Consider the following 57,671-nt stretch of genomic DNA (forward strand, 5'->3'; position numbering starts at 1 on the left):
AAGCGCATTACAAGCGCTCAGGAAAGCAGCACAGCACTGAAGGCAAAATCGCTTGGCAGAATGCCAGAATTTAACCGGCATTCCGGGCAGGCCTCTCTAAAAAGAGTGTTTTCACACAGCCTGGACAGCCCGCCCTACCGGCTCTGGGTGTGGAAGTGATCTTGTGCAGCGCCAAGAAAAGCCGCTGTGAAAATGGCGTAACGGCAGTGTGTTTGACACGCGCTGAGCGACAGACAGGAGTGTCTGTGGGACTTCCAAGCAGGCTGCGTCGAGAGCTTTCAGGGGGGCTACGCTCGCTTTGCTAAAGCGCGTGGCTGCTGGGGAAATCGTGTGCCTTGGGGACTGCGACACGCTGAGGGACGGGCGGGCTTTCGCCACGCCCATCCTACGACGGTTTGCGGTGCGTGGCTTGGGGTCAGCGGGAGAAGCGACGGCGGCGGCGGAAGAAGAGGGAGGTGAGGCCGAGGAGGAGGAGGAGGCAGCGGCCGGGCTCTGGGACGACGACGAGGATGCCGTTGCTGGCGAAGAGGTCGGTGTTGAAGGCGAGGCCGCCGAGATTGACGCCGCTGAAGTCAAACTGGGTGGTGCCAGTGATGCTGTTGGAGAGCGTGGCCCAGTCGAGGAGATCGAAGACATCGCCGTAGGACGGTGTGTAGCCGTTCAAGAGATTGGAGTCGATCTTGAGGGTGCCATTGATCACAGGAGCGCTGGTGTCATTGGAGAAGATGTGATCGTGCAGCGAGAGTGTGTTGGCGTTTTCCCAGCCGCTGATGATGGAGGGGTTCAGGGAGGCGAGTGAGCTTTCGTTGCCGGCGATGGAGGCCGCATCATTCAGCGTGGCGCCGCCGAGCTGCATGAGGAGGGTGCCGCCTGCATTGACGGTGAGATTTCCACCAACCGTGAGGAGTCCTGCTCCACCGACACCGGGATCAATGGTGCCGCCAGTGTTCACTGTGAGGGCACCACCAACGCCGGTGCCGCTCAGGGTGCCGGCATTGACATTGGTCAGGCCGCTGTTGGTATTGGTGGCGGTGAAGACGAGGGTGCCGGCGCCATCCTTTGTGAGGGTGCCTGCGCCGGTGATGACGCTGCTGACGGTGGCGGTGGTACCGACAGCGGTCAGAATGGTGCCGCCCGATGCGCCGATGGTGACGCCGCGGCTGGCAGAAACCGTGAGATCCGCGGTGGTCTGGAGGGTGCCGCCATTCAGCGAGAGCTGATCAGGAACGGCCGCGCCAGGGACCGCGCCGAGGTTGGCATCTGCAGAGATGCTGAGGATGCCTGCGCTGACGCTGGTCTTGCCAGTGTAGGTGTTTGCGCCGCTGAGGGTGACGGTGCCTGCGGTGGTCTTGTTCAGGCCCACGGTGCCGCCGAGGATGGCAGATGCCGTGCCTGCCTGCATGTCGTAGTCGGTGGTGCTGGTGAGGACACCGGTGCTGCCGCTGATAGTGCCTGAGGTGAGCTGCACGCCAGCCACCGTTTCATTGCTCGCACCGACTGCGAATTCACCGCCGGAAACAGTGACCGTCATGGTGTCGGCAATCTGATTGGACTGCTGAAGATTGGTGACGCCGCCGGAGACGATGAGATTGCCGGCGAGAGCGTTGTTGCCGGTGGTGTTGAGATTCAGCGTGCCGTCGCTGACGGTGGTGGTGCCGGTGAAGGTATTGACACCGCTTAGGGTCAGAGCGCCGGTGCCAGACTTCGAAAGCGTGCCGGTGGTGGTGGTGATGGTGCCGCTGATCACGGTATCGCCGCTGCCAGTGACGGAGAGGTTTCTTGCAGTGCCGGTGACCGCATTGGCGGAGGCGAGAGTGAGGGTGCCTGTCTCTGACTGGATGGTGGCGTCTGCGGTGAGAGTGACGGTGCCGCCGTAGCTGTTGGCGCCGCTGAGATTGCGCAGTGCGCCGTTCGTGGCGGAGCCGGTGCCGGCGATGCTGAGAGCCTCTGCACCGACGGTGATGCCACCCTGAAGTTCCAGCGAAGCGCCGGAAGCGACCGTGGTGCCGGCGGTGGTGGTGCCGAGGCCTGTATTGCTGCCGATGCTGAGGATGCCCGCATTCACCGCAGTGGTGCCGGTGTAGTTGTTGGGTCCGCTCAGGGTCTGTGTGCCTGCGCCGGTTTTGACGAGGTTCAGAGCATTGGCCTGGTTGGTCACCGTGCCGGAGAAGGTGGTGGAGGTGCCATCATTGCCAACGGTCAGAGTGGAGGCCGCACCGATATTGGTGACGACGCCCGCGCCGGCGAGGGAGCCAATGGATTCATTTTTGCCATTGAGGTCGAAGACGCCTGCGGAGGCGACGGTCAGAGCGGAGCCGTCTGGAATGACGCCTGCAGCACCGAGCTGCAGAAGGCCTGCATTGACGGTGGTGGAACCGCCGTAGTCATTGGCAGTGCTGGAGAGCACCAGGGTGCCGGCGCCGTCCTTGGTAAGATTGGTGCCGCCGGTGAGCTTGCCAGAAATGGTGCCGCTCATGAGCAAACCATTCACGGTGATGGTATGCGCACCTGCGGCCAGAGTGACGACACCGCTAAAGGTCAGGGAGTTTCCGGCATTGGCGCGGGCGTTCATGCCATCGAGCGTACCGAAGGTGAAGTCCTGGGTGACACTGACGGCATTGCCGATGGTGCGTGCGGTGCCATCGCTCATGACGGCCACTCCATTGCCCAGAGTAAGAGCACCGGTGCCGACGGGGCCGGCAGTGACGGCGGGAGGAGTGCCAGCAGTGACAGCAGCGAAGATCAGGCTGCCCTGGCTGAGATTGAAGCCATTGGCAAAGGTGCTGGTGGCATTGCTGAGGACGAGGGAGCCGGTGCCGGTCTTCACCAGCGGCGAGGTGGAGCCGGAAGTGGAGATCTTGGCAGAGATGATGAGGTCATCGGCAGAGATGCCCGAGGTGGAGATGGTGGCACCGTCCACGAGATTGAGCTCCGTGCCGGAGATCGTGGGAGTGAAGCTCAGGGTGTCATTGGTGACCGTGATCGGCGTCGGTGAAGTGAGGGTGAGGAGGGTGCCCACGGCGACGGTCGGTGTGACGGAGCTGCCGGGGTTGCTGAAGGTGACGCTGCTGAGGGTGTTGGTGCCGACGAGAGTGAGCACACCGCCGCCGTTGATGGTCACGCTGTTGCTGGCGTCAATCTGCCCCTGATTGGTGCTCATGGTCAGATTGGCATTGTTCAGGGTGATGCCGCCGGCCGGGATGACGACGGTGCCGGCGCCTGCGGTCGCGTTGATGGTGAGCGTACCCTGATCCACGACGGTGCCGCCGCTGTAGGTATTGGCAGCGGTGAGGGTGGTGCCAGCAGGGCCGGACTTCACCAGGCGGGTGAGATTGCCCAGACCATTGTCAGCGATGATGGAGTTGATGGTAACAGTGTTCTGATTGTGCCACTCGACGAGTTCGGTGACGCCCGTGGTGGCGGTGCCGCCGGTGGTAAGGATGCCGCGCAGGGCGGTGGTGCCGATGTTGGCGGCGTTGTTGTTGTTGTCACGCAGCAGGCCGCCGAGGGCGAGGTTCAGTGTTTCGGTGCCGAGGGTGAAAAGGATGTTGCGGGTGGCGGCACCAGTGAGGCGGAGAGCACCGATGGTGGTATTGGCGGAGAGGGTGATGTCCGCGCCTGTATTGGCGATGTTGGCCGGCAGGTTGTTGCCGCTGGCCAGGGCCGCCCCATAGGCGGGAATGGTGTTGCCTGCGACGGCAGCGCTGCCGAAACGAACGACGCCCTGAATGGAGTTGTAGACGCCGTATTCACCGTTGTTGATGATGACGTTCGCGCCCAGGAACAAATTGTTTACCGGGGTGGCTCCATTGATCTGGCTCAGGAAGACCTGTGCACCGCCGGTGGTGGGCTGGCTGGGGTCGGTATTGAAGTGCAGCGTGGTGCCGGAGTTCGCCGGCAGAATCAAGTTTCCAATGGTGATGGTGTTGGTGCCGCCATTGACGCCGTTCGGAGTGATGGTGTTGGCACCGCCACCGAGGATCGTGATTGTGTTGATGGTGGTGGTGTTGTCCACCGATCCGCCAGGGGTGATGGAGAGCACGGAGCCCTGCATGGTGACGGGAACGCTGGCGGCAAAGCGCACGGGATTGGGTGTGGCATTGAGGCCGGCATTGGTCAGCGAAAGAGTGGCGAAATTCAGCGTGATGGCGCTGGTGGCGAGCGTGGCCGCATCCTGCAAGGTGAGAGCACCACCGCGAATGGTGGTGGACCCGGTGTAGGTCTGGGCGTCCACCAGAGCGAGGGTGGTATTGCCCGAACGCACGAAGGAGAGATTGCCGCTGATCGTGCCGCCAAAGGTGGAACTGGCCGCCATGGCCGCGGTCAGTGTGACGGCGGTGGTGGTGCTGGAGTTGGTGATTTCTCCTGGAATGTCAGCGAGGCTATTGCTGCTGAGAATGGCGCCCACGACCTGATTGTTGCCGTTGAGGTCAAACACACCGCCATTGATCTGGAGATTGCCCACGGTCGGAATGCTGCCCGATGGCGCGACGAGGAGGGTATTGGTGCCGCCAGCGAGGATGAGGGTGCCCTGGTTCACGGTCGTGGTCCCGGTGTAGGACTGCAACGCGGAAAGCGTCATGCTGCCGACACCTGTCTTGGTGATGCCGGCGGTGCCGGTGATGCTGCTGGTGACATTGAGCGAGCTGCCATTGATGCGGAAGATGCCTTCCGCGCTGAGCGCGAGCACCGGGGTGCTGATGGTGGCGCTGTCTCCATTGACCATCACAGCGCCGCTAGCGACGGTGAGGCCCTGCGTGGGCAGAAGGAGGCCGGTGGAGCCAAGCGTGACATTGCTGTCAATGATGTTAAGGGCATTGAGCGAGCGGGCCGCCGTGATGTTGCGCGTGGTGGTGGTGGCGTCGATTTTGACCGTGTTTGTGGCAGCAGCACTGTTGATGTCCGTCGGCAAGGTGTAGGCGGTGAAGGCAACGATGCCATTGGTGGTATTGTAGGTGGCGAAGTCGGTGCCGACGGCGATGCGCGGCAGGATGCTGTTTGTCAGCCCGGGTGTGGTGTTAAAGAGGAGCTTGGTGGTGGTGCCGAGGCCGCTGCCGGTGATGACTGCGGTGGATCCGGTGCCCTGCGAGAGGCTGCCGAACTTCAGGAAGGCAGTGCCACCTGCGCCCGCGGTGAGATTGACGTTGGAGTCTCCGGAGCCAAGGGTGAGGACGCCGGTGCCGGTCTCGGCGGAGGCCGTGGCGTCGGCGCCAAGGTAGTTCAGGATGCCGCCATTGAGAGTGACGTTGCCATTGCGGAGGCGGGCGTCGTTGTTGGCGGTGCCGGTGTTGTCCAGCGTGAGGGTGCCGCCTTCATTCACGGTCAGAGTGGCGAAGGGGAAGGCGCTGGTGCCATTGTCCTTCAAGGTGACGCCGCCGAGATTGACGGTGAGGCTGCCGGTGATGTTGCTGAGAGAGCCGTCGGTATCAAAGGTCAGGGTGCCGGTGCCGATTTTAAGCAGGTTCAAGTTGGCAGGGGTGGCGTCGTTGAAGCGCAGGAAGGTGCCGGAGAAGGTGGTGGAGGCACCGGAATATCCGACCGCGAGCGTCACCGCCGTGGCGGTGGCCGAAGAGTTCATGACGTAGCCGGAACCCGCCAGCGAGCCGAGCGTGGTGCTGAAGCCGTTGACATTGAGGCCGGTGCCGCTGGCCAGGGTCACATCCGAGTAGCGGGAGCCGCCATTGGCCACACCGATCTGAAGGCGTCCGTTGCTGACGGTGGTGGCGCCAGTGTAAAGGTCCTGACCATTGAGCTGCAGCACGCCATCGCCGATTTTGGTGATGCCGCCGGAAGAACCGACGACGCCCTGCAGAATGAAGTCTGGCAGCAGGGCTGCAAGCTCCTGGCCATTGAAGCGAGTGGCCGAGATATCCAGAGTGCGATTGGTGCTGCCGAAGTCAACGCGGCCTACGATCGTGGGAACGGTGACAGGATTGGTGCTGGAGGAAACAATGTTGCCATTGAGGGTGAGAATGCCGCCATTCTGATTGGAGACGACCTGGATGGCGGTGGCGCCGCCGCCTTCATCGCGGAAGACAAGACCTGCGAGGGTGTTGCTGCCCACCAGGCTCAAAGTGGAGCTGCCATTGAGGGTGACGATGTTTCCGGCGGCAATCTGTCCTGCAGCAGACAGGGTGAAATTGGATCCGTTCAGGATGAGGCCGTTCAGCGGATTGGCGGCGAGCGGGATGCTGCCGGTGAGGCCGAGGGAGAGCGTACCCTGATTGATGGTGGTGCCGCCATCGTAAGTGTTGGTGCCGTTGAGGGTCACCTGGCCGGAACCGCTCTTCACCAGCATCATGCCGGAGCCGACGATGGAGCTGTTGATGACTTCATTGGCAGAGCCCTGCGTGTAGATGAAGAGTTCCGGACCGCCGGAGGTCAGGCTGCCCTGATTCACCGCGCTGCCGATGGAGAAGACCTGATTGCTGAAGAAGAGAAGGCCGCCGCTGGCGAGGGTGAGCGTCTTGCTGGCGGCGATGTTGATCGTCATGCCCGTCACATTGCCAAGGCGGAGGCTGTTGATGGTGAGGTCATTGCTGACCAGCACCGTATTGCCCGTGACGGCGACATTGAGGCTGATGTTGTCGGTGGGGCCGGCAATGTTGAGGGTGTTCACCGTGGAGGTGGCATTGGTGTAAGCCAGAGCGCCGTTGGCACCCATGGCGGCGACGCCGAGTCCGGGAATGTAGGTGGCAAAGTCGCTGGTATTGATGACCGCCCAGCCGCCAATGATGCCATTGGTGAGGCCGCCGCCCACGGAATCCGTGGAGACGCCGTTGATGGTCGGGATGAGGATGCGGGAGCTGCTGCCTGCCTGCCCACCGGTGGAGGCAGTGAAGTTGATGGTGCCACCGCCGACTGCGCGGCTGAGGCTGGTGAGTGTGAAGTCGGCGGAATTGACCCCCGTGCCACCGACAGCGGAACTGACAAAGTTGGCGCCTTTGACCAGCGTGACGGCTCCGACCGTTTCGGTGGAGGCCGACTGCGCACGACCGAGGAAGTTCAGCGTGCCGCCGCGCAGCGAGATGGCGGCGGCGTCATTGACACGGTCCGTCAGCTCCTTGCTGCCGGTGTTGTCAATGTTGAGGGTGGCGAAGTTGATCTGGATGTCCGTGGTGCCGGAGAGCTGGCCGCCGTCCCTGAGCGTGGTGGCGCCACCGGCGAGGAGAGTGAGACCCGTGTAGTCATTGTTTGAATACATGCTCAGCGTGTTCTGGCCGGAACGCAGGAAGCTCATGGCGCCGGTGAGGTAGCCGGCCCAGTTGCGCCCATTGTTGTCCTGATTGATGACGAGCGTGCTGCCCGTGAGGGAGCCACCAGTGATGGTGCCACCAGCGCCTTCCACACCGCCAAGGTCGCTGAAGAGGATCTGGACATATTGGGAGTTGCCGTTGAGATCAAGAACAGCGCCGGGGCCTACGAGGAGGTTTTGATTGGCCGCGAGGGTGTTGTTGCCGCCATTGAGGATGACGGTGCCGCCTTCAATGCTGGCATTGCCAGTGATGGTGCTGGCGCCGCGCCCTGCGATGGGGCTGCTGGGAGGCGAGAAGATGAGGGTGCCTGAACCCGCCTTGATCCAGCCAGCGGTCCCGACGATGGCGCTGGTGATGGTCAGCGAGGTGCTGGAGTCCACGGCATAGAAATTCTGAACACCTGAGTTGTTGAGAACCGGCACGCTGAGGATGTTGCTGCCCCCGCCAGTGGCGAGGATGGCGCCTGCGCTCAGGATCAGCTGGGCGGGCGTGGTGCCACCAGCGACAAAGGCCGCACCGGTGGCGCCGACCGTGGCGCCTGCAGGATCGCTGAAACGCAGGGCGTTGAACGTACGGCTTGCCGTGAGATCACGCGTCGTCATGACCGAATTGACATCCACGGTGCCGGTCGTGCCGGTGACGTTGTTGATGTTGGTGGTGCTGCCGGCATTGTAGGTGGTGAAGACCGCGATGCCATTGGCGCCGTAGGTGGCAAAGTCCGCACCGCCAACGGTGGCGCGCTGGATGATGCCATTGGTCAGGGAGGGAGCGGTGGTGAAGATGATCTTGTTGGTGGCGGAGCCAAGGGCCGAGCCCATGCCGACGAAATTCACCGAGCCATCTGCGGTGACGATGTTGGCATTCAGGGACGCAAAGGTGAGCGTGGTGCTGCCGCCGTTGCTGTTGGAGATGATGGTATTGCCAGGGCGGGAGATCGTGAGATTGCCGATGCTTTCCGTGGAGGTGGCGGAGTTGCCCAGATAGGTGAAGGTGCCTCCATTGAGAGTGAGCGGGCGGCCGCCGAGACGGTTTGCCGTGGCGGTGCCGGTGTCATCGATGGAAAGGGTGCCGGTGGGAGTGACGGTGATCGTGCCGGTGGCGCCAAGCTTCACGCCGCTGCCGGAAACATTGAGCGTGCCGGCATTGATATTGATCGCGCCGGTGAAGCCGGTCTGATTGCCGATGATGTTGAGGGTGCCTGCGCCGATCTTGGTAACCGCGCCGCCGCCAGCGCCGTTGCCGATGACGCCGGTGAGATTGATGACGCCGCCGACTCCGGTGAAGAAGGAGGAGGTGTTTGCGGTGACGATGTTGCCCGTGATGTTCAGGACAGCGCTGTCATCAGCACCATAGGTGGCGGCATTGCCCGCAGTCTGGGTGATGAGGCCGGAGTAGGTGTTGGTGCCGGAGACGCTCTCAATGCTGCCGCCGGAATTGATGCCGGAAGTCTGGCTGTTGGTGGTGAGGGTGATCGGGTTGGAGACTGTGACCCCGCCGGAAAGCTGCAGGGCGGAACCAATGGCATTGTTCACAGTGATCGTGCCGGAACCGAGGGCGTTGCTATTCAACACCAGGATGGCGCCGCCATTGATGTTGATGGCACCGGTCATGGTGGAGTTGCTCGCATTGATGGCGAGGATGCCGCTGTCGTTCTTGTTGAGGGTATTGGTGACGGCGGACAGGGAGAAGGGAGAGGTCAGGGTCAGAGTGGCGTTCTGAGTGACTTCAAAGGCGTTGTTCGTCGCATTGAGCAGGAAGGTGCGCGCGGTGGAGAACGTGCCGGTGGCGCGGAATCCCGTGCCGGTCTGGCTGTCGATCTCCAGGGTGATGGTGTTGGCGGCATTGCCGAGAGCACCATCGGAAGCGACGGAGAGAATGCCATTGAGGACGTCAATGGTGGCGCCGGCGCCGCCGAAAGTGTTGCCGCTGTTGCCAAGCACGAGCGTGCCCGCGCCGGACTTCACCAGGGAGTAGCCGCCGGTGTCCGAAACGACGCCGCTGAGGGTGAGGCCCTGGACGAGATTGGAGGCGGTGGCATTGGCGACGGAGAAGTGGGAGGCGCCGGTCAGGCTGATGGCACCGGTGAACTCAAGGCCGTAGCCGCTGAGATTGTTGACGGCAAGGATGCTGCCATTGTTGGTGAGATTCACCTTCTGCAGCGTCTTGTTGCGTGCAAAGGGAGCACCACCGGAGCGGTTCACGGTGATGGCGGTATCCGCAGTGAGGTTGACATTGCCACCAAGGGCGATGGTTTCCACGGTGCCGAGGGTGTTGCCGTCTGCGAGGAAGATCAGGCCGCCCGCGATGTTGATGGTGCCGTTGTAGTTGCCGAGCGTGAGGGTGCCGAGACCGGACTTGTTGACCACATCGGTGGCGATGGAGTTGACGACGTTGCCAATGGTCACGGTCATCTGCGGAGCGGTGACGGTGACGTTCCAAATCGAGGGCAGCGTGGTGCTGCCGTTGAGGGAGAGGCTGTTGGTGCCGTTGAAGACGGTGTCACCCAGGAAGGTGAAATCATTGGTGACGGAGAAAGCACCCGAGGCAAGCAGCGAGGTATTGGCGGCCATGGTCACCATGCCCGTGCCGAGAGGGCCGGAGGTCAGAGTGTCGCCGAGATTCGGACCGAAGCTGCTGGCGCCAATGATGAGACCGCCCGCGGCCACATTGAGGCCGCCTGCGAAGGTGCTGAGGTTGTTGCTCAGCTGAAGGAGCCCGCTGCCAGTTTTATTGATGCCACCATTCTGAATCAGAGCGGTGATGTTCAACGAGGCCTGCCATGGGGCGACATTGACGCCATTGATGATGGCGGCTCCCAGATTGACCCCATAGGAACCTGCGCCGTTCAGATCGATGGTGCCGGTGCCGATGACCGCGGCGTTGCCGGGGTTCATGGTGCTGACACTGATGCCACCGGTGAGGGTGAGGACGCCGGTGGGATTGATGGTGGGGGCCGCGCCACCGAGGTTGTTGATATTGATGCCTGCGAGGGTGTTGGCCTGAGCGGCGAGATTGACCAGGGAGCTGCCGCCGAGTGTTAGGACGTTGCTGCTGGGGATGACGCCACCCGCGTTCTGGGTGAGGATGGCCTGGTTCACGGTGAGGCCGCCAGTGCCGAGCGCGCCGGTGGCGCCGAGGATGATGTTGCCGCTGTTGAGAATGGTACCGCCGGTGTTGGTGTTGACGGCATTGATGGTGGTATTGCCCACGCCTGCGGCTTCGACCTGACCGGAGGTGAAGATGAGGCGAACGGCACCGGTGCCGTTGTCCACGACGGGTGCATTGAGCGTGATCGTCCGGTTGGTGCCGGCAAAGTTGGCGTGAGTGATGTAGAAGTCGCTGGCCGTGTTGGCGACGCCGCTGGTGAGGCGGCCATTTTGGATGGTGATGTCCACGTTGTCAGTGGCCTGCGCCAGGAGAAGGCCGCCGCCTTTCAAGGTGAGATTGTAACCGCCGAGGTCGAGAACAGTGGCGGCGGTTGGCGAGGCAATGTTGAGGGTGTTGACCGTGGTGTTGCCGAGGAGAGTGGTGGTGCCTGCGGTGGAGTAGCGCACATTGTCCGTGTCCAGCGGATTGGAGTTCAAGCTGCTGGTGGCATACCCCGCGAAGCCGTTCTGATTGAGCTGGCCGATGCCGTAGGTGGAGTCATAGCTGGCCCACTCGCGATCGACGATGGCCCAGGCGCCGATGATGTAGTTGCTCAGCGCCGGAGCCGAAGTGATGAGAATGTTGGGGGTGCTGCCAATGGCGCCCAGGGCGTTCGTTGAACCATTGAAGCGCAGGGTGGCGGTGGAGCCGACCGAACGAGCCAGCGAGGCGAGGGTGAGGATGGCGGAGTTGACATTGGTGCCGCCGGTGGTGGCGTTGATGAAATTGAAACCTTCCGTGAGGGTCACCGCACCGAGAGTCTCGGTGGTGTTCATCTGCTGGCGTCCGCCGTAGGAGAGAGTGCCCCCTGCCATGGTGATGGTGGCGCTGTCCTTCACGCGGTCATTGACGTTGTAAAGATTGCCATTGGCGAGCGAGAGGCCGCCGTAGTTGATGGTGATGGCGTTGGAGCCCAGGATGGCACCGTTGTCATTGAGGGTGACAGTGCCGCCGGAGATGTAGGTGTCCCCGGTGTAAGTCTGGGCACTTTGAAGGTTGAGCGCACCGGTGCCGGTCTTGTTGAGGTAGATATTGCCCGAGATGACACCGGCAAAGTTGGTGTTGCCATTGATGGTGAAGGTGGACTGCGTGGAGCCGGAATTGATCACGCTGCCACCGGCGATGCCGTTGCCGCCGCCCGCAGTGGCGCTGGAAAGACCGGCCACAAACTGGTTGCTGCCATTGAGGTCGAAGGTGCCGCCGTAGTTCAGCGCCATGCCCTGATTGAAGAGGAGCGGATTGGTGATGCCGGTGGTGGTCAGCTTGAGCGTGCCTTCGTTGATGTAAGTGGTGCCGCCGATGAACTGCTGGGCATTGATGCGAAGCTCGCCAGGAAGGTCCTTCGACATGCCGCTGCCACCGCTCATGCCGCTGTTGACGGTGAGGGACTGGCCGCTCTGGACGTGGATGATGGCCTCACTGCCGAAGGCGACGATGGGCACATTGAGGAAGGCGCCGCCGGTGCCATTGGCAAGAATGGTGCCGCTGCTGATCGTGAGAGTGGCGGGAGGATTGCCTCCCAGGCCGCCGACAGCGGCGGTGTTGTTGATGGTGAGGGCGTTGATCGTCTGATTCCCGGTGAGGGAGTTCAGTGTGGAGGTAGTGGCCTTGTAGGTCGCGGTCGGCACCACGCTGAGGATATTGGTAGTGCTGGCATATCCGGTGAAGGCGATGACTCCCAGAGAGGCGCTGTAGGTGGCGAGTTCGCTGCCATTGACGGTGACGCGATTGAGAATGCCGGTGGTCGCAGGTGTGAGGCCCGGTGCGGTGGTGAACTTGAGGAAGTTTGTCGCGGTGCCGAAAGTGCCCGTCACGTCAAGCGTGCTGCCTGCATTGCTGGTGAGGCTGGCGAAGGTGAGCGCCGTCGTGCCGGTGCCGCTGATGTTGATGACGTTGGAGCCCTGGTCGCTGGTGAAGGTGCCGGCGGTTTCCGTGGAGTTCTTGGAAATGAAGGTGAGCTGCCCGCCCTGGAGGGTGAGGGCCTTGCCCTGAAGCCGGTTGTCGGTGTTCGTGCCGCTGTTGTCGAGCTTCAGAATGGCGCCGTTATACACGACGTTGCCGCCGGTGGTGGCCGTCATGGTGGCGGTGCCATTGAGGGCGAGGGTGCCTGCGTGAACCCAGATGCCGTTGCTGCTCGTGGGAGGAACGATCGGCACGCTGAAGGTCAGGGTGCCTGCTCCATACTTGTCCATGCCCCAGAGAAGATTGGTCAGCGGATTGGTCGTCACATTGATGTCGCCCTCGGCATTGAACTGCAGGCGGTGAGCGGCACCAATGATGCCGCCGGTGATGTTAAGCGTGCTGCCTGCGCGAGCGCCGATGGTGGAGTCAAAGCCCTGGGTGATGGCGCCGGCGTAGGTGTTGGTGCCGGACACGTTGTCGATGACGCCCTGGAAGTTGATGCCGGCGTTGAGCACGTTGTTGGTGCCCTGCAGGGTGAGCGGGTTGTTGATGGTAACTCCGCCTGCGAGCTGAAGGGCGGAGCCAATGACGCTGGAGGTGGAGGCATTGATGGTGCCGGTGCCGAGAGGATTGACCAAGGCGGGATTGTTCACGAGAATGGCGCCTTCAGTGATGTTGATCTGGCCGCTCCAGCCGGTGTTGGAGGCATTGATGACAAGGGTGCCGAGATCCTGCTTGTTCAGCGATGCAGTGGCTCCGGCGGCGCCGTTGAGATTGAAGGGGGAGTTCAGCGTGAGAGTATTGCCATCGGAAACTTCGATGGCGCGGGTGTTGGCGGTGTTGGCAAGCTGGATGACCTGGGAGGTGGCAAAGGTGCCGGTGGCGCGGAACGCTGAGGTGCCGGTGGAAGGATTGAGAACAATGAGATTGGCGGCATTGCCAAGCTCTCCGGCGGCAGCCACGGAGACGACGCCCTGGGTGATGTTGATGTTGCCCGTGAAGGTGTTGCCTGAAGGCGTGGCGTTGTTGATGACCAACGTGCCGCCGCCGGTTTTGTTGAAACCGGTGCCGGTGAGATTGCCGGTGAGATACAGCCCCTGGGTGACATTGGACGCCGTGGCATTGGCAACTGAAATCGTCGGCGTGCCAGTGAACGCGATGGCGTCTTTCACCTGAAGTCCGTAGCCGTTGTTGTTGGTGATCGTGACACCGCCGCCAAGCGAGCTCACGCTGGCGGGTGCGATGATCTTGTTGACCGCGAGATTGAACGGCACGCTGGCGCCGGCACGACCGACAATGATCGTGGGCACGATGCCGGGATCAAACGTGACATTGCTGGTGGTAAGCAGGGTCTGCACGGAGCCTGTGCCATCGCCGTCGGTGAGCAGGGAGACGGAGCTGGGATTGCCAAGGGCGGAGGCATTGAAGTCACCGGTGTAGTTGGTGGCATTGAAAATGAGAATACCGGGGCCGGACTTGGAGATGGAAGTCATCGGTCCCAACGGCCCGAGAAGAGCCACGGTGAGGTTGGGATTGTTGATCTGGATGGTTGGCGTGGTGCCGAGGCCAGCGCCGGAGAGAGCGCCATTGAGAGTGAGAGTCCAGACGGAGGTGGCCGTGCTGTCAAAGGTCGGCGTGCCGGCGAAGGAGATGGGATTGGCAATGGTGCGGCTGCCGTCCACCAGGAGGGTGACCCCCGAAGCAGCGGTGACAGAGCCAACACCCAGAGGACCGCTGATGAGGCCCGAGCCGCCGACGGTGCCAGTGCTGTTGCCGCTGATGAGGATGCCGCCTTCGGTGATGTTCAGGCCATTGAAGGTGCTCTGCGTGCTAAGCTGAAGGATGCCGGTGCCGGACTTGAGGATGCTGGAACCCGTGCCGGTGATGATGGAGGTGATATTGAGAGCAGGATTGATGGCGCTGTAGAACACGCCTTTCACCGTCGGCCCCTGCACATCGAAGGTATTGACACCCGCTGCAAGCGCAAGGGTGCCGCCGCTGATGGTGGGCACCGTGAGCGCATTCGAATTGATGACAGTGACAGGGGTGGAGGAAGTGAGCGTGAGGGTGCCAGTGCCAACGGTGACGACGGGATTCGTCGTGCCGCCGTTGTTTTCAAAGGCGATGGCATTGAGCGTGTTGTTCCCCACGAGGGTGAGCGTGGCGCTGCGGCGCAGGGTGACCGTGTTGGAAGGATCGATCTGACCGGCATTCGTGTTCATCGTTACGGTCGAACTGCCGATGATGAGGCCGCCCGCAGGAATGACGACGCCGTTGCCGATGAGATTGAGGGTGCCCTGATCGATGATGGTACCGCCGGTGTAGGTGTTGTTGGCGGAAAGATTGAGAATCCCAGCGCCGGACTTGATCAGCTGGACGGAATTGCCCGAGCCATTGTCTGCGATGACAGAATTGATGATCACGTTGGCGGCACCGCCGACGAAAGTCTGGCTGGAGGTCGTGGCGCTGGCATTCTGACTGACGGTGACGGTGGTGCCATCGACGATGGCAACGATGTAAGTCCCGGCCGGCAGGTTGGCATTGGTGATGGTCATGCCAGGGCTGAGGCCGACCGTGCTGGTCATGGTGATGGTAGGCGAACCCGCAGTGGTGGCGCCGCCCGTAAAGTTTGCGGTGCCGGTGGCATTGCTGTACACGACCAGCTCACGAACGCCGGAAGATTCCACGCCGCCCGCAGTGAGGGTTCCGCGCATGGCGGTGGTGCCGATGGAGGTGGAGTTGTTGTTGTTGCTGCGAAGAAGGCCGCCCTGCTCGAGATTGAGGATGGAGAAGGTGTCCGTAAAGGTGATGTCATTGGTGAAAGCGCCCGAGATCTTGAGCATGCCGGTGGTGGTGGTGTCCACAGGCAGGAGCGTGACATTGGCCGCAGATGCCGGGATTTCCGTGATCTCGCCGGAGGCAAAAACGCCGGAGTAACCGGTGTAGCCGCCCTGGCCCACGACGCCGACGCCGGTGGCGGAGTTGTAGGCGGCATAGTCGTTGGAATTGGCAATGGCCCAGGCACCGAGTGCGCCGCGGGAGTTGGTGGCAGGCGCTGCGGTGAAAAGAATCTGGGCGTTGTTGCCTGCCTGGCCGAGATTGGTGCCGGTGAAGTTGATGGTGGCGCCTGGAGTGCGGGTCAGGCTGGTGAACGTGATGTCCGCGGAAGTGAGCGCGCCGGCGGTTCCAGTGCCACCCACGGTGGAGGTGATGGTGTTGGCGCCCTGCTCGGCTTTGAGCGCGCCGAAGTTTTCATAGGAGGGATCGGACACCTTGCCGGTGAAGGAAACGGTGCCGTCACGCAGGGTGATGGGAGTCGTATCGCCCACACGGTCGTAGAGCGCGCGCTGGAGGCTGCTGTTGTTGTTGAGCAGCAAGGCGGCAGCATTGAGCTCAATGCTCGAGGTGCCGAGGATGGTGGCTTCATCCTGCAGCTGCAGGGTGCCGCCCATCATCACGGTGAAGCCGGAGTAGGAGTTGGCGCTCTCCAGCGTGAGGGTGTTGCCCCCGACGCGTGCGAGATTGACAGTGCCATTGATGGCGGTGGCCAGGGTGGCGCTGCCCGGGTTCATGTTTGAAACAAGGGTGCTCAAGCCGTTGCTGGAGGTGATGACACCGCCAGTGTCTGGAAGGATGCCGGGGTCAGAAAGCTGCGCCATGTACTGGACGCCGCCATTGAGATCAAGGGTGGCACCAACGTTGATATTGAGAAGCTGCCCCGGGAAGAAGGTATTGAGGCCGCCCGCGATCAGTTTGGTGGTGCCGTTAAGAAGATTGTGCGTGCCGGTGACGAAGCTGGGGGTGTTGAAGACCAGGGTGCCTGCCTGGACTTTGACGAAATTCGCCGTGCCGATGAGGGTGCTGTTGACCGTGAGGGTGGTGCCGGACTGCACCTGGATGACGGGGGTGTTGCCGCCGAAGGTGATGGACGGCACATCGAGGCTGTTGTTGCCACCCATGTTGATGATGCCACCGGAGGTCAGGGTGAGCCGGACACCTGTCGTGCCTCCGACACTGAGATTCGAGCCATTGATCTTGAGGGAATTGATGGTGCGTGAGGCCGTGAGGGTGCTGGAAGCGGTGAGCCCCATGTTGTCTGCCGCAACAGCCGTGTTGAGGTTGTTGCCGAGATTGTAGTCGGCGGCGGCGAGGGCGACGACGCCATTGGTCGCGTCGTATTTGGCAAAATCGGTGCCAAGAAGGATGCGTGGGATGACAACGCCATACACCACGGTGGCACCGCTGGGTGCGGTGGTGAACTTGACCGTGTTGTTCGTGCCGAGATTGCTGATGCCGCTGAGATTCAGCGTGGAGCCGGAGTTGGCGAAGCTGACCGAAGCGAAGGTGAGGCCGACATTCCCACCGGAAGTGGTGATGTAGGTCTGCACGCTGTTGATGGTGAGAGCGCCTGCCGTTTCCGTGGTGCCACCCGCGGCACCGATGACGTTCAAGGTGCCACCCAGACCGGTGACCGCGCCTGCATCGGCGAGGCGGTTCACACTGCCCGCGCTGTTGTCCAAGGTGATGACGCCGGCAGCGTTGAGCACGATGGAACCCGCCCAGGAGCCGGAACCGCTGAGCACGATGTTGTTGCGATTGACCGTGAGCGCACCGGTGGCGGTGTTCGCGCGGGTGAGAGTCAGGGTGTCGAGGCCGGAGTAGGAAAGATTGCCCGCAGCGGTGCCGCCGTTGGCCACGACGCCACTGATGAGAGTGGTGCCGGAACCACGCAGAGTAAGGGTGCGGCCGGTGTTGTCGTTGCTGAGATTGATGGTGCCGGAGAGCGTGAGGCTGGCGCCGCCGGAAAGCTCGTTGCGCAGGAAGCGGTTGCCGCCGTTGTTTTCCACAATGCCGGAGAATTCAATGCTGTTGGTGCCATTGATGGTGGCCTGGTCGCCCGCAAGGGTGAGCTTGGTGGTGATCTTGTCCACGCCGGTCAGCGGGAGGTCCGCCGTGAGGACACCGCCGTCAAAGATGAACTGCGAACTGGCGCCGAACTGGGCTACGCCGGAAGCCTTGCTGAGGATCAAAGTCCCCTGCCCCAGCAGAGTGGAACCTGTGTAGGTGTTGGCGGCGGTGCCGTCGAATTTAAAGTACGCATTGTCAGCAATGCGGATGTCCCAGCTGGTGAGGTTTGCGGAGGCGTTGGCGATGACTCCGTTCCACACGGTGGAGCCAAAACCGCGAATGTTCATGGTCTGGTCGTTGACCTTCTGATTTACGAGATTGCCATTGATGGTGAGGATGGCGCCGTTCTCCAGATCGTTGGTGATGATCTGGGCGTTGTTGCCAGACAGAATGGTCCCCGTACCATTAAGCGTGATGTCGTAGGTGCCGGCAAAGATGGCGGAAGAGTTGTTGTTGTAGGTGATGGGCACCGAGGTGGTCAGCGCCGCACCGCTGGCGAAAAGGCCGCCGTTGCTGAAGACCAGGCCGGTGGAGGCACCGATGGCATTGGAAGTGAGGCCGAGAAGGCCGCCGAAGAGGGAGATGGTGCCGGTGAAGGTGTTGGGGGAGGCAGGATTCATCGACCAAACACCGCCGTCATTCTTGGAGATGGCGAGCACGTTGCCGAAGGTGGCGTTGGTGCTGTTGGTGAGGACGAGATTAAGCTGATTGTTGTCCGTGTTGGAGCCGCGGAACTCGAGGGTGGTGATGCGCGCCACGGTGTCGCCACGGGTGGTGTTGGCGAAGGTGCCGGTGTTCCAGACGAGAGCGCCGGATCCGGAGGAATCGAGGCGGTAAACGCGGTTGCCGTTAAAATTGGCGGAACTCTGGAGGGTGAGGTCGCGGTTGGCAGTCTCGCCGGAGCCCACATAAATGAAAGGATTGATGTCGCCGGTGCCGGGTCCGTTTAAAATCAGCGCGCCGCTGGCGCCAATGGAGCTGGCGGAACCGGTGCCAATGGAAGTGACGACGATGGTGCCGGCATCCACACGGGTGCTGCCCGTGTAAATGTTGTTGTTGCCAAGGATCAGGATGCCGTTTCCGTTTTTAATGAGCGCCGCACCGCCGGTACCCGGACCGCTGATGACGCCGGAGAGAATGCCCGCGGTCACCATGGCACCCGTGTTGCCGTTGTTGTTGACCGTGATGGTGCGGGTGGCCGAACCGATGGCGATGTCATTGGTGATCTCAGTCTCACCGAGCGCCGTGGAGGAACCGAGGATGAGAGAAGATGGATTAAACGTGGTGCTGCCCCAGGTGAGGCCGCCACCACCAATATTGACAACGAGGCGGTCGGTGGTGGCTGCCGAGAAGCCGGACGCGCCACCCGTGATGGCGACAGTGCTGCCATTCCCGGCGACTGCGGCACCGAGCGTGCGGGAGAAGGTGCCAGATGTCTCAAGCACACCCCCATTGAGAACCAGCGGGCTGCTGGAGGAAAGCCCCTGCACGGTGGCGTCCGAGGATGCGACACGAAGCGCACCGCCGCTGACGGTGGTGATGCCCGTGTAGCTGTTGGAGGTGAGCGGATTCAGGATCCAGAGGCCGGTGCCCGTTTTGGTGAAGGAGAGCGCTCCGGCGCCATTGTCGACCAGGTGGATGTCCAGCTCATTGTCACCCAGCGAGTTGCCCTGCAGGGTGAGGGTGCGCGCGGTGGCGGCACCACTGAAGGCGATGTCTCCCTGATTGCGGAAGATGAGGGTGGCATCGTTGCGGTTGCCGCCGGCGAGCACGCTGTTGCCGAACTGGCCGGAGGAGTCGATGGTGGCATTCCCCGCGAGAGTGAAGAGACGGTCGATGCTGACGGAGGGCGTCTGGGTGACCTGGTAGATGGAAGAATTTGCGCCCGTGTATTGGAGAACGCCGTTGTTGAAGACGAGGTTCGAGGCGGCGTTGCTCGAATTGCCGAGACCGCTGGCCACACCGCCATCCGCAAGGCTGGTGACGATGAGCGTGCCGCCAAGGATGCTGACTCCGCCGGAGAAAGTCTGGGGGCCGATAAGCGTGAACGATCCCGTACCAGCCTTGGACAGGCTGATGGAGGCGCCGTTGATGCCATCCGTGATGAGTCCGCTGTAGAGACCGCTGCCGTTGTTGTTGCCCACGCGCAGAGCGGCGGTGCCGCTGGCGGCGTTGTTGATGATGGTGCCCGCTCCATTGAGAACGTTCAACCCGTTGGCCAGAGTGGTGCCGACGCTGACACCATTGAGGTCGAGAACGGTGTTTTGACGCATGGTCAATGACACGTTGGTGCCACCGATGGTGCCGCTGCCGGAGAGCTGAATGCCGCCTTCATTGATGGTGGTGGTGCCGGTGAAAGCATTGGCGCCGCTGAGAACGAGGACGCCACTGCCCGCCTTGGTGAGGCTGCCTGTACCGCCGCTGATGAGGGAGCTTACGGTCAGGGCATTGCCGAGGTTGCCGGTGAGGAGATTGCCCGCGGCGCTGCCGTTGGTGATGATGATGACTTCAGTGGCGGAGGCACCCAGGGTGTTGGTGGCCGTGCCGTTGTTCTGAATGGTGGCCGCGCCGTTGGAGTTGTCAAAAAGGACGCCGCCGCTGGCGATGGTGAGAGTGCCACCGAGGGTGATGGTCTGCGCGTTGACCATTTTGAGCGAGTTGATGCTTTCCGCGGCAAGGTTTGAAAGCGGGGTGCCGGTGCTCTGGTAGTTTGTGCCAGCAACGCCACCGCTGGTGGGCAGTTCGGCCTGGCCGGTGAGAGCGGTGACCGCACCACCCGCGGCGACGCTGGCCGCGAAGTCGGTGGCTGCAGCGCCAAAGGTGGCCCAGCCGCCGAAGAGACCGGCGGTGCCTGCGGCTGCCGTAAAGGTGATGGAGGTTCCGGCATCCGGATTGAAATTCAAAGTGGCACCGGCGCTGCGGGTGCCAAGAGAGGCGAAGTTCAGCGTGGGGGTGCCACCATTCGCCGTGGTCTTGACGACGCCCGCCCCTGCACCGGGTGTGAGCGCTCCCACCTGCTCGATGAGAGAGCCGGCCGTGGAGGAGCCCTGGTATTCAAATGTGCCGCCCGCCCACTGATTGTTGCGCAGGGAGTCGGTGTTGAAGACGATCTGGCTGGTGTTGTTGATCACATCGGAGCCATTGCCAGACGCCGCTGTGGGACGGACCTGCAGGGTACCACCGCTGACGGTGACGTTGCCGACGAAGTTGGTGGTCGCGCCAAAGGTGATGGTGGAGGCGGCCAGATTGGTGCCGATCAGATTGCTGATGGTAATGGTGTTACCATTGACCGCGGTAACGACGGAACCGGCGGGGATGTTGCCGCCGGAAACTGCCTGACCGACCGAGATGGTGCCGGTTGAACCGCTGATGACGAAGGTGTCCGTCCCGGCCACACCACCACTGGCCCACGCAGCCGAGCCACCGGCGAGGTAGCCTGCCGCAGCGGGATCGTACAGCCAGGTGCTGGAACCCACCTTGGAAAGAGACGTGGTGCTGCCCGTGCTGTTGGCGATGAGGCCGCCGATTTCATTGATGAGGTTGGGAGCGCTGTTGCCGCCGAGGAAGAACGTCTTGTTGCCAGCGCCGCCTGCCTCCACGATGGGAGCGGTGAAAACGAGGGCGGAGCCGCTGGTCTGATTGGCGAGGACGATGCCAAAGCCTGTGGTGCCGGAGAGGTTGAGATATTTGCCTGTGGTCTCGCCAGTGCCACGGTAGTCGAGCGCACCGCTGTTCAACTGGATGGGAGAAACGGTGGCGGCGTTCAGAGCACCCATGCTGGTGATGGCCATGGTGCCTGTGATATTGGTGCTGCCCAGATAAGTGCCGGCGGTGCCGCCGTAAGTGAAGTAGCCGGTGCCCGCTTTTGTCACCATGTTGTCCGCCGTGGCGGCAAGAATGTTGCCAGTGATGACGGTGTCGCTGTTGCCAGTGACGGTGAAGGTGCTGGGCGCTGCGTTGTTGGCGTTCCAGAGATCGCCACCGGTGAGGGTGAGCACGCCGCTGGAGTTGTTGGTGAAAGTGATGCCGCGATAGTCATTTGCAGTGGGTGTGGCGGCGGTGATGGTGGTGTTGAAGCCATTGCGACCATTGATGGTGATGTTGGCAACGTTCACGCCGGCGTCGCGAATGAGACCGCCCAGAGTCAGAGTCTGATTGATCAAGGAGGTGCCGTTCCCGAGCGGCCCGGCAAGGTCATGATCGACAAAAATGGTGCCGGTGGTGTTGTTACGAATACGGACGGTGCGGGAGGCAAATCCGGCAGGGGCGTCGGTGCGGATTTCCAGCGTGCCGTTGTTCAAGTCCACCTGCCCGGTGCCACGATTCTGCCCGAGGGCGCTGTTGACCTGAACACGCACGGTGCCGGAGTCCACGCGCAGTGCGTCGGTGAAGTTATTGGCGGCGTTTTGCAGCCAGAGCGTCGTGGTGATGAGCTGCCCCGACTTGATGAAGCGGTCCGCGGAGTTTTCTGCTCCAGAGATGACACCGCTGATGTTCCAGTTGCCATTGCCCTGCACGATCTGCCCCTGGCCGGTGGTTCCCAGATAGAAATCTCCGCTGACCGTGGTGGTGCCATAAGAGGCCCATGCGCGGTTTTCCCCCGTGGCGGAGCCAAGAGTCAGGCCGCCCATGAGATTGTTGTAGCCGACGCTGACGATGCCACCCGAGTTGTTCACCACGCCAGGGCCACGACCGGACATGGACACTTCCCGGTTCAAAACAACGCCGGGAGATGAGGCAGAGAAGGAAGTCCCCTGGAGGACGAGTGCACCGCCGGAGAAACCAGGGTTGCCGCTTTGAGCAATGCCCGTGATGGAGATGGCAGTGGTGCCGGTGCCAAGCTGCTGGCCACTGGTGATGACAAGCTGGCCTTGCTGAATGGAAACATCCCCGCTGAAGCTGTTGCCACCGTTGCCCAGCACCAGTGTGCCGTCTCCTGTTTTTGAGAGTCCATTGGTGCCGGTGATGGCGGAGTCAATGACGGTGTGACTGTAACCCTGGACGTAAGTGGTGGCAGGTGCACCGAGATTGAGAGTGTCTCCGGTCAGTGTGTAGCCGTCCGTCTTGAAGATGAGTGATCCCACATTGATGCCACCGCTCAGAGTCACGGTGCCCCCAGCACCTGCGAAAATAGCTGTGTCATAAGGTGAGGTGGCATTTGTCCAGGGGACATCGGCGGTGAGGTTCCACCAGTTTGCCGTTGTGGTATCCCAGATGCCCGTGCCTCCCAGTCCGGCTCCGCTGGTGTTGTTGCCCGTGGCATTGGCATCACTGTCCCAGTAGAAAGTCGCGCCTTTGACCTGCGAAGTGCAGAGAGGGAGAAGGGCGATCAAAGCTGCCGTCACCGGACGCTTTGCGTAACGACGCAGCCAGGACGTGAAGAGACTTGAATGATTCATGTTGGGTTGGTGGAAACAGAGGCCGAGGGGGAGTTGGCGAGAGCTTGATTTTCACAACCCCTGAAATGCCTTCACCGCAGGGTTGGAAAAATCGCGGCCATTAAAGCGAAATCCGGTATATTCATCCATCAGCCTTAGGCTTGCTCATTGCTAAACACCCTGCAGCCATGATCTGAACCTTATCTTTCCAGCAGTTAAAGAAATGCTTTATCCTCACATTGAGTGCGGCGTCTTGAAGTGCTCCACTCCCCTGGAGGCTGCGAAAACTGTGGGTCCAATCAAGGCTCCGAAAGACCTGCGCGGTCCTAAACGCAAAGCGCACGCCAGGACAAGTTTTATAAAAACGAGCTCTACGCGAGCTGAGGCTTGCCAGCCAGGCTAGCCACCATGGTCATGAGTTCCACTGCGTCAGCAGGCTTGGCAATGTGCATCTGAAAGCCCGCCGCGATCGCTTTAATACGATCTTCGGTACGAGTGTAGGCCGTCAATGCGATGGCGGGAATGTTTCCCCCCTTGCTGGCGGGCAGCTGGCGAATGTCGCGAATCAGTGAATAGCCATCTCTGTCTGGCATGCCGATGTCGCTGATCAACACATTCGGCATGGTATCAGTCCATAAATCCAGCGCCTGCTGCACCGAGCTCGCGGTGGTGACCACCGCACCTGCTTTGGTGAGCATCATTTTGAGAAGGTTGCGCGAATCCTCCTCATCATCCACGACCATCACACGGACTTGATCGAGATTGGGAGCGTCGCCCACGCTGACGGAGCGGTCCGTGGAAGAAGGATGGCTGCGCTCAGACACAGTCTCGGGCTGGATCACCACCATGGGCAGCATCAGCGTGAAGGTGCTTCCTTGATTTTTGCCCCCGCTGGAGGCCTTCATCGTACCGCCATGCAGCTCGGCCAGATGCTTGACGATGGCCAGCCCTAGGCCCAGCCCGCCCTGGCGGCGCGTGGAGGAGGCGTCCGCCTGCCGAAACCTTTCAAAAACATGGGGCAGGAATTCGGGATCGATGCCAATGCCAGTGTCGGTCACGCGAATTTCGAGGTGCGAATGCACACGGGCCAGAAGTACCTGAATGCGGCCGCCCGAGGGTGTGAACTTGATGGCGTTGTTCACCAGGTTCCAAAAAATCTGCTGCAGCCGGTTGGGATCGCCAAACACAGGCTGAGCGGCGGGATCAAACACGGACTGCAGGCGCAGATTTTTGGCCGTGGCTGAGGGCCTGGCATTTTCAATCGCGTCTTCCAGCAGAGGAATCAATTCCACCCGCTGCACTTCCAGGCGCACCTTGCCGGAAAGGATGCGGTTCATGTCCAGCAGATCGTCAATGATGCGGCACTGGGCATGGGCGTTGCGGTCAATGACTTCGATGCCCTGGCGAAGCTCCTCAGGGTCGCAATGGCCAGAGAGGAGGATCTGGGTCCAGCCGAGAATGGACTGCAAGGGGGTGCGAAGTTCGTGCGAGAGGGTAGCGAGAAATTCATCCTTCATGCGCCCCTGCACTTCCGCTTCCTGCATGGCGGCGGAGGCGAGCAGGGTGGCCTTCTTTTGCATGGAGATGTCACGCGCAATCTTGGAGGCCCCGATGACGTGCCCCTCGGCATTCCGCACAGGCGAGATGCACAGGGACACTTCAACGATGTTGCCATCTTTGCGAATGCGCTGCGTCTCAAAATGGTCCACGCGCTCGCCACGGCACAGCTTGTCCAGAATGTGCGGCTCTTCATCCTGACGCTCCGCCGGGATCAGGCGCAGAACAGGCTGGCCGATCATTTCCGCGGCGGTGTAGCCAAAAATGCGCTCCGCCCCCTGGTTCCAGCTGGTCACGATGCCATTCAAGTTTTTGCTGATGATGGCGTCATCCGAGGAATCGATGATCGCAGACAAGAGTCCCCCCGGGGACATAAATGCCTCGCTCGGTGTGCTGCCGGGGAATGATGTCATAAGCATGTCACTGTTGCCGTTATAACAGTTCCCGCAATGGCAGTTTAGTCAGGAAAAGCCTGATCTGCTAATCATCCTACTCAGAGGCCTTGCTGCTCTCTTTGCTAAACATGCCGAGCGCTTCGAACGGAACAGAGACCCCTTCCCGCAGGACCAGGCTGCTCAGCTTGGCGGCATTGTGCAGGACGCTTTTTGCCGCGCCGACGATGCCCAGCGGCGCGACTTTGATGTCGTCAAAAGGACCGCGCACCTGCATTTCCAAAAACACAACGCTGACGGGCGCCAGGACCACGCCCACCACTCCGCGCACGTTGGCGCGGCCATGCCCCTCCACGGTGCGCTTGTTCACGTTCACAGTGCCGCGGGCCGTGACGACGATCGACTGGCCGAGGACCTTCATCGGCTCGACCATGGCGACGCCCTGGGACATGATGAACCTCGCACGCACTTCACCCGTGTCGTTTGGATGCTCGCGATGGAGGATGTGCGGAAACAGCTGGTAGGCCTGGTCCAGCAGAGGGACGTGCACCACAGGCGCATGGACGAGGTCCAGCGTACCGCTGCCGGTGGAGCTGCTCGGATCATTGCCAATGACGCCCCGATAAGTGAGCGTCAGTTCCGCATCCTCCAGACGAGCGCTGAGCTTTCCCACCCAGGGCTTCAGATTGTCAAGACGCAGAGACTGCAGCGAGACGTCCGCTGCGCTCAGCTTCTTCCCATCATAGCTGGCGGTGAGCGCAAACTTCCCGCCCAGCATGCCGCCTTTCAGATCTTCGAAATGCCACGCATGGTGGTCATAGGACACTTTTCCCTGCAGGTGCTCGATCACCAGCGGATGCTCGCGCACCGTCACCACCAGTGCGGCGGCGCTGCGCAGCTGCAGGGAGCCCAGCGTCCATTCGGGCGAGCCCCCTTTCCCGGCGTGAAAGACGAAGTCCTTTGCCACGATGTCGGGAAAGCTGGTGACCTTCACGTCCTTGGGCAGAGTGGCGGAGAGAGCGGGGATGTTGTGGGCCAGCTCCACGAGATTGGCATTGCCGCTGAGCTGCGAGATCGTCAGCGTTCCGGTCTTGCCGATCTCCTGCCCTTTAAAAGTGTCCTTGTGGCCGGCTGTGTCCGTCACCGTGCCAGACAGCAGCAAGGGCTGTTCATCCCAGCCGGCGCGCGAGGCCTCCACCGTGGCGGAGCCACGGGCAAAGGCGATCTTTGAGGAGAGCTGCATGCCCGACTGCGAGAGCTGCGCGTCCACATCCGCCTGCTGCATCGGCACCCCCTGCAGTTCCACCTTGGGGCCGGAGCCATGCAATGTGGCGCTCCATTCCACCGGGGCAGGACGGAGATCCACCGCGAAACTGCCGGTGATGGCAAAGGTACCGCCGCCGGGCTTGAAGTTCAGCATGTCCAGCACGGCGCGCACTGGCTTCAGGTTCAATTGAAACGGCTCTTTGGAGGCAGAGGAGTCGCTGCTGGCGGCGGCGGTGGTGATCTGCCCTTTCACCGCCACTGAGACCGGGCCATTGTCGGTGCCGAGCTGGGCGATCTCGATTTTGTCGTCGCGAATGGAAACGTCGGTGGTGAAATGCTTCAGCTTTACCGCACCGGCCTGATCGTGCAGCGTGAGTGTGGCGTCCTTGATGTGCCAGCTGGTGACGGCCTTGTGTGTCTGCCAGACGTCCCGCCAAAGAATGTCCACATGCAGCGCGGTGATCTCGATCAGTGGATCGTTGGACGGCAGGCTGCGCAGCGCGGCGTCGTTGAGCGTGATCCCGCCAAGGAGGGACCAAGACTCACTGCTGCTGGTGAGGCTCAGCCCCCGCTCGGACAAGCACTGGCGCATCGTCTTTTGCGCGGTGCTGACCAGCCAATGGTAACCGCCCACCAGAAGCACTGCGAGAACGGCCAGCACCAGCAGCACGGTGCGGAGCCTGTGATGGGACGAATGAGCTTTTGCGCGGGACATCGAGGGCAGGATGAGTGGACTCGGAAGAATGACACCTGCGGAGCCTCGGCGGCTCGTCGTTGCATATCGGGTGTGAAGGCGCCTTTGGCTCTGTCCTCGTTGGCCTGCGGTGGATGGTGCCGCCTCTAGATTGCCCGCGGCCAAGGCGCAGTGGTGCGTTGACCGGATGCGCCACTCAGGGTGTTTGATGATGCCCCACGACGTGGATTCGCCTTACTGCCAGCCCAACACCAGCCTGCCAAGCAGCACGCCAAGCGCCTGGCAGACTTCTCCATCGGTCTGAATGCAAAACTTGTGTTCAGGCGGCAGTTCGTCAGGAGCTTCGTAGCCGGCGCTCAGCCGTTTGTAGTCTTCCAGGCGGGCGTCGGAGACGACTTCCGCGCAGGCATCGCGCTCCTTCAGACGATCGCGCACCACAGGCTCGCTGGCATGGGCCTCGATCCAACTCACCTCACACTTCTCCTCCTTCATGAGCTGGAGGAGTTCGCTGCGCTGTTCGCGTTTGGAAAAGGTGGCGTCCAGGATGACGCTGTGACCTTCGTGCAAGGTGCCCTGAGCCTTTTCAAAAAGCAGCCGGTAGGTTTTCTGCGTCATCTCAGGGGCATACAATGCAGCACGCTCCTCCGCGCTGCCGCGATGGTGCAGCGGAGCGCCCGCGAGGGTCTTGCGCAGGCGGTCCGAGGAGTGCACGGTCCAGCCTGTCTGCTCACCCAGCGCTGCGGCCAGTGCTGACTTGCCCGAGGCCACCTTTCCCATGAAAACGAAAACGCATGGCCTCGAGCCTGCGACGGCATATTGCAGCGCGAGCTGAAAGTAACGCCGCGCAAGCTGCAGGCTCGCCTGCCTTTCGCTTTCAGGCACAGCGTCCGCACAGGCATGCAGGCTTTCCACCTTGCCGCGCACGCAGGCGCGGTAGCATTTGTAAAAATTCATCAGCACGCGGATGCCGTGATCATCCAGCAGCAGGGCAAAGCGCTCGACGATGTAACGCGCCAGATCGGGGCGTCCGTTGAAGTCGAGATCCATGGCGAGAAAGGCAATGTCACAGGCAACGTCGATGCAGCGAAAGCCGGTGTTGAACTCTATGCAGTCGTAGATGCGCACGGCCTCCGGCGCGAGGTGGATGTGGTCGAGGTGCAGGTCGCCGTGGCAGTCGCGGATCCACCCTTCCTGGATGCGTGATTCAAGAAGCCTTCGATGGTTCTTGAAAAACCCGCGCGTGTACTCTGCGATGGCATCCAGCGCCTGCCGCGAGAGGCTTTGCCCCACGAACTGCCCGGCGGAGGTGAAGTTATCCTCGGTGTTTTGCCGCAGTTGCTCGCACGCGCCTCCCACCTGAGCGTGCGGCAGCGGCGGCTGCGCAGCATAGAAGCGCTGAAGCTTTTCAACGATGCGGTCCATCTCCCGGGCTCCCACGTCTCCCGATTGCATGAGCTGGGGCAGGAAATAGCGCGGATCCATCTGCCGCATTTTCACCACCCACTCGACAGCTTCGCCGTCTCCACCGAAGTGCAGGCCCCCTTCCCCATCGCGGATGCATTCGACTCCGAGATAGACGTCCTCGGAAAGACGACGATTGAGCTCCACCTCATGTCTGCAGTCTTCATGACGAAGCTCCAGGGTGGAAAAATCGAGAAAGCCGAGGTTCACCGGTCTCTTGATTTTGTAAACGTATGGAGGTGCGATGAAGACCCAGGAGGCATGGGTCTGCACGCGCGTCACCTGGTCCGGGCGATGCGGATAGGACTCCGCGCGGGAGAGGAAATCCAGCAGGCGTTGTGTGGTCGCGGAGATCATGGCACCAGCACGGCGGCTCCGTTGAGGCGGCCCGCCCGCAGAAGGGTCAGCGCCTCAAAGGCGTGTTCCAGCGGGAAGGACTGCGTTTCCACTTTCACGGGAATCTGCGCTGCCAGAGGAAGAAATTCATCGCCATCACGGCGGGTAAGATTGGCCACCGAGGCAATGCTGCGCTCGTTCCAAAGGTCGGCATACGGAAAAGATGGGATGTCGCTCATGTGAATGCCGCCGCACACAATCGTGCCGCCTTTGGCAAGCGTGCGCAGAGCGGCGGGCACAAGGGAACCCACGGGTGCGAAGATGATGGCGGCGTCCAGCAGTTGCGGCGGCCGCTCTTCGGAGGCACCGGCCCACACGGCCCCCAGCCGACGGGCAAAGGCCTGAGCCTCATAGTCCCCTGCCCTGGTGAAGGCATACACTTCGCGCCCCTGATGGCGCGCGACCTGGATGACGATGTGCGCCGCAGCGCCAAATCCGTAGAGCCCCAGGCGCTGCGCAGAGCCCGTTTTCATCAGCGAACGGTAGCCGATGAGACCGGCGCAGAGCAGAGGCGCGAGGGAGACATCGCTCCCACCTCCGGGCAGCGGAAAGCAAAAGCGCGCATCGGCCACGGTGTATTCGGCATAGCCGCCATCCAGCGTGTAGCCGGTGAACTTCGCGTGATCGCAAAGATTTTCGCGGCCGCTGCGGCAGAAGGCACACTCGCCGCAGGTCCAGCCCAGCCAGGGAATGCCCACACGCTGGCCGGTTTGAAAACCCGCGACGCCGTCCCCCAGTTCTTCAATGATGCCGACGATCTCATGTCCCGGAATCAGCGGCAGTTTGGGGTGGGGCAGCTCGCCATCCAGCACGTGCAGATCGGTGCGGCACACAGCGCACGCGGTGACTTTGACAAGGATCTGTCCAAAGGCGGGAGAAGGCCGCGGCACTTCACGGCAGTGCAGTGGACCGCCGCTGGATTCGAGGCGCAGCGCTTTCATGGCTCATGCCTTTTCCGCGGCGGGTTCCAGCGCGGCAGCCAGCACTTCATCCACCGTTTCCACCGGGATGATTTTCAGGCGCTGCCTGACCTCCTCCGGCAGATCGGGCTCGTCCTTCTCGTTCAGCTTGGGAACGAGGATCGTCTTGAGCCCGGCACGCAGCGCGGCGATGGACTTCTCCTTCAGCCCGCCAATCGGCAGCACCAGCCCGCGCAGGGTCACCTCTCCCGTCATGCCCACGTCCTTGCTCACAGGACGGTTGGAAAACAAAGAGGCCAGTGCGGTAAACATGGCGATGCCCGCAGAGGGCCCGTCCTTTGGCACGGCACCCGCGGGCACATGCACATGGACTTCGTTTTTGTCGAAGGTCTCTGGATCAATGCCGAGCTGTGCGGCCCGGCTGCGCACGAGGCTGAGCGCAGCGCGGACGGACTCCTTCATCACATCCCCGAGCTGTCCCGTCAGAGTGAAGCCGCCTTTGCCAGGAAAGCGGATCGCCTCGATGTGCAGCACCTCGCCACCTGCGGTGGTGTAGGCAAGACCGGTGACCACGCCGGGCACGCTGGTCTGCAGCTTGCTTTCGCGCACAAACGCCGCAGGTCCAAGGGCCTCGCGAACAATGGCCGGCGTAACTTTGGCCTGGGTGATTTCTTCCTTGGCAATGCTGGCTGCAACGTGGCGTGTCACAGACGCGATCTGGCGTTCCAGATTGCGCACGCCGGCTTCGCGCGTGTAGTCTTCAATCACACGCTCGATGGCTTCGTCGCTCCAGCTGCATTGGTCTTCCGTCAGGCCGTGCTCGCTGAGCTGGCGTTTGACGAGGTAATTCTTCGCGATGCTGAGCTTCTCGCGCTCGGTGTAACCGGTGAGCTCCACGATCTCCATGCGGTCGCGCAGCGGAGCCGGAATGGTGTCCAGTGTGTTGCACGTGGCGATGAAGATGATCTGCGAAAGGTCAAACGGCACGTCGATGTAACGGTCTGTGAACTCCTGGTTCTGGCGCGGGTCCAGCACCTCCAGAAGCGCGCTCGCAGGATCTCCGCGAAAGTCGGCACCGAGTTTGTCGATCTCATCCAGCATGAGCACGGGATTGCGCGTGCCGAGACGTTTAAGCTCCTGAATCAAGCGCCCGGGCATTGAGCCGATGTAGGTGCGGCGATGACCGCGTATCTCCGTCTCATCCCGCAGGCCGCCGAGGCTGATGCGCGCGAACTTGCGGCCCAGCGCCTCCGCAATCGACTGACCAAGGCTCGTCTTGCCCACGCCCGGCGGGCCGAGGAAGCAAAGGATGGGGCCGCGTCCCGTGGGGTTGAGCTTGCGCACGGCGAGATATTCGATGAGGCGCTTCTTCACTTTGGTCAGGCCAAAATGATCCCGGTCAAGAATCTCCTGCGCCTTGCGCAGATCGACTTTCTCATCGCTCAGCACATTCCACGGCAGTTCCGCGAGGGTTTCCAGGTAGTTGACGATGACGGAGTGGTCCGGGCTTTGAGCAGGGATGATTTCCAGCCGCTTCAGCTCACGGTCTGCCTGAGCCCTGGCCTTCTCGGGAAGGCCGGCCTTGTCCAGACGCAGGCGGATGTCCTCCACCTGCTCCTCGCCGCTGTCGTCCTCGCCCAGCTCCTTCTGGATGGCGCGGAGCTGCTCGCGCAGGTAGGCGCGCTTCTGCGCCTCGGAAAATTCGCTGCTCACATTTTCGCGCAGCTTGCTCTGCAGATCGGCGATGTGGAGCTGGTTGTTGAGGTGGACCTCCAGCGCCGCCACGCGGCGGGTCACATGCGTCTCCTCCAGCAGCTTCTGCTTGGCATCCGTCTCAATGCTCAGGTTCGCGGCCAGGATGTCTGTCAGGGTGCTGGCGTCTTCGATGGTGGAGAAGAGAGTTTTGACTTCGTCCGAGACTTCCGGCCGCAGGCTCAGCAGCTTCGTGGCAGACTCCCGCAGATTCCGCAGTGCGGCCTCGGCAAGATCATCGTCTTTGGCGGGCATCACACTGCTGAGGGTCTCCACCTCCGCCTTCATGTAGGGTTCCTGCTGGACCACCTGGCGGATGCGCATGCGCTGCTCTCCGCGCACCACGATGACCACGCCGCTCTCCTGCCGCATCATGCGGATGACGCGGCCGATGACCCCATGCTCATGCAGCTGATCGAGGGAGGGATTTTCACTCTCCTTGTCCTTTTGCAGCACCAGCCCGAGCAGCTTGCTCTGCGGCAGGCTTTGCTCCAGAAGCTGCATGCTGGAGGCGCGGCCGATGCTCAGGGGAATGATGGTGTCTGGAAAGAGCACCGTGTCTCTAAGCGGCAGAATGGGCAGCACCTCGACCGCGCCCGGCACCAGGGCGGCGGGTTCGCCGGCCGCGCCGGAAGACGTGGACGACTCCACCGGCACAGCGGAGCTTTCGGGCGCCTTCAGTGACAGGTTTTCCATCATGACTTGTCCTCCGATTGCAGTGGAAGCAGGATCCATAGCCAGCCGTTGTCCTGCTTTGCAGTCACCCGCTCGGTGTCCACCGCCACGGGAAACTCCAGCACTCGTTCAAAGCTGCCGTCCGGGATTTCCATGACCAGGATGCGGCAGCAGGCCTCCGCCTCGCAGCCGCGATCGGGCGCCTGCCGCTGGCCGCGTACCACGAGGCGCCGTGGCTCCACTTCCACCTGGATCTCCTGCTTGCTCACCCCGGCCAGATCCACGCAGACCTCCAGGCGGTCTGCATGCGCATACACATTCACCTCCGGGCGCCATACGCCCACGGGAGCATGCAGGCCTGCAAACTGCAGACCCTGCAGCTGGGCTGCGAGCTGGTCTGCCATGGAAAACAGACGGGTGAAGCGGATGCTGCGGGGCATGGCGGTTAAGGAGTTGGATGGCGATGACGAGGGTGTGCTTCCTTGCACGGCGTAGTCTGGCAGCAGATCTCGAAGACTTTGATCAGGCCCAGACCGATCAGCGCCGGAGAAAGCAGCAAAGAGCCGAGGGAGGCGATGGGCCTCTTCATGCTCCTTGCAGGCAGAATGCTCAGCAGGAGGCCGGCGCCCAGCGCGGCACCCACCACCTTGGCGGGCTCACGACGCACGTATTCTTCCGCCCGCTCCAAGGTTTGCTGGAAGCAGAGCTCGATGGGATGGGGTGTTTGGGGATCGTTCATGGCACTTGGGAGTTTGGGAAGGAACGATCAGCGGCCGCCACGGGCGGACTGGGATTTCGGACTCGCCTTCAGCTGGCGGATGCCGCGGTCTTCGCGCAGGTCTTTGGACTGCTTGAAGTTGTTGTCATGCTTGCGGGGCCGGCTGGCGGTCTCGCTGTGGTTCGCGCCCAGCTTGCGCGGCAGCGGTTTTTCCATGGCGGATGCCGTGGCGGTGGGTGTGGTGTTCTTGGTTTTCATGGGTGTGGTTGGTGAAACTCTGACATGAATACGTTTTTGCGGCTTCCCGTGGCTTGGTGAATGCCAGCCAGATCATGTGATAGTGGTGGAGGAGGTGCCGGCGGGCAGGGCGGCCTCCGCCGTCTCTTCCCTGGCCACGTCTTCAAACGACCTGCGCACAAGCTCCACCTGGCGTCGATAGTGCTCGGCATCTCCATACTCAAAAAAATGGCGGTAGCGGCTGTGCATGGACTTCATGCGCAGCGCATGCTTGATGGGGCACCAGTACTGCTCCGTGCGCGCGGCTATCTCGGTGGCGCAGGCCAGCACGCCATTGGCGTAGCCGCAGTACTCGCAGTTGAACTTCTCCGCCCAGTTCAGGTAGGCAAGGTGCCGGCGGTCCAGCCGGATGTAGTCGCTGCGCCGGACTTTGGGGATGCCATAAACCGGGAAGCAGATGGCCTGGTAAACCACCATGAACAGGTCCAGCAGCCCAATGGGAATGATGCAGGCCCAGATGACCGGCGTGGTCAGCAGGATCATGAAGCGCGAGTCACGGATGTAGCTGGCAAAGCGCTTCACCAGCAGCTTGTGCCGGGCGCGCGCTTCTTCCGTGAAGCGTATCTTCCCCATCCGCACTTCGTAGAGAAACTCCAGCTCCTTCTTTTGCAGCTCACGCAGGATTTCCTTCTCCAGCGAATGCATTTTTTCCAGCAGGCCGTCGAGTTTTTCGTTCATAAGAAATGAGTCCGGACACGCAGCCTGCGCGGCCATGTGAGTGTGTGCCATGCTGCGGAGGACCCCGTGCGGATGCCATGAGGAAGAGCGCTGGATGCATCTCAGCCTTTTGCTGAGCTTCATCGCGGGCATCTGCCCGTTGCCGGAGCGCCCCGGCATGGCCTAACGCTCGTCAGCCGCAGAGAGCGGCTGCTTATGAACACGCTTAAAACCATCCTCGTCGCGGTGGATTTCTCCACCGGATCCCGCGCTGCACTGGATCAGGCATCCCGCATCGCGCGCCTGCAGGGCGCCAGCCTTCATGTGCTCCATGTGGTGAACTCAGACGCCGTGGCCACGCTGGCGGACAGCCGCGAAGCCACCTATGAAACCCAGGCCACCACGGCGTCTGAAGGTGCCAAAGCCGCGCTCATTGTCTGGATGTCTCATTCGCAAACGCCCGCGGACACCCAGACCACCATCGCCGTGGGCACGCCTCTGCACGAGATCCTCGAGCATGTCCGCTCCTTGAAGGCAGACCTGCTGGTGGCGGGCATCGCCGGTGCAGGAAACACCCCCTTCGGGGCGGGTTCCATCTCCGGCAAACTGGCGCGCAAATCCCCTTCCCGGGTGCTGCTGGTGCGCGCGGATCATCCTCAGCCTTTCCGCAAGATCGTCGCCTGCATTGATTACTCCGAGACCTCGCGGGAGGTGGTGGCAGCTGCGCGGCGCATCGCGGTGAAAGATTCCGCGAGCGTGGATTTCCTGCATGTCTGGCAGGAGCCCCGCGTGGCCGCGCCGAGTGGAGAGTTCTGGATGGAATCCACCTACCCAGCCCTCGTTTTCAGCCCTGCGGAAAGGCAGCAGCACCTTGAGAACCTGCGGAAGGGGCTGCATGAGTTTGTCAAAGACGCGGCGCAGGGCATCCAGAGCACCGAAGTGCTGAAGGAGGCGTCGAACTACGGCAACGGGATCGCAGACCACGCGCAGGAATGTCATGCGGATCTCATCATCGTCGGCGGCAAGGGCCGCACCAACCTTCGCTACGTGCTTCTGGGATCCACGGCGGAGCGGCTGCTGAAGCGGATGCCGTGCTCGGTTCTTGTCATCAAACCCACACTGGAGGAAAAAGCTCAATGAAAACGATCGTCGCACTCGTAGATCTTTCGGACCTGGCGCTCGGCGTGCTGAGGCAGGCAGGGCAGTTTGCCAGCGCGTTCAACGCCAAGCTGGTCATCCTGCACGTGGTGCCGCGGCAGCCCGCGATGCTGGAGGTGTATCCGCTTGCTCCCGTGGGCATGCGCAAGCCCTCGCAGGAGGTGCTGGACAGCCACCATGCAAAACTGCAGGAAATGCGGGACGCGCTGGTCCGGGAGGGCGTGCCGTCCACCATCGAGCAGCTGGTGGACCTCAGCAGCAAGGAGGTGCTGGCCGAAACCAAAAGGCTGAAGGCGGACCTGATTGTGCTGGGCTCCCATCCCCACAGCACTTTCTACCATCTTGTGATTGGCAGCATGGCGGACGATGTCTTGAAAAACGCGCCCTGCCCGGTGGTGGTGGTGCCTGAAAAAGTGCAGGCGCCTGCGGACACCTGAACCGCCGCGCGGCATGCCAGACTCGCGTTTTTTTGCTGTGCTTTGCCTGAGTCATCCGCCAGAGTGAAAGTCGAATGACCGACTACTCCCGCATGACCAAGGACGAGCTGATCGAACGGCTCAAGCATCTCGAGACCAAGCCGCCCGCGTCGGATCTCCCAGCGGGCGTCACGGACTCAGACGCGCATCTGGTGCCGGTGAAGGAGCTGATCGACCTGAAGGCGGCGCTGGACGCCCACTCCATCGTGGCCACCACGGACGCACGCGGCATCATCACCTACGTGAATGACAAGTTCTGCGAGATCTCCAAGTACAGCCGCGCCGAGCTGCTGGGAAAGGACCACCGCATCATCAATTCCGGCCATCACTCCAAGGAGTTCTTTCATGATCTGTGGAGCACCATCGGCCACGGCAAAACCTGGAAGGGTGAGATCCGCAACCGCGCCAAGGACGGCAGCATCTACTGGGTGAGCACCACGATCTTCCCCTTTTTGGACGCCGCCGGCAAACCCCAGCAGTACATTGCCATCCGCACGGACATCACCCAGCGCAAGCGGGACGAGGAAAAGCTGGCCGAACTGGCGCAGTCGCTCGCGGAAAAAAACAAGGAGCTGGAGGCCATCGTGTATGTGGCATCTCACGACCTGCGCTCCCCCTTGGTAAACATCCAGGGTTTCAGCCAGGAGCTCACCCGCACCTGCGAAACACTGCGCAAGACACTCGGTTCGACCACGGACGCGCTCGTGCCGAAGGAGAACCTGCGGCTGGCCATCGAGGAGGACATCCCTGAGTCGCTGGGTTTCATCCAGGCAGGCGTGTCAAAAATCGACACCCTGCTCAAAGGCCTTCTGCGTTTTTCACGCCTGGGCCGCGCCGCCCTGACCATCGAGCCTCTTTCCATGCAGGAGATGCTTCAGCAGATCGCGCACGCCATGGAGTTTCAGCTGCAGCAGGCTGGGGCCCGGCTTGAAATCGGAGACCTGCCTGACTGCCTCGGAGACGCCACGCAGATCAACCAGGTTTTCTCCAATCTTCTCGACAATGCCATCAAGTACCTCGACCCCGCGCGGCCGGGCCTCATCCGTGTGCAGGGGCGCGTGGAAGGCGCTCAGGCAGTGTATGAAGTGCAGGACAACGGCATCGGCATCGCCCCCGCGCATCAGCAGAAAGCCTTCGAGATTTTTCACCGTTTAAATCCCTCGCACAGTTCGGGAGAGGGCCTGGGGCTCACCATTGCGCAGCGCATTCTGGAGCGTCAGGATGGCAGGATCTGGGTCGAATCTGTCACCAACCAGGGAAGTTCCTTTTTTGTCAGCTTGCCAGCCATAACCAGCCGCTCTAGGAAATGAAAGCCATGACTCAAGAAGTAGTGATCATCATCGCGGAGGATGACGCCGGCCACGCACGTCTCATTGAAAAAAACCTGGGCCGCGTAGGGCTGCATAATCCCGTGCTGCGTTTTGAAAATGGCCAGGATGTGCTCGACTTCCTGTTCCGCCGCGGCACCGGCCCGCAGCGCAAGAGCGACACCGCCTACCTCCTGCTGCTGGACATCCGCATGCCCAAGGTGGACGGTGTGGAGGCGCTGAAGCAGATCAAAGAAGATGCCTCCCTGCGCAAGCTGCCCGTCATCATGCTCACCACCACCGATGACCCGCGCGAGATCGAGCGCTGCCATCTGCTGGGCTGCAACAGCTACATCGTCAAGCCGGTGGACTACGACAAGTTTGCCGAGGCGATCAAGCAGCTGGGCATGTATGTGTCCCTGGTGCAGGTGCCCGAGATCAATGGCCAGCCCTGAGCACGTGCCATGTCCTCCCCCCAAAATCCTGTCACGATCCTGGTGGTGGATGATGATCCCGGGCTGACACGGCTGATCGAACGCGCCCTGCGACGCGAAGGCTTTCACACCGCCGCCGCGGGGTCCGGGCAGGAGGCCGCCGAATGGCTGAAAAACCACCGGGCGGACATGCTGCTGCTCGATTTGAAGCTGCCGGACATGGAAGGGCCTGCCCTCGTCGAGACACTGATGTCTGCAGGCAGTTCCCTGCCCTTCATCATCATTACCGGCCAGGGAGACGAACGCGTGGCTGTGGACATGATGAAGCGCGGCGCGCTCGATTACCTGGTGAAGGATGTGAACTTCATCGAGTTCGTCCCCACCGTGGTCAGACGTGCGCTTTCCCAGCTGGACAAGGAGAGCCGCCTGGCCGCCGCCGAGTCCGACCGCCAGCGGCTGGAGCAGGAGATTCTCCAGATCAGCGAACGGGAGCAGCAGCGCATCGGCCGTGACCTGCATGATGACCTGGGGCAGCAGCTTGCCGGCCTGACCATCATGGCCACGATGCTCAGCCGCAGCCTCGCCAGCCGGGCTGCACCAGAGGTTCCCGAAGCCGCCAAGATCACCGAACTGCTGAAGAAAACCGTCTCCCTGACCCGCAGCCTCGCCCGAGGACTGCACCCCGTGGCAGCCGAGCCGGACGGCCTGGTATCTGCGCTGCACGACCTGGCGGCCCGCATGACCAGTCTGTTTCACATCGACTGCCAGCTTGAGTGCAGCGGCACGGTGCAGATGGATGACAACGTTGCGGCCACGCATCTGTACCGCATCGCCCAGGAGGCGGCGAGCAATGCCGTGAAGCATGGCCAGGCCAGGCACGTGCGCCTGCGCCTTTGCTCTGAACTCAATGCCTTCACTCTGACCGTGACGGACGATGGCGCCGGCCTCGGCAGCGTGGATCCGCAGCGGCAGGGCATGGGCCTTCGCATCATGCATTACCGCGCGGGAATGATCGGCGGCAGGCTGACTCTGGAGAGTCAGCCCGGCAGCGGCACCTGCATCACCTGCACCCTTCCCCATGCAAAGAGGAGCGCGACAGATTAATTTCGGCGGCATGGATGACAGCCGCGGGAGAGCAGAATGCCCCGCCCGCTGGCAGGATGGCAGCGTGCCAATGCCCTCTCCATCATGCATGCGTCGCCGGTCTGCTGAAACGCAGCCGGGCGGCCGCTCCCCCACCTGACCTTGTGCCATGTCCGGCTCGTGCCTGCCCGCGACCATCCTTGTGGTGGATGATGATGAAGGGATCGCAAATCTCGTCACGCGGGAGCTGCGTCGTGAAGGGTACAACACTGCAACTGCACGCTCCGGGGCCGAGGCCGCGGCATGGCTGCGACTCCACACGGCCAGCCTGCTGCTGCTGGACCTGAAACTTCCTGATGGCAGAGACTTTGACCTGCTCCAGCTTCTGGCTGCAGAGGGACGCGAGGTCCCCTTCATCATCATCACCGGCCAGGGAGACGAGCGGGTGGCGGTGGAAATGATGAAGCGCGGCGCGCTCGATTATCTGGTCAAGGATGTGAACTTCATCGCCATGGTGCCTGCCGTGGTGGAGCGCGCCCTGGCACGTCTGGCGGAGCGCGCGCGCCTCTCGGCCGCAGAGGCGGCCCTGGCACGCTCCTACGCAGAGCTGGAGCAGCGCGTGATCGACCGCACCACGGAGCTCACCCAGGCCAACCAGTCGCTGCTCGAGTCCCGCCTGCAGGCGCTCAGCCTGATGGATGAAGCCGTGGCGGCCCGCGAGAAGGCCGAGCAGGCTGAAGCGGCGCTGCGGGAGAGCGAGGAGCGCCTGAGCCGCTTCATCAAACACACGCCCGCATCGGTGGCGATGTTTGACCGCGACATGCGCTACCTTGCTGTCAGCGACCGCTGGATCAAGGACTTCAGAATGGCCGCGACGTCGCTTTTGGGCAGATCGCACTACGAAGTGTTTCCGGAGATGCCGGAACGCTGGAAGGAGATTCACCAGCGCTGCCTGGCAGGCGCCACCGAGAGCAGTGAGCGCGATCCCTTCCCGCGAGAGGATCACACGCTCGACTGGGTGAAATGGGAGTGCCGGCCCTGGTACGACGCGCAGGAAAACATTGGCGGCATTCTGATCTTCGCCGAGATCATCAACGACTGGGTCCGGGCCGAGGACGAAATCCTGGAAGCGCGCCGCTTTGCCGAGTCCACGCTGGAGGCCATTCCTGCCAGCCTGGCCGTGCTTGACGAAGACGGCGTCATTCTCAGCACAAACGAAGCGTGGCTGGCCTTTGCCGAAGCCAACGACGGCGCCGTCGAAGCCATGGGTGTGGGCACCAGCTACCTGGCCGTATGTGATGCATCCGCAGCGAGCGGAGACCAGGACGCGGCCCGTTTCGCCACCGGCATTCGGGAGGTGATGCGCGGGGAGGTCACCCGCTTCAGCATGGAATACCCCTGCCACTCTCCTTCCCAGCAGCGCTGGTTTGTGGGCTACGTCACTCCATTCCTGGGGAATGGCCCGCACTCAGTCGTCATCGCCCACGTGGACGTCAGCGAGCGCAAGCGCGCCGAGCAGGTGATCCGCCGCCTGAATGCAGAACTGGAGACACGGGTGGAGCAGCGCACCCAGCAGCTGCAGCACATGAATGCAGAGCTGCAGGAGCAGGTCTCCGCGCGCAAACAGCTCGAACGCGAGATCCTGCACATCAGCGAGCATGAGAAGCAGCGCATCGGCCAGGATCTGCACGACGATCTCGGCCAGCAGCTCGCGGGCATCTGGCTGCTGAGCGATCTGCTCAAGACAAGGCTGATGGAGAAGAAGGCGCCGGCGGCGGAAGACGCGGAAAAAATATCCGGCCTGCTGAAGGACGCCCTGGCACTCACGCGCTCGCTCGCGCGCGGGCTGCACCCCGTGGCAGTGCATGCAGGCGGGCTCGTGGCCGCGCTGGAGGAGCTGGCGGCGCGCACCAGCACGATGTTTCGCATCCAGTGCCGCTGCAAATGCCCGCCCGCCATCGAAATGGACAACACCGCCGCAACGCATCTCTACCGCATCGCCCAGGAGGCGGTGACGAATGCCGTGAAACATGGCCAGGCAAAAGAGATCGACATTGAGTTTTCCCCCGGCCCGCACCACACCGTGCTCTCGGTGAAGGACAAGGGCAAAGGCCATGGGAAGCGTGGTGCCGCCCTGCGCCCCGGCCAGCGCGGCATGGGACTGCGCATCATGAGCTACCGCGCAGACATGATCGGCGGAACCCTTGAAGTACGCCGCCGCGGAGAGGGCACAGGCACCGCTGTCGTCTGCACGGTTCCCACCTCCAGCCTCATTCCTCCCAAATCTGCCGCCCATGCCTGAAAAGACATCAAACCCGCCCGCCAAAAAGGTGTTCATCGTCGATGACCATCCTGTGTTTCGCGACGGGCTCGTGCGCATTGTCGCCTCCATACCAGGCGTCGCCGTATGTGGTGAAGCGGACAACGCCCGGGACGCCTTTGACGCCATCTCCCAGCTGAACCCCGACCTGGTGCTGATGGACATCAGCCTCCCCGGCAAGAGCGGTCTCGAACTGCTGCAGGACGTCCACGCCATGCTGCCGGAACTTCCCGTGCTGGCGATCTCCATGCATGACGAGGAGCTTTATGCTGAGCGCGTGCTGCGCGCCGGCGGGCGGGGCTACATCATGAAGCAGGAAGGTCCCGGCAAGATGCGTGAAGCCATCACCAGGGTGTTGAGCGGGCACGTCTATGCCAGCGAGCGCACGGCATCCGCCATTCTCGACTCACTCTCACGTCCGCGCTCCGCAGCGGGCGCCTCTTCGGTGGGAAAACTGACCGACCGCGAGCTCGAGGTGCTGCGGCTCACCGGCCAGGGCAAGGACAACCGCGCCATCGCGCAGGAGCTTCACATCAGCCTCAAAACGGTGGACACGCACCGCGGCCACATCAAAGAAAAACTCGGGTTCAAAAACGGCACGGAACTCATCCATTATGCCGTGCGCTGGACCGGCGAGCAGGCATGATGCCCACGGTGCTGAATTCTCCTGTGAAACAATCAATCGCGGGCAGGATTTTGCACCCGTCCGGCTGGCTCTGAAGTGCGAAGAAAATGTGACGCTGCTCACCGAGATGGCGCCGCCCTTCACCCAGGAACTCCTCCCATGCCAACGCTTGAAGCACATCCCCCACGCCGTGTCTTTCCAGCCGTGATCGGAGATCCCGCCCTGGCGGCGCAGGCCGCATCCACCTATCCGGATGCGGACATATTCCTCATGCAGCCCCCTGACGCTGCCGCCATCGTGACATCACGGTGAAACGGCAGACGCCAAAGGGCATGCTGCGGAGCATCTGATATTCCCTCAGCCGTTTGCTGAGAAATAATGGGAAAGTCTGCCGATTGTGAGCTGATGCGGGGCCGGTCATTTTCGGCGCATGCACACAGCCACGCTTTCTCCACCTCACCGCAGGCCCGACCTCCGCTCCGCACAGTCCGCATTCTCCGTCGTCGTGCTCTACGACGAATTCTTTGCGAACATTCGCGCCATGGAGGCGCTGGATTGGCTGAAGCACCGGCTCAGTCCGCATCTCCGGCTCTGCCCCCTCTGCTGGAGCTTTGAAAGCCTGAAGAGGCATGACGAGCGCAGCACCGCCGCACGCGCGGCCGCGGCGGCGGATCTTCTCATTTTTTCCGCCACGGACGAGAGCCGGCTGCCAGACCACGTCAGGAAGTGGTGCAACGAAATTCAGCGGCAGCAGCGCCAGACTGTGCCCATCCTCGCAGCCCTGCATGAAGAGGACGCGGAATTCAGCGGCACCTCCGGCTGCCTCAGCTCGCAGCTCCGGGAGATCGCCGAGTCCTGGCGCACGGACTTCATGTGCGGCGCAGACTTCGACCAGCGGCTGGACTGCGACTTCGCCATGCAGCTCGTCTCCAGCAAGCACACGCACGCCCACCGCCGGGCAAAGGCCTTCGGCGGGGAGTTTCAGCCCCCGGAGCGCCACTGGGGCATCAATGACTGAAAATGATTCCCTCCATTCACCCACCCAACGCACCACACCCATGAACTCCACGCCACCCCACCGGCCTGAGCACCGCTACGAAGAGATCAGCCTGCTCGCCTACCACCTCTGGCAGAAATCCGGCTCCCCTGCCGGACAAGATCTCGAATTCTGGCTGCAGGCCGAGCAGCAGCTGTCTGGCAAAGAAAAGCCCCGGCCCGCCGCCGAAAAAAAATCCGCTGTGCCCGCCAAAACCAAAGCCAAGGGCAAGCCGGCCGCCAGGAACCATGCAAGTGCCGCCACGAAACGGATCAGCGCCCGATGAATCTCCGGTGCAGGCTGCCACTGGCGGAAAGTCTGCACCGGCCAGCAACCACCTTCCGCCGACCGAATCTAAAAAAACAAACAACATGAGTGCCTTATCGACTTGGAACCCACTGCGTGAACTTGGCAGCCTTGAAAGCCGCCTGGACCGCCTCTTTGGCCTGAACGTCCTTGCCAAAAACGGCGGCAAAGAAACCCTGACTGTCGCCCAATGGACGCCGCTGGTGGACATCAGCGAAGACAGCAACGAATACCTCGTGAAAGCCGAGCTGCCCGAACTGAAGAAGGAGGAGGTGAAGGTCAGCGTTGAGAACGGCGAGCTCACCATCTCCGGCGAGCGCAAGAGCGAGAAGGAGGAGAAAGGAAAGAAGTTCCACCGCATTGAGCGCTCCTACGGCAGCTTTCTGCGCAGCTTCACCCTGCCCGATTGCGTCAATGGCGACAAGGTCAGCGCCGAATTCAAAGACGGCGTGCTCAGCGTGCATTTGCCCAAGGATGAGAAAGCCAAACCCAAGAGCATTGAGGTCAAGGTGCAGTAGTCCGCCATCAAGTGTCAAATGATGGGGACAGCGGATGCAGACAGCCGCGTTCACGGTCGCTGGCTGGTTCTCTGAGCACCTCCCTGCCCCATCATTTGAGCTGCACCGTCCATGTTTGTTTCGGCCGCCCCCTTCACCCATCTCAGCCTCATGTACCATGAACCTTTCAAATCACATGCGGCGCAACTCCCCGGCCCGATGAACACCTCCTCCAGAGGGGCGTATCACGCCACGGTGAACATTCCCACCGCCTACGCAGACCTTCAGGGAGAACTGCATCTGCCAGCGCACGCGCATGGCGTGGTGATCTTTGTCCACGGTGGCGGCAGCAACCGCAGCAGCCCGCGCAATCAGTTCGTCGCGAAGTGTTTCCATGCAGCCGGATTCGGCACGCTGCTGTTTGACCTGCTCACACGCAAGGAGCAGCAGCAGGACGCCAGCACCAGCGCGCTGCGTTTTGATCTGGATCAGCAGACAGAGCGGCTCGTCGGCGTCACACACTGGCTGGAAGAGCAGCCGGAACTGCACGGCTTGAAGCTGGCCTACTTTGGCTCCAGCACGGGTGCGGCATCGGCTCTGATGGCGGCCGCCAGACTCGGAGACAGCATCGCGGCGGTGGTCTCCCGTGGAGGGCGTCCCGACCTCGCAGGCAGCGCGCTGCCCCAGGTGCGCTGCCCCACGCTTTTGATCGTGGGCGGCTATGACGAACTGGTGCTCTGCCTGAACAACGAGGCGTTTGAAAAGCTGCGCTGTGAGAAGGACTTTCGCGTGGTGCCATGTGCCACGCATCTCTTCGCGGAGCCTGGCAGGCTCGAGCAGGTGGCGCAGATCAGCGAAGACTGGTTTCTCCGCCACATGGGCATCTCCGCCACCTGGCACAGGAGGTCTTCCCAAGTGTTTCCGCCCCATGACAGCAAGTGAGCTTGCCCCGCCATCAAAGCCCGCTGACAATGAAGGCGCTGTCACCCACCATCCGGCCATGATCCACAGAGCCATTCCCGCCAACGAACGCCAGATCGAGCCGCGCCTGGCCGAGCGTTTTCACAAAACTCTGCAGCAGCACGCGCCCCCTGCGGACCTGCCTTTCACCGAGGAGCTGGCCATGGCGCTGGTGAGCGACGCACTGAACTGGAAAGCCTCGGACCTGCATGTGGAGCCGGGTGCTGTGGACACACGCGTGCGCATGCGGGTGGATGGCCTGCTGCATGATGTGGCGGTCATCCCCACAGTCTCCGGGCGTCACATCGTGACGTATTTCAAAGTCCTGGCCCAGATGGACACCTCGGCGCTGGCACGTGCCGAGCATGGCCATGCCCGCATGGATGCGGGCGGCATGCAGCTGGACCTGCGCATCACCGTCGTGCCCACTCCAAATGGCGAGATGCTCGGCATCCGCCTGCTGGACGGCCTGCGCGCCGTGCTGCGCCTGGACGAGATTGGCATGTCCGGGCCCGAGCAGTCCCACCTCCGCAACTGGCTCGCCGAAATTCAGGGCATGCTGCTCGTGTGCGGCCCGGTGGGTTCTGGAAAGACCTCCACGCTCTATGCTCTGCTGCGCGAGCTTCAGCGCCAGCCGTGCGGCATCGTCACGCTGGAAGATCCCGTGGAGAGCCTCATGGACGGCATCACCCAGATCGAAGTGAATGAAAAACGTGGGCTGACTTTTTCGGACGCCATCCGCGCCATGCTGCGGCTTGATCCGGACTTCCTGCTGCTCGGCGAGATTCGCGATCCCGAAAGCGCGCACACCGCCATCACTGCGGCAGGCAGTGGCCAGGCCCTGCTCTCCACCCTTCACGCGCGCGACTCCGTGGGCGCTGTGACGGCGCTGCGAAACTACGGCGTGAAAAACTGGGAGATCAGTGCCGCGCTGGAGGTCAGCGTCGCGCAGCGCCTGCTGCGCCGCCTCTGCTCCCGCTGCCGCGTGGAAACTGAAATCACCAGCGCGCAGCGGGAGAGCTTCACCACCCATGGTATTTCCGCCCCTGCGCGCCTGTGGAAACCCGCCGGCTGTGATGTCTGCGCCGGCACCGGGTTTGACGGCCGCATCGGCGTATTCGAAGTCTGGCGGCTGGACACCGAGGCGCGCACTCTGATTGTGCACGGAGCCGACGAGCCTGCCCTCCGAAAGCATGCCACAGCCACCGGCAGCCGGACGCTCCTTGCCGATGCGCTGGAAAAAACAGCCGCCGGGCTCACCACCTTCGCCGAGCTCCGGCGCCTCGGCAGGCAGGCGCAGCCCGCGGACTCCGCAGTCTGAGGCGCGCCGCCGTCCGCAGCCTTGCGCCTGCAAAATGCGCAGCGTTTCACTCCTGCCCGCCGCTGTCTTCCTGCGGTGTGCGCACAATGCGCAGCGTCGTGGACTGTGTTTCCGCCAGCATGTCGGCCCCTGGCCAGAGGCGAAGCGCGCCGCGGAAGGCATCTTGGTTGTTGCCCGCCACACATCCCTCCGGAATGGGGTCCAGGTGCTTGGTATTGCCACCGCCCAGCTGGAAGTGATCCGGCCAGAAAATATCTTTCAGCAAAACCACCGCTTTGTTCACGGCCTTCTGCCAGCGGCGCTTGCCGTAGGAGTCGAGCGCCTTCTTGCTCAGGCGGTCAAGAAACACCTCCGACTTGGACAGCGGGATGATGCCGATCTCCAGCGGCACCACCACATCATCGGCGATCAAAGTCGCCCCCACGCTGGTGCCCAGCCCCAGAAACAGCAGCCTGCCTTTCTCATAGCTGGCCAGAGCCTGCATGGCCGCATCATTGACGATGCGCACAGGCTTGCCGAAGGCTTTTTCAAAGTCATACCTCATCCAGCCTCCTGAGAGATTCAGCGGCTCGCGCGCAATCTTGCCTTCTCTGACCAGCCCGGGAAATCCCAGTGAGACCGCGTCATAAGACCAGTCCGCCGTCTGCGCCAGCACGCCTTCCACCATCTTGGCAGCCGTGAGACCGCGCCCGGAGGGAAAGCGGCGGAAGCCCTCATGACCGCTGGCCATCAGCTTCACATTGGTTCCTCCGACATCGATCATCAGGACTTTCATGCTTGGATGGTTCGTGGGGTTAGCAGGCAGTCGATCAATTCCACCACACCGTCGCCATGGTCTGCCGTGGTGACATGCCGCACTTTGTCACGGATGGACGGCAGCGCATTGGCCACCGCCACGGGAAAGCCGCAGATGTCCAGAAACGCGTGGTCATTTTCAGCATCTCCCACGCCCGCCACCTGCGCGGCCTCCAGTCCCATGGCGCTCAGCGCCGCGCGCAGTCCTGTGGCTTTGTTCACGCCGCTGGGCAGCACCATCACCGCGCCTTTGTTAAAGATCACCTGCAGGTCCAGCCCCAGCTCCTTGATCGCCGCCAGCACTTCGGCCTCATGCGGTTCCCAGGTGGCCACGATGACCTTGCCCACATCCACCGGCATGCCTTTGGCGATCAGCCTTGTGATGAACTCCGGCGGCGGCAGCGCGGCCAGCGCCTGAGTACCGCCCGTGGCGGGCTCATGCAGCACCGCTCCGTTTTCCAGCACCAGCAGGTCAAAGAGGTGGATCTCTGGAAAAGTGGCGATGAGGTCATTCAACTCCCGCCCTGTCACCATGATGAGCTTGTAACCTGCCTGCTTCAGGCGCAGCACGCCTTGCAGTGTGGTCTCGCTCACCTTTCCGTCATGCGCGAGGGTTCCGTCAAAATCCGTGGCGAGCGCGCGCAGGCCGTCTGGCGGCTGGCATGGATGAGCATTCGGGGAGGGAGGCTGGATGGTGTCCACAAGTGCTTTTAATTCGCACCCGCAGAGCGGCTGGCTGTGTCTTTTCTTGCAGTCCCCAGCCTCATGCGCCTCCGCCAGGCTGGCAAAGCGTGGTGCCATTACGCCTTGCCGGTGCAGGCGTCCCCGCTAGGCTCTCTCCACCCTCAAACCCGCCCCTGGGGCCGCTGATTTCCATGTCACGAAAAAGTGCTGCCGCATCCCTGAAATCCTTTGGCCTTGCCATGCTCATTGTGCTGGTGGCCATAGCGGTGCGGATTCTGCTCTCCCCCTGGCTGGGAAACCGCCTGCCCTACCTCACGCTGCTGGTGGGCTTGGTGGTGTCCGTCCGCTTCTGCCGCTGGCCGGCCACCGCCGCAGCCGCCTCCGTCGGTTTCTTCCTCGTTTCCATTCTGCTGGTCTCTCCGCGCAACCAGATGTCTTTCTCCGCACCATGGATGCTGGGATTTGCCGGCTTCGTCCTCATCGCCTCCGCGGTCATCATTCTCGGCGAGATGCTGCACCGCTCCCGCGAGGAGGTGCAGCGCGAGCTCTCCGAGCGCAAACTGCGCGAACACTCGCTGCTGGAGCAGACGCGTCAGCTCCAGGAGGCCCAGCAGCTCTCCCACATCGGCAGCTGGCAGTGGGATGCACGGAGCGATGCCGCCACGGGTTCGGAGGAGCTCTATCGCATCTTCGGCCTCAATCCCGCCACCGATCCCCTGCCCTCTTTTTCCGGCCAGCGCGGCGTCTTCTACCCGGCGGCTGTTTGGGACAGGCTCCACCGGGCTGCGCAGGAAACGCTGAAGACGGGCGTGGGATACACGCTCGAGCTGGAAGGTTTGTGCGCAGGCAAAAAAATCTGGGTGAGCGCGCGCGCCGAACCCTTAACGGATGCCGGCGGCCACATCCTCGGTCTGCGCGGCACGGTGCAGGACATCACCGAGCGCAAGGCCGCCGAGGAGGCGCTCCGGCTCTCCAGCCAGCGCATCGAGATCGTCAAGGACATCGCCGAGGTGGGCTTCTGGTTCTGTGATCTTCCCTTCGGCACCCTGGAGTGGGACAGCGTCGTCAAAGAGCACTTCTGGCTGGAGCCGGAGGCCGCGGTGGACATCGACTTGTTCTACGAGCGTCTGCACCCGGACGACCGGGAGCGCACCCGCCGCAGGATCGAGCACGCCATCGCCTCCAAGGAACGTTTTGAAATGGACTACCGCACCGTGCATCCGCAGGACGGCCGCGTGAAATGGATCCGCGCCATCGGCTGCAGCTTCTATGCCGAAGACGGCACGCCCACCCGCTTTGACGGGGCCACCTTTGACATCACCGAGGGCCGCAGAGTGGAAACCGTGCTGAGGGAAAGTGAAAATGCCGCGCGCGCCGCCTCCGCGGCCAAGGACGCCTTCATCGCCCAGCTTTCCCATGAGCTCCGCACTCCGCTGACGCCGGTGCTCATGACCGCCAGCGCCCTGCAGGAGGATGAAACACTCTCTGATGATGTGCGCCAGCAGCTGCGGATGATCGAGCGCAACATCTCCCTGGAGTCTCGTCTCATCGACGACCTGTTGGACATCACGCGCATCACCCATGGAAAGCTCTCGCTGCGCTCGGAGCCCTGCAACGCACACTCCCTCCTTCTCCATGTGGTGGAAATGGTCCGTGACGAGACCAGGGAAAAACGCGTCAGGATCTCCCTCGACCTGCAGGCCGCCCAGACACAGCTGCATGGCGACTCCACGCGGCTGCAGCAAGTCTTCTGGAACATCCTGCGCAATGCGGTGAAGTTTTCTCCGGTGAACGGCACCGTGACCATTCACTCGCGCAACAACGCGCCCGCTCCGGACGCCGGCACCACTCTCTGCATTGAGATCGAAGACCAGGGCGTGGGCTTTGATGCCGAGGTCAAGGCGCGCATGTTTGAACCCTTTGAGCAGGGTGCTCCCCACCGGGACGCGCGCTTCCCGGGTCTGGGCCTTGGCCTGGCCATCACCAAGGCGGTCGTCACCCTTCACGGCGGGACGGTGGACGCACGCAGCGAAGGACCGGGCCGCGGTGCATGCTTCACTGTCTGCCTGCCGGGCGCCACCCAGGAAGCTCCAGCCACGCCCCCGGAAAGCGGCGCCGGTGACAGCACGAAGGCAGCACCCGCGGCCGCTCCTCTGCGTCTGCTGCTGGTGGAAGATCATGAGCAAAGTCTGCAGGTGCTCTCACGTCTGCTCACACGCGCCGGACATGCCGTGACAGGCGTCAGCACCAAGGCGGACGCCCTTGCTCAGGCGAGCCAGTCGGAATTTGACGGAGTCATCTCGGACATCGGCCTGCCGGACGGCACCGGCCACGAACTCATGCACCTCCTTCGCGAACAGCACGGACTCAAGGGCATCGCCCTGAGCGGTTACGGGACCGAAGCAGACCAGCAAAACTCCCGCGATGCCGGCTTCGTCGCCCACCTGATCAAGCCCGTGGTCTTCGCAGAACTCAATCGCGCCCTGCTCTCTCTGGAGCAGTGTGTGCGCAGCTGAGCTGAGGCAGCCCCAAGCAGGCGCTGGGTGGGCCACGATGACCTTCCCCGCCCTGCGTGAAGAAAGAGCGGCTCAAGGGCGGTAGGAGTGGCCGCGGCCTGTGACGGGATCGATCTGCACCGTGTAGTAGTTGGCAGGCGCGGTGGCCAGATCCTGCTTGTAGTTTTTGACGCCGACCAGGGTGAGGTAGGCGGTTCGCAGCGGGATCTTCAGACTGGTGGATCCATCAGGATAAAAAACGACGCGATAAAAAGTGGCGCCCAGTTTTTTAAACGGCTCCTGCGCCGCCAGCCCCGTGTTGATGGGTTGAACGTTGGTGGAGAACATGGGGGAGAGCGCGCCTTCCAGCAGCACCACGCGGCCCTCGCTCCAGTAAACCGGCGGCTCCAGCGGCGTGGCCACGTTTGAGGCGGCATCGTACGAAACGAGCTGGATGGCATGGCAGGCTTTGATCTCGTCCTGATTGTAATAGAAGAAATCCAGACCGATCGGGCGGTTCTCGGAGGAGGCCCGCTGCTGCGCCTGGGAGATCTTTTGCATGAGCGTGTCCCCTGCGGACGAGAGGCTGGCGGATTGAATGACCGAGAACGTGTAGGGCGCGGCCACAGCGAAGAGCATGGTCACGATGGCGACGACGACGATCATCTCCACCAGACTGAAGGCGCGAGAGCCAAAAGCCGGGGAATGCAGGTGAAACGCGCCAGTGAAGGAAGAGGTGGTGGAATGGCTGGTTTTCATCGAAGGAGGCCCCATTTGGAATTGCGCATGCTGATGGTGTTGGAAAAAACCTGATAGTTGAGCTGCTCGGCGCGGAGCCTCGCCTCGAGGGCCTTGAGGTCCTTCTGCCGGTTGTCACACAGTGAGAAAGCTCCTTCGGGAACAAGCTGCGGCATCGCGTCCGGATATTTTTCCGCGAGCTTGCGTGCGGACGCTTCGTCGATGGCCACCATCGTCACCTCCACACGCGGCGGCAGCATGTGCTGGGTGCCCTGTGGATTGTCATTGCTGGTAAAAATCAGCTCGGTGGAGTCGAAGGCATACTTCGGCGCGATCCACCAGGGAGTGGTCTTTTTCAGCGCCGCGTCATCCGTCGTCACCTGCGGCGAAATGATCAAGGCAATGATGTTCTCGGCAATGGGACGCGTGTCCGCCGGGGTGGCCGCGGTCTCGCTCGTGGTGATCACGTTGGCTGGCGCCTTGATGAACCACTGGCCGGGCTTGTCCGAATAAATGGTGTTCTCCTCCGCCGTGGGCCGGTATTCCCACAGCCTAAAGCGGGAGCTCTGCGCCGTCACATGCTTGGGCCGGAAGGCGTCATTGCCGCTGAACATCACGAAGTAGCCGCGCCCGCACAGCAGCCGGTTGAGCGCCTCGTAGCCTGTGCGATCACTCAGCCCCAGCCGCGCCTGGAAGAACATGCCATGGGTGACGAGAGAGGACGCCTGCGCACCCGGCAGCAGTGTGGCCACCGGGCCGGTGATGAACTGCAGCTCCGACTGGCGGATATACTTGGTGGGCACCTGCGTCTTTGAGGTGGGAATGGTGGGCGTGTCGCTGCTGTTGTACTGGTAGGCCTGGTAGGTGTTGAGAATGGCCTGCCGCAAATTTTCATTGATGCTTTCGAAGGCCGTTCGGGCTTCGCGAAACTGCTCCACCCGCGTGACGCCGCGTTTCCACGCGCGCTGAGTCTGATTGAGCACCTGCACGGAAACCAGCAGGATCATGGAGAGGATGGCCATGGAGAGGGCCACCTCCACGAGGCTGAAGCCCCGCCGGCGATGTCTGTCACATGAATGATTCATAGGTGTGGGTTTTGAAGCGGTGTTTCCAGATCAGTTGGCCATTTTGGCGATGTAGGAATAGGACGAGGTGATGCGCATGGGAGATGCGCTGTTGAAATTGAAGGAGGGATCGTTGGAGGTGGCCACGCAGATCCTGACCCGCCGCACGTAAGTTTCCGGCGTGCCGGAGCTGGAGCCCCCGCCGCTGGTGCCGGAGGGCAGCACCACATCCAGCGGCTTCTGCGGCACATACACAGACGCCACGAAAGCCAGGGAAGACGCCATGTCTTCCGGCGTGGTGTCCGCGCTCGTCATCTCACGGCCTTCATTGGTAAAGAAGCGCAGCGGGCCATAACCCGTCCACGTGATGCGGTCCCACGCAATGGACTGCATGTCTCCGTTAAGCTTCTGAATGATCCTGGAGCCGACGGACATCTCGGCGGAGTTGCGAGCCATGGTGATGCTTTGCGGCAGCAGCCCCAGCAGCGTGACAAACCCCAGGGCGGCGATGGCAACGGCGATCGTGACTTCCACGAGGGAGAAAGCACCCGGATGGCGTGGCAGGCGCCGATGACGGCGCAGGATGGTGTGCGAGGTATTCATAGATAGAGAAAAGCGGGCTCGAGGTTCAGGGATTGAAGCGCTTTTGCGAGAGGACGCGGAAGCGGTGCAAGGCATCCAGGGACATTTTCGACAGCGGATTGCCAGTGGCGTAGTCAAGGTTTTTGGAAGCGTCCAAAGCAGGGTCATTGAAGTCGAGGTAGCGCTCGATGACGGCCGACCCGCGGTATTCCGAGCCGGTGGTGTCCACTCCAGTCACGAACTTCGCGGGATCCGAAGAACGCTTCTTCCGCAGGGTCTGAATGCGCATGTGCACCTGGAAGGTGTTGGAGCGCGTGGTCAGGCGCGGATACATGTTGGTGTAGGGCCGTTCTTTGAGATTGTCCGCGGTCAGCGCGTGGTTTTCCCAGAAGGTGAGGATGCTGTTGGCCCCGGTTTTGAGCAGGGTGTTGACGCTCGTGGGCCAGGTGGTGGGCACGAGTGTGTCGGAGCTGTTCGCAGGCTTGGGGAGAAGATACATCTCGCAGATCTGCGCGGGAGAGATGAAGGCAAAGCCGGAGCTGAAGCGCTCATCGAAGAGTTTCAGCGTCGCCTCGGTGTCGATCTGCCGGTGCCAGTATTTGCCGCCCTGGGCGCTGGAGTCGTCCTTCCAGAACCAGGACTCCGTCTGGTTGGAAGGAGCTCCGGATGGACGGCGCAGGTAATCCGGCGCATCCTTGGTGCCGACGGCAGTGAGAACCTCGCTTTTCATCACAGCAGCCAGGCCGGTGGCGCGGCGGATGTGGCGGAAGGGCGCCATCTGGTAGTTCATGTTGATCTTTCCTGCCGTGGAACCCGGCTGGCTGATGACGTAGGGCTCGACCACGGGCATCCAGAAGAAATCCATGAAGAGATAATCGGGCGGGTCCATGCCCTGGATGGCCAGTCCGTTTTTGCCATAGCCTTTGAGCATGCGCGGCGCGCCGATGTGGAACTGCTGCCCCTGTTTGGCGCTCCAGGTCTGCGGGCGGAAGAGCAGCGTACGCCACGGCTCGCGCCGCTGGCCTCCGGAGCCTCCCGAATTGTGCACGCCGGTGGGCAGGGAGCCGAACATACCAGGAGATGCCACCTGGCGGTTGGGAGAGAAGTAGGTGGAGCCGCCCATCCACGTCGTCCACGAATTGGAGAAGTAGGGCACCAGCTGCTGCCCCGTGGTGGAGGTGACGCTGTAGGTGTTCCCCTCGTCCGGCTTGTTGATGTAGGCGCCATCCGTCTGATTGGCGATGCCGCGGTCAAAGTCCCCATATTTCTGCAGGCCCGCGCCGGTGGCGGCGGTGTAGGGGTGGTCCGGAAGGAAGGAGGCGTTGTAGTTGGCATCCTTTACCAGACGCCAGCCCTTCTTGTCCTCTCCTGTGTCGAGGCCCGGCCCCTCGCTCCAGTTCAGCAGCACGATGTTGTGCGCGAGGCGCTGAATGCCGTAGAGCCGGTGCTGCTCAAACTCCGTGGCAGGCACCACATACTGGCCCATGGTCAGGCGCGGATCGCCATGCCGCAGCACGAGAGACTGCACCGTGTCCTCATTGACGGAGAGGTTGCCGCGGTTGTGAAAGTTCGAGGCATAGCTGCCAATCTCATTGCCGATGTAGCGGAATCTTCCGCCCATGCGCGTGGAGGGCACGGCCGCCACCTTGGTGATCTTGCCGGTGCGGTCACGCCCAAGGGCGCCGTCTGAATGGAAGGCCCACCAGTAGGGTGCCGGCACAGGCTCGTAGATATGCCAGGTGCCGTCGGCGTTCTGACTCCAGCGGGTGTCCTCGCTTTTCTGCACCAGCAGCGGGGAGGGAAAATGCGCCGCAGGAAAGGTGAAATTAAAAGTCTGCAGCAGCTTCGGAGTGCTCTCGTTGCTGAAGATCTTCACCACGACATTGCCGCCGCCAAACGGGATGGTGCCGGCATCGCCTCCCGGAATGTCGATGAAGTCGCTCACCAGGTTGTACTGGTTGCAGTTCTGCAGCGCCCCGGCGCGGCTGGAGTAGTAGGTGTAGTTGACGCCGCCGTTGTAGGGAGACTGGCTGTTGTCTGACGGGATGTTCGTGTCCGGGTAAAGGATGCTGCCGGAGGTGTAGCCGTTCACTCCTTTGGCCACGGCGGGCAGCTTGCGCTCCTGCAAAAAGGCGCGGTAGGACGTGGTGCCTCCACGCTGATACACGCCATTGGCGCTGCTCATGTGCTTGAAGGGACGGATGAGCGTTTTTCCTCCGTTGACTGGAAACATTTTTTTGCCGCCGACGGTCAGGGCGCTGGCATCCACCTCGATGCAGAGGTCCGGATTGATCAGGGTCCATCCTGCGGAAGGAGAGAACCACTCCAGCAGAAAGGTGGCCTGCACGCGTTTCACGCCAGGATCCAGCGGAGTGTCAGTGTCCAGCGTCCAGTTCCAGTTCATGGGATTGTAGCCCGGGTGGTTGGGTTGGTCGCCATCAACACCTTCAAGCTGGTGCGTGAGCGGGTACTTTGTCTTGTAGAAACCTTTCTTGGGATCCTGGTTGGCCGCGCTGAGGGGAGGGAAATTGGAGTACCAGAAGTTTGAATTGTCCCAGTCCAGCACGGTGGCGCTTCCAGGGCCTTTCCAGGTGGGCGGCACGTAGCCGTTCGGCGCGGGTCCGCTGGCCTTGAGCTTGACCGCGTTCACCCCGCCCGGCACGGCACCTTTGGGACCCGCATCGCCCTGGGCGCAGGCGATGAACTGGAGGCCCGCCTCGCTGATGGTCAGGAAGCGCCCCATGCCGCGATAGACCTCATCCTTCCCCTTTGGCAGCACCGTGGGCGTGACCTGGCCATGACCTGGAAAACTGCTGCCCGTGGAGTTGCGCATGGGAGTGAAGGTCCCCGCCGCCATGCCGGCGGAGGTGGCCGTGGTCCGCGCATCTGGCAGACCAGTGATCGACGGATTCAGGCCCATGTTTCGCTCTGCGATGGTGTCATCATACAGATTGGTGCAGCGGATGTAGTCAAAGAGCTCCACCAGGATTTGCTCACGGTTGTCGCCATACTTGGTCGCGAAGGAGGCGTTCGCATCGCCAAAGCCCGGGATCGGCTGGTCCGTGAGCGCCATGAGGTAGTCAAAGAGCTGCTTGTTCCGTGTGATGCCGGAAAGCTCCGTCTCGCTGGTGCTATCCTGCCGTGTGAAGAAATAATCTTTCCCGGCGATCTGGGAGCAGTTCACAATCGTGTTGTCAAAGGCGGTGCGGAAGCGTGTGGAGTTCGTGCGGTTGACCGGCCACATGCTGATCTTTGGCAGGCCGAAGGGGTTGGTCTCGGCCGACCTGCTGCGTGTGGTCAGAAATGAACGCAGGCGCTCCAGCACTTCGTAGTTCTGCAGCCCTGACCAGATCTGGTTCACGCCAAGATCAATCTCGCTGCGCTGGCCGTCTTTCTGCGCGTTGGAGCGGAGCAGAAATTCATCCACGCTGGGAAAGAGGCGCTCCGCCAGCGCGGCTTGCACGGCCTGAAAGTTGGTGGGGGAGAAATCCTGGTTTGGCGGCACCAAAACGGAACCCGCCTTCGAGCCTCCCGGGAGAATCTTAGGCATGAGATCGTAGATGGCCTCCTTGTAGGTCAGCGCCTTGCTGAACGCGGAGGAGTCGGACAGCCGCGGGTTCATGTTTTGTCCTGGGAAGAGAACCGTGCTCATGCACACCGTCGCCGGATGCCCGGGATAACGCTGGTATTCATACATCATCGGCTGGTACCGCGCCCATTCACCATCGCGCTCATGGAAGAGGCGGGGAGTGTCCCAGGGGGTGCCCTCGCCGGCGGTGTTGATGTTGATCTTGGTGGACTCATCATCGGTCCAGAAGGCCACGCGCGAAATCATGGGATTGTCCCGCGTGGGCGTCTCTCCGTTCGGGCCGGCAAACTTGCCGGTGTTGTCGAGGTAGCCCAGCGTACCGTCCTTCAGCATGTAAAGCCACTCCACCGGCATGGGCAGGCGCTGCTTGTCTTCGTTCCCGCCGCTGGTGGGAGCCACCACTCCATCGAGAGTCTGGCCCGAAGCGCCGTTGGCAAAGGTGGAGTAGCTAAAGCCCTCCACGGAGCGGCTGGCCGTCTGAGAGTAGGCCCTGGGATCGATGATGGGAAAAAAGAGACGCGGAGCTCCGGCGGGGTCTGTCGGGTTCGCACGCACCACCGGCTCATTGAGGTCCACATATTGGTCAGGCTTTTTATCCCAGTCAGATGGAGGCGTGTCAGCGGCGATCTCCGTTTCCGTTTTGGCCACCATGGTGCTGTCTGAATAGAGCTTGAGACCACGCAGCAGAGTGCCGTCCTGTTTATACTGGCGGATCATGCCGGGCTGCGAGGACCAGATCTCCGTGCCGGAGTTGCTGGTGTCCTGATGTGTGCCCTGCTGGATCTGGCTGATCGCCAGATTGATCACAGAGTCTGCATGCAGCCGCGTCTGCGCACCATCCACCTGCGCCACGGTGGAATTGTATTCAATGCGTGTGGCGCTGAGCAGCGCGGTGACCAGCACCAGCGTGAGGGCCAGCACGCTCAGCACCGTGATGAGAGCCACCGCACGGCGGCGGCGCCTGCCGCGCAGCAGTTGCAAACTGCGTCCTGTGAGCATGCCTGGTATGGATGATGTATTCATGATGTGTATGCGATGGCAGCACAAAATTGCGCCGCGTTTTTTGATTTCACACATTGTGCCCGACAGCCTCATTTTTGCCTATGGGGCTGCGGTTGCTGCATGAGTGCAGCATCTTCATACCGGGGCACAGGACCTGCTTTCAGTGACCGCTGAAGGATCTGCTTATCCGCCGCGCATAGGGTAAAAACAAAACTGCGGGCGCATTGCTGTGCAATGCGCCCGCAGCCTTTGTCTCAGCCCCAACAACAGCCCGGCTGGCTGGGCAAACACACTTCCAACATTCTAACGCCGACGGCGGCGGCGGCATCCCAGTGCTGCCAGGCCTGCAAGCAGCAGAACTGCGCGCCCTGGCTCTGGCACCACGACGATGATGCCGTAGTTTGCGAACAGGCTCGTGTCATACAGCAGGCCGGAGAGGCCGAGATCCGGCAGTTCCAGATCCCCGATCAAGCCACCCGTGCGGAAATTTCCACCGACGCTGAAGCCATTGCCAGAGACGGATGACCAGTCGATGAGATTGAACACATCCCCCATCGCGGGATGGTAATCCGTGGCGCCATTGCTGGTGAAGGAGATGTGTCCGCCGCTGTTCATCGTGAAGGAACCGGTGACCACCAGGTGATCATGATTTCCACCGCGCTGGGTGTCGAAGAAGGTGGCCTGCGAATTGAGATAGGAGGCAAAATTCCCGGTGGCCATCTGCGTGGTGAAATTTGCCGCGTCATTGTAATCCGCGCCATTCGTCGCGCCCATTTGAAGCGTGAGGCGGTTCACACCGCTGGAGTCACCGGAGAGGAAGACATTTCCATTCACGGTGAAAAGGCCGATGCCGTCGCCGGCGGTGCTGATGCTGCCGGGGTCCGAAGACATGCCAGGCAGCAGGACACCGGCCCCGCCGTCCCTGCCCACGATGAGGGTGCCACCGGCAACGACGGTCCCTGAACCGCTGATGGGGCCGTCAAAGATAAAATCTCCCGTGGAGGTGTTGGTGAAATCAAACGAGGCGCCCGAGTTGATCTCGATCCAGCTGGTGCCGGAGAGCGCGCCTGCTCCAGAGAGAGCCAGTGTGCCCTCCTTGATGGTGGTCTTGCCGGTGTAGGTGTTGTCATTGGTCAGGGTCACCGTACCGGAGCCCTCTTTCGTCACGCTGAGCACATCCCCGGGAGCAGACTCTGAGATGATACCAGTGAATACCACGCCTTTCTCGCCCGTCAGCCCGTCATTCGAAGAAGAGACCAGCGTGAGTTCGCGGATGTTGTCCACACCCGGCAGGAAGGAATGCTGCAGGGTCACATTGCCACTGAAGTAGCTGCTGCCGGTGGTGAAGCTTCCCCCGATGATGGTCCTGCCGGTGCCGTTCGTGTCGTTCACATCGATGTTATTGTTGATCACCATGTCTGCATTGGCGGCGAGAAGAGACACGTTCGCGTTCGGACTATCCTGCAGCCAGTGCACGGGGTCCGTGACCGCGGTGTTCACGCTGTTCACATCGGATGAAGCCTGGAAGAACTGAAGTCCCGCCTGGGTCATGCCGCTGGTGATGGCGATGCTGGAGCCGTACTTCATCTCGCCGGAGGTGTCGAAATCCGCCACCCGCACCAGGTTCATCTGGCCGCAGGAGGCGTCCACGCTCACCACCTGGTACACGCCATTGTATTCAGGATGGTCGCTCTCATTCTTCACCAGGATGCGCTTGCCCACATCCGCGCCGGTGATCGTGACTCCGTCCACCACCGCACGCACATTGAGGAAAGCGCCGCTGCCTGCACCGCTGGCGCCGTTCCCTGCCGGATCATAGCTGC

General features: G+C 62.0%; 31 protein-coding genes (1 of these 31 running past the window's edge). 14 read left to right on the top strand and 17 right to left on the bottom strand.

The annotated features are described in order from the left end of the window. Positions 1 to 415 precede the first annotated feature (415 nt). The 10 genes from ACILSO_RS07845 to ACILSO_RS07890 form a co-directional block, all read right to left on the bottom strand. Entirely contained in the window at positions 416 to 22,612 is a 22,197-nt protein-coding gene (locus ACILSO_RS07845; protein ID WP_395736830.1) for an autotransporter-associated beta strand repeat-containing protein, read from the bottom strand. Positions 22,613 to 22,962: 350 nt separating this feature from the next. After that, on the bottom strand, positions 22,963 to 24,504 hold the full coding sequence (locus ACILSO_RS07850) for an ATP-binding protein (protein ID WP_395736831.1): 1,542 nt from the start codon (positions 24,502 to 24,504) through the stop codon (positions 22,963 to 22,965). A gap of 133 nt (positions 24,505 to 24,637) precedes the next feature. Then, complete coding sequence (locus tag ACILSO_RS07855; RefSeq protein WP_395736832.1) at positions 24,638 to 26,521, bottom strand: hypothetical protein; 1,884 nt, start codon at positions 26,519 to 26,521, stop codon at positions 24,638 to 24,640. Between the two features lie 213 nt (positions 26,522 to 26,734). Then, complete coding sequence (locus tag ACILSO_RS07860) at positions 26,735 to 28,318, bottom strand: AAA family ATPase (RefSeq protein WP_395736833.1); 1,584 nt, start codon at positions 28,316 to 28,318, stop codon at positions 26,735 to 26,737. Next, positions 28,315 to 29,298, bottom strand: coding sequence for a zinc-dependent alcohol dehydrogenase family protein (locus ACILSO_RS07865; protein WP_395736834.1), 984 nt, complete (start codon positions 29,296 to 29,298; stop codon positions 28,315 to 28,317). The genes ACILSO_RS07860 and ACILSO_RS07865 overlap by 4 nt, the downstream gene beginning before the upstream one ends. A 3-nt stretch (positions 29,299 to 29,301) precedes the next feature. Continuing rightward, positions 29,302 to 31,728 (bottom strand): endopeptidase La, encoded by a 2,427-nt coding sequence (gene lon / locus ACILSO_RS07870; protein WP_395736835.1) that lies wholly within the window; start codon positions 31,726 to 31,728, stop codon positions 29,302 to 29,304. Next, a complete protein-coding gene (locus ACILSO_RS07875; protein WP_395736836.1) occupies positions 31,725 to 32,144 on the bottom strand; it encodes an Hsp20/alpha crystallin family protein in 420 nt (139 codons plus the stop codon). Before ACILSO_RS07875 ends, lon begins: the two co-directional genes overlap by 4 nt. Before the next feature lie 5 nt (positions 32,145 to 32,149). Beyond that, positions 32,150 to 32,443 carry a hypothetical protein gene (locus ACILSO_RS07880; protein ID WP_395736837.1) on the bottom strand — a complete coding sequence of 98 codons (294 nt, stop codon included), beginning with the start codon at positions 32,441 to 32,443 and terminating at the stop codon, positions 32,150 to 32,152. A gap of 27 nt (positions 32,444 to 32,470) precedes the next feature. Next, entirely contained in the window at positions 32,471 to 32,680 is a 210-nt protein-coding gene (locus ACILSO_RS07885) for a hypothetical protein (RefSeq protein ID WP_395736838.1), read from the bottom strand. Between the two features lie 72 nt (positions 32,681 to 32,752). Beyond that, the gene (locus tag ACILSO_RS07890) at positions 32,753 to 33,448 is read right to left on the bottom strand and encodes a hypothetical protein (RefSeq protein WP_395736839.1); all 696 of its coding nucleotides are present in this window, start codon (positions 33,446 to 33,448) and stop codon (positions 32,753 to 32,755) included. Between the two features lie 144 nt (positions 33,449 to 33,592). On the opposite strand from ACILSO_RS07890, the gene ACILSO_RS07895 reads away from it, so the two are divergent. From ACILSO_RS07895 to ACILSO_RS07955, 13 genes are all read left to right on the top strand, one after another. Continuing rightward, positions 33,593 to 34,516: a universal stress protein gene (locus ACILSO_RS07895; protein ID WP_395736840.1), complete on the top strand. Its 924-nt coding sequence runs from the start codon at positions 33,593 to 33,595 to the stop codon at positions 34,514 to 34,516. Next, entirely contained in the window at positions 34,513 to 34,971 is a 459-nt protein-coding gene (locus tag ACILSO_RS07900) for a universal stress protein (RefSeq protein WP_395736841.1), read from the top strand. Before ACILSO_RS07895 ends, ACILSO_RS07900 begins: the two co-directional genes overlap by 4 nt. 74 nt (positions 34,972 to 35,045) lie before the next feature. Then, positions 35,046 to 36,320 carry an ATP-binding protein gene (locus tag ACILSO_RS07905; protein WP_395736842.1) on the top strand — a complete coding sequence of 425 codons (1,275 nt, stop codon included), beginning with the start codon at positions 35,046 to 35,048 and terminating at the stop codon, positions 36,318 to 36,320. 5 nt (positions 36,321 to 36,325) lie between these two features. Then, entirely contained in the window at positions 36,326 to 36,772 is a 447-nt protein-coding gene (locus ACILSO_RS07910) for a response regulator (protein ID WP_395736843.1), read from the top strand. A 9-nt stretch (positions 36,773 to 36,781) separates the two neighbouring features. Continuing rightward, the gene (locus ACILSO_RS07915) at positions 36,782 to 37,855 is read left to right on the top strand and encodes a response regulator (protein WP_395736844.1); all 1,074 of its coding nucleotides are present in this window, start codon (positions 36,782 to 36,784) and stop codon (positions 37,853 to 37,855) included. A 148-nt stretch (positions 37,856 to 38,003) separates the two neighbouring features. Next, complete coding sequence (locus tag ACILSO_RS07920) at positions 38,004 to 40,136, top strand: response regulator (protein ID WP_395736845.1); 2,133 nt, start codon at positions 38,004 to 38,006, stop codon at positions 40,134 to 40,136. Beyond that, entirely contained in the window at positions 40,129 to 40,800 is a 672-nt protein-coding gene (locus tag ACILSO_RS07925) for a response regulator (RefSeq protein WP_395736846.1), read from the top strand. Before ACILSO_RS07920 ends, ACILSO_RS07925 begins: the two co-directional genes overlap by 8 nt. A 138-nt stretch (positions 40,801 to 40,938) precedes the next feature. Continuing rightward, complete coding sequence (locus ACILSO_RS07930; RefSeq protein ID WP_395736847.1) at positions 40,939 to 41,091, top strand: hypothetical protein; 153 nt, start codon at positions 40,939 to 40,941, stop codon at positions 41,089 to 41,091. 118 nt (positions 41,092 to 41,209) lie between these two features. After that, entirely contained in the window at positions 41,210 to 41,797 is a 588-nt protein-coding gene (locus tag ACILSO_RS07935) for a hypothetical protein (protein ID WP_395736848.1), read from the top strand. 40 nt (positions 41,798 to 41,837) lie between these two features. Further along, positions 41,838 to 42,101, top strand: a complete 264-nt coding sequence (locus ACILSO_RS07940) for a DUF2934 domain-containing protein (RefSeq protein WP_395736849.1) — start codon at positions 41,838 to 41,840, stop codon at positions 42,099 to 42,101. Between the two features lie 85 nt (positions 42,102 to 42,186). After that, positions 42,187 to 42,639 carry an Hsp20/alpha crystallin family protein gene (locus ACILSO_RS07945; protein ID WP_395736850.1) on the top strand — a complete coding sequence of 151 codons (453 nt, stop codon included), beginning with the start codon at positions 42,187 to 42,189 and terminating at the stop codon, positions 42,637 to 42,639. Between the two features lie 150 nt (positions 42,640 to 42,789). After that, positions 42,790 to 43,560, top strand: a complete 771-nt coding sequence (locus tag ACILSO_RS07950; RefSeq protein WP_395736851.1) for a dienelactone hydrolase family protein — start codon at positions 42,790 to 42,792, stop codon at positions 43,558 to 43,560. Positions 43,561 to 43,618: 58 nt separating this feature from the next. After that, positions 43,619 to 44,899 carry a GspE/PulE family protein gene (locus tag ACILSO_RS07955; protein WP_395736852.1) on the top strand — a complete coding sequence of 427 codons (1,281 nt, stop codon included), beginning with the start codon at positions 43,619 to 43,621 and terminating at the stop codon, positions 44,897 to 44,899. A gap of 46 nt (positions 44,900 to 44,945) precedes the next feature. On the opposite strand, the gene ACILSO_RS07960 is transcribed toward ACILSO_RS07955, so the two are convergent. Continuing rightward, on the bottom strand, positions 44,946 to 45,674 hold the full coding sequence (locus ACILSO_RS07960) for an ROK family protein (protein WP_395736853.1): 729 nt from the start codon (positions 45,672 to 45,674) through the stop codon (positions 44,946 to 44,948). Then, the gene (locus ACILSO_RS07965; RefSeq protein ID WP_395736854.1) at positions 45,671 to 46,495 is read right to left on the bottom strand and encodes an HAD family hydrolase; all 825 of its coding nucleotides are present in this window, start codon (positions 46,493 to 46,495) and stop codon (positions 45,671 to 45,673) included. The genes ACILSO_RS07960 and ACILSO_RS07965 overlap by 4 nt, the downstream gene beginning before the upstream one ends. Positions 46,496 to 46,569: 74 nt before the next feature. Between ACILSO_RS07965 and ACILSO_RS07970 the strand changes: the two genes are divergently transcribed. After that, positions 46,570 to 48,894 carry an ATP-binding protein gene (locus ACILSO_RS07970; RefSeq protein WP_395736855.1) on the top strand — a complete coding sequence of 775 codons (2,325 nt, stop codon included), beginning with the start codon at positions 46,570 to 46,572 and terminating at the stop codon, positions 48,892 to 48,894. A 72-nt stretch (positions 48,895 to 48,966) separates the two neighbouring features. On the opposite strand, the gene vccD is transcribed toward ACILSO_RS07970, so the two are convergent. The 5 genes from vccD to ACILSO_RS07995 all read right to left on the bottom strand — a co-directional run. Next, positions 48,967 to 49,632 (bottom strand): Verru_Chthon cassette protein D, encoded by a 666-nt coding sequence (vccD, locus tag ACILSO_RS07975; protein ID WP_395736856.1) that lies wholly within the window; start codon positions 49,630 to 49,632, stop codon positions 48,967 to 48,969. Further along, complete coding sequence (gene vccC / locus ACILSO_RS07980; RefSeq protein WP_395736857.1) at positions 49,629 to 50,696, bottom strand: Verru_Chthon cassette protein C; 1,068 nt, start codon at positions 50,694 to 50,696, stop codon at positions 49,629 to 49,631. Before vccC ends, vccD begins: the two co-directional genes overlap by 4 nt. A 30-nt stretch (positions 50,697 to 50,726) precedes the next feature. Continuing rightward, the gene (gene vccB, locus ACILSO_RS07985) at positions 50,727 to 51,278 is read right to left on the bottom strand and encodes a Verru_Chthon cassette protein B (RefSeq protein ID WP_395736858.1); all 552 of its coding nucleotides are present in this window, start codon (positions 51,276 to 51,278) and stop codon (positions 50,727 to 50,729) included. Between the two features lie 25 nt (positions 51,279 to 51,303). Then, positions 51,304 to 55,869: a Verru_Chthon cassette protein A gene (gene vccA / locus ACILSO_RS07990; RefSeq protein ID WP_395736859.1), complete on the bottom strand. Its 4,566-nt coding sequence runs from the start codon at positions 55,867 to 55,869 to the stop codon at positions 51,304 to 51,306. 282 nt (positions 55,870 to 56,151) lie between these two features. Further along, on the bottom strand, positions 56,152 to 57,671 hold the final stretch of the coding sequence (locus tag ACILSO_RS07995; RefSeq protein ID WP_395736860.1) for an autotransporter-associated beta strand repeat-containing protein. The gene runs 15,955 nt beyond the window's last position; only the last 1,520 of its 17,475 coding nucleotides appear in the window; its start codon lies off the right edge, out of view — the gene reads right to left on this strand; its stop codon occupies positions 56,152 to 56,154.

Source organism: Prosthecobacter sp., assembly GCF_044226605.1.
Taxonomy (GTDB): domain Bacteria; phylum Verrucomicrobiota; class Verrucomicrobiia; order Verrucomicrobiales; family Verrucomicrobiaceae; genus Prosthecobacter.

What these genes read in the sequence shown, in the direction of transcription:
- ACILSO_RS07845 (WP_395736830.1), bottom strand. Translation starts at nt 22,612, where the DNA reads ATGAATCATTCAAGTCTCTTCACGTCCTGGCTGCGTCGTTACGCAAAG.
- ACILSO_RS07855 (WP_395736832.1), bottom strand. Translation starts at nt 26,521, where the DNA reads ATGTCCCGCGCAAAAGCTCATTCGTCCCATCACAGGCTCCGCACCGTG.
- ACILSO_RS07860 (WP_395736833.1), bottom strand. Translation starts at nt 28,318, where the DNA reads ATGATCTCCGCGACCACACAACGCCTGCTGGATTTCCTCTCCCGCGCG.
- ACILSO_RS07865 (WP_395736834.1), bottom strand. Translation starts at nt 29,298, where the DNA reads ATGAAAGCGCTGCGCCTCGAATCCAGCGGCGGTCCACTGCACTGCCGT.
- lon (WP_395736835.1), bottom strand. Translation starts at nt 31,728, where the DNA reads ATGATGGAAAACCTGTCACTGAAGGCGCCCGAAAGCTCCGCTGTGCCG.
- ACILSO_RS07875 (WP_395736836.1), bottom strand. Translation starts at nt 32,144, where the DNA reads ATGCCCCGCAGCATCCGCTTCACCCGTCTGTTTTCCATGGCAGACCAG.
- ACILSO_RS07880 (WP_395736837.1), bottom strand. Translation starts at nt 32,443, where the DNA reads ATGAACGATCCCCAAACACCCCATCCCATCGAGCTCTGCTTCCAGCAA.
- ACILSO_RS07885 (WP_395736838.1), bottom strand. Translation starts at nt 32,680, where the DNA reads ATGAAAACCAAGAACACCACACCCACCGCCACGGCATCCGCCATGGAA.
- ACILSO_RS07890 (WP_395736839.1), bottom strand. Translation starts at nt 33,448, where the DNA reads ATGGCACACACTCACATGGCCGCGCAGGCTGCGTGTCCGGACTCATTT.
- ACILSO_RS07895 (WP_395736840.1), top strand. Translation starts at nt 33,593, where the DNA reads ATGAACACGCTTAAAACCATCCTCGTCGCGGTGGATTTCTCCACCGGA.
- ACILSO_RS07900 (WP_395736841.1), top strand. Translation starts at nt 34,513, where the DNA reads ATGAAAACGATCGTCGCACTCGTAGATCTTTCGGACCTGGCGCTCGGC.
- ACILSO_RS07905 (WP_395736842.1), top strand. Translation starts at nt 35,046, where the DNA reads ATGACCGACTACTCCCGCATGACCAAGGACGAGCTGATCGAACGGCTC.
- ACILSO_RS07910 (WP_395736843.1), top strand. Translation starts at nt 36,326, where the DNA reads ATGACTCAAGAAGTAGTGATCATCATCGCGGAGGATGACGCCGGCCAC.
- ACILSO_RS07915 (WP_395736844.1), top strand. Translation starts at nt 36,782, where the DNA reads ATGTCCTCCCCCCAAAATCCTGTCACGATCCTGGTGGTGGATGATGAT.
- ACILSO_RS07920 (WP_395736845.1), top strand. Translation starts at nt 38,004, where the DNA reads ATGTCCGGCTCGTGCCTGCCCGCGACCATCCTTGTGGTGGATGATGAT.
- ACILSO_RS07925 (WP_395736846.1), top strand. Translation starts at nt 40,129, where the DNA reads ATGCCTGAAAAGACATCAAACCCGCCCGCCAAAAAGGTGTTCATCGTC.
- ACILSO_RS07930 (WP_395736847.1), top strand. Translation starts at nt 40,939, where the DNA reads ATGCCAACGCTTGAAGCACATCCCCCACGCCGTGTCTTTCCAGCCGTG.
- ACILSO_RS07935 (WP_395736848.1), top strand. Translation starts at nt 41,210, where the DNA reads ATGCACACAGCCACGCTTTCTCCACCTCACCGCAGGCCCGACCTCCGC.
- ACILSO_RS07940 (WP_395736849.1), top strand. Translation starts at nt 41,838, where the DNA reads ATGAACTCCACGCCACCCCACCGGCCTGAGCACCGCTACGAAGAGATC.
- ACILSO_RS07945 (WP_395736850.1), top strand. Translation starts at nt 42,187, where the DNA reads ATGAGTGCCTTATCGACTTGGAACCCACTGCGTGAACTTGGCAGCCTT.
- ACILSO_RS07950 (WP_395736851.1), top strand. Translation starts at nt 42,790, where the DNA reads ATGTACCATGAACCTTTCAAATCACATGCGGCGCAACTCCCCGGCCCG.
- ACILSO_RS07955 (WP_395736852.1), top strand. Translation starts at nt 43,619, where the DNA reads ATGATCCACAGAGCCATTCCCGCCAACGAACGCCAGATCGAGCCGCGC.
- ACILSO_RS07960 (WP_395736853.1), bottom strand. Translation starts at nt 45,674, where the DNA reads ATGAAAGTCCTGATGATCGATGTCGGAGGAACCAATGTGAAGCTGATG.
- ACILSO_RS07965 (WP_395736854.1), bottom strand. Translation starts at nt 46,495, where the DNA reads ATGGCACCACGCTTTGCCAGCCTGGCGGAGGCGCATGAGGCTGGGGAC.
- ACILSO_RS07970 (WP_395736855.1), top strand. Translation starts at nt 46,570, where the DNA reads ATGTCACGAAAAAGTGCTGCCGCATCCCTGAAATCCTTTGGCCTTGCC.
- vccD (WP_395736856.1), bottom strand. Translation starts at nt 49,632, where the DNA reads ATGAAAACCAGCCATTCCACCACCTCTTCCTTCACTGGCGCGTTTCAC.
- vccC (WP_395736857.1), bottom strand. Translation starts at nt 50,696, where the DNA reads ATGAATCATTCATGTGACAGACATCGCCGGCGGGGCTTCAGCCTCGTG.
- vccB (WP_395736858.1), bottom strand. Translation starts at nt 51,278, where the DNA reads ATGAATACCTCGCACACCATCCTGCGCCGTCATCGGCGCCTGCCACGC.
- vccA (WP_395736859.1), bottom strand. Translation starts at nt 55,869, where the DNA reads ATGAATACATCATCCATACCAGGCATGCTCACAGGACGCAGTTTGCAA.